The sequence below is a fragment of the Phytobacter sp. V69 genome, from assembly GCF_965644215.1.
GTDB lineage: Bacteria > Pseudomonadota > Gammaproteobacteria > Enterobacterales > Enterobacteriaceae > Phytobacter.
The window spans coordinates 1-43,000 of record NZ_CBFFRL010000014.1; the positions used below are offsets into that span (position 1 = coordinate 1).

35 protein-coding genes and 5 pseudogenes are annotated in these 43,000 nt (G+C 55.4%); 31 read left to right on the forward strand and 9 right to left on the reverse strand.

Annotated elements, in window-relative coordinates:
- Positions 1 to 92: pseudogene (locus tag ACSZPU_RS03425) on the forward strand (IS5/IS1182 family transposase); the annotation flags it as partial.
- Positions 93 to 102: 10 nt separating this feature from the next.
- Here ACSZPU_RS03425 and ACSZPU_RS03430 read toward each other — a convergent pair.
- Positions 103 to 600, reverse strand: a pseudogene (locus ACSZPU_RS03430) (globin domain-containing protein); the annotation flags it as partial.
- Positions 601 to 919: 319 nt separating this feature from the next.
- On the opposite strand from ACSZPU_RS03430, the gene glyA reads away from it, so the two are divergent.
- On the forward strand, positions 920 to 2,173 hold the full coding sequence (glyA, locus tag ACSZPU_RS03435) for a serine hydroxymethyltransferase (protein WP_498995489.1): 1,254 nt from the start codon (positions 920 to 922) through the stop codon (positions 2,171 to 2,173).
- 53 nt (positions 2,174 to 2,226) lie between these two features.
- On the opposite strand, the gene ACSZPU_RS03440 is transcribed toward glyA, so the two are convergent.
- On the reverse strand, positions 2,227 to 3,081 hold the full coding sequence (locus ACSZPU_RS03440) for a nickel/cobalt efflux protein RcnA (protein ID WP_498995492.1): 855 nt from the start codon (positions 3,079 to 3,081) through the stop codon (positions 2,227 to 2,229).
- A 142-nt stretch (positions 3,082 to 3,223) separates the two neighbouring features.
- Between ACSZPU_RS03440 and rcnR the strand changes: the two genes are divergently transcribed.
- Positions 3,224 to 3,496 (forward strand): Ni(II)/Co(II)-binding transcriptional repressor RcnR, encoded by a 273-nt coding sequence (gene rcnR / locus ACSZPU_RS03445; protein ID WP_498995494.1) that lies wholly within the window; start codon positions 3,224 to 3,226, stop codon positions 3,494 to 3,496.
- On the opposite strand, the pseudogene ACSZPU_RS03450 reads toward rcnR, so the two are convergent.
- Positions 3,493 to 4,661 (reverse strand): annotated as a pseudogene (locus ACSZPU_RS03450) (ROK family protein). The gene rcnR and the pseudogene ACSZPU_RS03450 sit on opposite strands and share 4 nt — an antisense overlap.
- A 116-nt stretch (positions 4,662 to 4,777) precedes the next feature.
- Between ACSZPU_RS03450 and ACSZPU_RS03455 the strand changes: the two are divergent.
- The 4 genes and pseudogenes from ACSZPU_RS03455 to ACSZPU_RS03470 all read left to right on the forward strand — a co-directional run.
- Positions 4,778 to 5,392: pseudogene (locus ACSZPU_RS03455) on the forward strand (DUF5107 domain-containing protein); the annotation flags it as partial.
- Positions 5,390 to 5,710: pseudogene (locus ACSZPU_RS03460) on the forward strand (alcohol dehydrogenase); the annotation flags it as partial. The pseudogenes ACSZPU_RS03455 and ACSZPU_RS03460, both read left to right, overlap by 3 nt.
- A gap of 11 nt (positions 5,711 to 5,721) precedes the next feature.
- Positions 5,722 to 6,585 carry an aldose 1-epimerase gene (locus tag ACSZPU_RS03465; RefSeq protein WP_498995562.1) on the forward strand — a complete coding sequence of 288 codons (864 nt, stop codon included), beginning with the start codon at positions 5,722 to 5,724 and terminating at the stop codon, positions 6,583 to 6,585.
- A gap of 100 nt (positions 6,586 to 6,685) precedes the next feature.
- Entirely contained in the window at positions 6,686 to 7,825 is a 1,140-nt protein-coding gene (locus tag ACSZPU_RS03470; protein WP_498995497.1) for a 3-phenylpropionate MFS transporter, read from the forward strand.
- Here ACSZPU_RS03470 and csiE read toward each other — a convergent pair.
- Positions 7,822 to 9,099 (reverse strand): stationary phase inducible protein CsiE, encoded by a 1,278-nt coding sequence (gene csiE / locus ACSZPU_RS03475; RefSeq protein ID WP_498995499.1) that lies wholly within the window; start codon positions 9,097 to 9,099, stop codon positions 7,822 to 7,824. The genes ACSZPU_RS03470 and csiE overlap by 4 nt on opposite strands.
- Positions 9,100 to 9,223: 124 nt before the next feature.
- Here csiE and ACSZPU_RS03480 point away from each other — a divergent pair, with 124 nt between their 5' ends.
- Together ACSZPU_RS03480 and ACSZPU_RS03485 are read left to right on the forward strand one after the other, a co-directional pair.
- Positions 9,224 to 9,862 carry a DUF1007 family protein gene (locus tag ACSZPU_RS03480; RefSeq protein ID WP_498995501.1) on the forward strand — a complete coding sequence of 213 codons (639 nt, stop codon included), beginning with the start codon at positions 9,224 to 9,226 and terminating at the stop codon, positions 9,860 to 9,862.
- The gene (locus ACSZPU_RS03485; protein ID WP_498995503.1) at positions 9,853 to 10,833 is read left to right on the forward strand and encodes a nickel/cobalt transporter; all 981 of its coding nucleotides are present in this window, start codon (positions 9,853 to 9,855) and stop codon (positions 10,831 to 10,833) included. Before ACSZPU_RS03480 ends, ACSZPU_RS03485 begins: the two co-directional genes overlap by 10 nt.
- Before the next feature lie 53 nt (positions 10,834 to 10,886).
- Here the strand turns inward: ACSZPU_RS03485 and suhB are convergent, their stop codons facing one another.
- Entirely contained in the window at positions 10,887 to 11,690 is an 804-nt protein-coding gene (gene suhB / locus ACSZPU_RS03490; protein WP_498995505.1) for an inositol-1-monophosphatase, read from the reverse strand.
- Positions 11,691 to 11,808: 118 nt separating this feature from the next.
- Between suhB and trmJ the strand changes: the two genes are divergently transcribed.
- From trmJ to sseB, 11 genes are all read left to right on the forward strand, one after another.
- Entirely contained in the window at positions 11,809 to 12,543 is a 735-nt protein-coding gene (trmJ, locus tag ACSZPU_RS03495) for a tRNA (cytosine(32)/uridine(32)-2'-O)-methyltransferase TrmJ (RefSeq protein WP_498995507.1), read from the forward strand.
- Positions 12,544 to 12,760: 217 nt separating this feature from the next.
- Entirely contained in the window at positions 12,761 to 13,252 is a 492-nt protein-coding gene (gene iscR, locus ACSZPU_RS03500; protein ID WP_498995509.1) for a Fe-S cluster assembly transcriptional regulator IscR, read from the forward strand.
- A 239-nt stretch (positions 13,253 to 13,491) separates the two neighbouring features.
- Positions 13,492 to 14,706, forward strand: a complete 1,215-nt coding sequence (iscS, locus tag ACSZPU_RS03505; RefSeq protein ID WP_498995511.1) for a cysteine desulfurase — start codon at positions 13,492 to 13,494, stop codon at positions 14,704 to 14,706.
- 27 nt (positions 14,707 to 14,733) lie between these two features.
- Positions 14,734 to 15,120: a Fe-S cluster assembly scaffold IscU gene (gene iscU, locus ACSZPU_RS03510; protein WP_498995513.1), complete on the forward strand. Its 387-nt coding sequence runs from the start codon at positions 14,734 to 14,736 to the stop codon at positions 15,118 to 15,120.
- 13 nt (positions 15,121 to 15,133) lie between these two features.
- Positions 15,134 to 15,457, forward strand: a complete 324-nt coding sequence (gene iscA / locus ACSZPU_RS03515; protein WP_498995514.1) for an iron-sulfur cluster assembly protein IscA — start codon at positions 15,134 to 15,136, stop codon at positions 15,455 to 15,457.
- Between the two features lie 191 nt (positions 15,458 to 15,648).
- Positions 15,649 to 16,164, forward strand: coding sequence for a co-chaperone HscB (hscB, locus tag ACSZPU_RS03520; RefSeq protein ID WP_498995517.1), 516 nt, complete (start codon positions 15,649 to 15,651; stop codon positions 16,162 to 16,164).
- A 17-nt stretch (positions 16,165 to 16,181) separates the two neighbouring features.
- The gene (gene hscA, locus ACSZPU_RS03525) at positions 16,182 to 18,032 is read left to right on the forward strand and encodes a Fe-S protein assembly chaperone HscA (protein ID WP_498995519.1); all 1,851 of its coding nucleotides are present in this window, start codon (positions 16,182 to 16,184) and stop codon (positions 18,030 to 18,032) included.
- Between the two features lies 1 nt (position 18,033).
- A complete protein-coding gene (fdx, locus tag ACSZPU_RS03530; protein ID WP_498995521.1) occupies positions 18,034 to 18,369 on the forward strand; it encodes an ISC system 2Fe-2S type ferredoxin in 336 nt (111 codons plus the stop codon).
- A gap of 1 nt (position 18,370) precedes the next feature.
- Positions 18,371 to 18,571, forward strand: coding sequence for a Fe-S cluster assembly protein IscX (gene iscX, locus ACSZPU_RS03535; protein WP_498995523.1), 201 nt, complete (start codon positions 18,371 to 18,373; stop codon positions 18,569 to 18,571).
- Positions 18,572 to 18,631: 60 nt separating this feature from the next.
- Complete coding sequence (gene pepB, locus ACSZPU_RS03540) at positions 18,632 to 19,921, forward strand: aminopeptidase PepB (RefSeq protein ID WP_498995526.1); 1,290 nt, start codon at positions 18,632 to 18,634, stop codon at positions 19,919 to 19,921.
- A 168-nt stretch (positions 19,922 to 20,089) separates the two neighbouring features.
- Positions 20,090 to 20,899, forward strand: a complete 810-nt coding sequence (gene sseB, locus ACSZPU_RS03545; RefSeq protein WP_498995528.1) for an enhanced serine sensitivity protein SseB — start codon at positions 20,090 to 20,092, stop codon at positions 20,897 to 20,899.
- A gap of 13 nt (positions 20,900 to 20,912) precedes the next feature.
- On the opposite strand, the gene ACSZPU_RS03550 is transcribed toward sseB, so the two are convergent.
- From ACSZPU_RS03550 to ACSZPU_RS03565, 4 genes are all read right to left on the reverse strand, one after another.
- Positions 20,913 to 21,686: a MurR/RpiR family transcriptional regulator gene (locus ACSZPU_RS03550; RefSeq protein WP_498995530.1), complete on the reverse strand. Its 774-nt coding sequence runs from the start codon at positions 21,684 to 21,686 to the stop codon at positions 20,913 to 20,915.
- Complete coding sequence (gene sseA, locus ACSZPU_RS03555; RefSeq protein ID WP_498995533.1) at positions 21,687 to 22,532, reverse strand: 3-mercaptopyruvate sulfurtransferase; 846 nt, start codon at positions 22,530 to 22,532, stop codon at positions 21,687 to 21,689. It abuts the gene before it with no gap.
- Between the two features lie 216 nt (positions 22,533 to 22,748).
- Positions 22,749 to 24,116 (reverse strand): 6-phospho-alpha-glucosidase, encoded by a 1,368-nt coding sequence (locus ACSZPU_RS03560; protein ID WP_498995535.1) that lies wholly within the window; start codon positions 24,114 to 24,116, stop codon positions 22,749 to 22,751.
- A gap of 12 nt (positions 24,117 to 24,128) precedes the next feature.
- On the reverse strand, positions 24,129 to 25,673 hold the full coding sequence (locus ACSZPU_RS03565) for a PTS transporter subunit EIIC (protein WP_498995565.1): 1,545 nt from the start codon (positions 25,671 to 25,673) through the stop codon (positions 24,129 to 24,131).
- Between the two features lie 279 nt (positions 25,674 to 25,952).
- On the opposite strand from ACSZPU_RS03565, the gene ACSZPU_RS03570 reads away from it, so the two are divergent.
- The 11 genes from ACSZPU_RS03570 to ACSZPU_RS03620 all read left to right on the forward strand — a co-directional run bounded on the left by ACSZPU_RS03570 (position 25,953) and on the right by ACSZPU_RS03620 (position 42,730).
- Entirely contained in the window at positions 25,953 to 30,911 is a 4,959-nt protein-coding gene (locus ACSZPU_RS03570; protein ID WP_498995538.1) for an alpha-2-macroglobulin family protein, read from the forward strand.
- A gap of 1 nt (position 30,912) precedes the next feature.
- A complete protein-coding gene (gene pbpC, locus ACSZPU_RS03575) occupies positions 30,913 to 33,237 on the forward strand; it encodes a peptidoglycan glycosyltransferase PbpC (protein WP_498995540.1) in 2,325 nt (774 codons plus the stop codon).
- A gap of 159 nt (positions 33,238 to 33,396) precedes the next feature.
- The gene (gene ndk / locus ACSZPU_RS03580) at positions 33,397 to 33,828 is read left to right on the forward strand and encodes a nucleoside-diphosphate kinase (RefSeq protein ID WP_498995543.1); all 432 of its coding nucleotides are present in this window, start codon (positions 33,397 to 33,399) and stop codon (positions 33,826 to 33,828) included.
- Between the two features lie 217 nt (positions 33,829 to 34,045).
- Entirely contained in the window at positions 34,046 to 35,212 is a 1,167-nt protein-coding gene (gene rlmN / locus ACSZPU_RS03585) for a dual-specificity RNA methyltransferase RlmN (RefSeq protein WP_498995545.1), read from the forward strand.
- A gap of 292 nt (positions 35,213 to 35,504) precedes the next feature.
- Entirely contained in the window at positions 35,505 to 36,497 is a 993-nt protein-coding gene (gene rodZ / locus ACSZPU_RS03590; RefSeq protein WP_498995547.1) for a cytoskeleton protein RodZ, read from the forward strand.
- Between the two features lie 26 nt (positions 36,498 to 36,523).
- Complete coding sequence (ispG, locus tag ACSZPU_RS03595) at positions 36,524 to 37,642, forward strand: flavodoxin-dependent (E)-4-hydroxy-3-methylbut-2-enyl-diphosphate synthase (protein ID WP_498995549.1); 1,119 nt, start codon at positions 36,524 to 36,526, stop codon at positions 37,640 to 37,642.
- A 92-nt stretch (positions 37,643 to 37,734) separates the two neighbouring features.
- Positions 37,735 to 39,009 carry a histidine--tRNA ligase gene (gene hisS / locus ACSZPU_RS03600; protein ID WP_498995551.1) on the forward strand — a complete coding sequence of 425 codons (1,275 nt, stop codon included), beginning with the start codon at positions 37,735 to 37,737 and terminating at the stop codon, positions 39,007 to 39,009.
- A gap of 36 nt (positions 39,010 to 39,045) precedes the next feature.
- Positions 39,046 to 39,666, forward strand: coding sequence for a YfgM family protein (locus ACSZPU_RS03605; protein WP_498995554.1), 621 nt, complete (start codon positions 39,046 to 39,048; stop codon positions 39,664 to 39,666).
- Between the two features lie 10 nt (positions 39,667 to 39,676).
- Entirely contained in the window at positions 39,677 to 40,855 is a 1,179-nt protein-coding gene (gene bamB, locus ACSZPU_RS03610; protein ID WP_498995555.1) for an outer membrane protein assembly factor BamB, read from the forward strand.
- 122 nt (positions 40,856 to 40,977) lie between these two features.
- A complete protein-coding gene (gene der, locus ACSZPU_RS03615; protein ID WP_498995558.1) occupies positions 40,978 to 42,459 on the forward strand; it encodes a ribosome biogenesis GTPase Der in 1,482 nt (493 codons plus the stop codon).
- Positions 42,460 to 42,514: 55 nt separating this feature from the next.
- Positions 42,515 to 42,730, forward strand: a complete 216-nt coding sequence (locus ACSZPU_RS03620) for a zinc ribbon domain-containing protein (RefSeq protein WP_498995560.1) — start codon at positions 42,515 to 42,517, stop codon at positions 42,728 to 42,730.
- The last annotated feature ends 270 nt before the right edge of the window (positions 42,731 to 43,000 follow it).

Sequence of the window (43,000 nt, forward strand, 5' to 3'; positions counted from 1 at the left end):
GGGGTATTGCAACGCGCTACGCAAAAAATACGGCCTCATTTCTCGCTGCCGTCCAGATCAGATGCATCGCTCTCTGGACTAAAATCTTGTGACGACGCTATCTAAGGCGCTTTGCGCGGTTTTGGCGACCAGACGGAACGGGCGAGTGCCTTCCCAGCCGCCGGTTTTGCTCGCATTTTCGCTATACAGCTGCGCTTCTCGCTGGATAAACACGCCCGCCAGCACGCCGTAGGCTTTACCCCATGCGTCCAGTATTTCCTGGCCGGGGCTGAACATCTCGTCAAGGGTCGCCAGCAAGTGATGACCGACAATGTCGTACTGGGCGGGTTGGATCTGAAAGCTGGTGTGCTTCTGGGCAATCTTTTCCACCGCAGGCAGCAGGGTGGCGAGGTTGTCCAGGTTACTGGCGTAGGCGGCGATGGCATTGAACAGCGCTTCCCGTTGGTCGCCGTTACGCTGGTTGCTCATGTTGAAAATTTCTTTGAGCTCGGGATTGTGGGTAAACATCCGATCATAAAAATGCGCGGTCAGTTTAGGACCGGTTTCCAGCAGCAGGGGAATGGTGGCTTTCACCGTTGCGATGGTTTGTACGTCAAGCATGATTGCTTCCTGTTTGGTGATTTATAAGATGTATTTTAAATGCATCTTATAGGTGAAACGAAGGTGTTGTAAAGGGGGGGAGGGAGGGGAAAGTGGATTTCAAACGTGAACAAGTTGCATCACAAACGTGAAAAGAATTCCGTTGCTACGGCAAAGAACATTATCTCTCAAACCCTTGTCCAGCGTGGAGCCAATCGTTTGCGTAAAAACCTTTGTCAAGACCTGTTATCGCGATATGAATCAGTTATACTGTGAGCCGTCACCCAAAACGGGCCCTCAAATTTGAGTTGCTTTATTGTTAGCTGAGCAGGAGATGCGGATGTTAAAACGTGAAATGAACATTGCCGATTATGATGCCGAACTGTGGCAGGCGATGGAGCAGGAAAAAGTACGTCAGGAAGAACACATTGAACTGATCGCCTCCGAGAACTACACCAGTCCGCGTGTAATGCAGGCGCAGGGCTCTCAGCTGACTAACAAATATGCCGAAGGCTACCCGGGCAAACGCTACTACGGTGGTTGCGAGTATGTTGATATCGTAGAGCAGCTGGCGATCGACCGCGCGAAAGAATTGTTTGGCGCTGACTACGCTAACGTGCAGCCGCACTCAGGCTCTCAGGCTAACTTCGCGGTCTATACCGCACTGCTGCAGCCGGGCGATACCGTTCTGGGTATGAACCTGGCGCAAGGCGGCCACCTGACGCACGGTTCCCCGGTAAACTTCTCCGGTAAACTGTACAACATCGTGCCTTACGGCATTGATGAGTCCGGTAAAATTGACTACGACGAGATGGCGAAGCTGGCGCAGACCCACAAACCGAAGATGATTATCGGCGGTTTCTCTGCTTACTCCGGCATCGTTGATTGGGCAAAAATGCGTGAAATCGCCGACAGCATCGGCGCATATCTGTTCGTTGATATGGCGCACGTCGCAGGTCTGATCGCTGCAGACGTTTATCCGAACCCGGTTCCACACGCTCACGTTGTGACCACCACCACGCACAAAACCCTGGCGGGTCCGCGTGGCGGTCTGATCCTGGCGAAAGGCGGTGACGAAGAGCTGTACAAAAAACTGAACTCCGCTGTATTCCCAAGCGCACAGGGCGGCCCGCTGATGCATGTGATCGCCGGTAAAGCGGTGGCACTGAAAGAAGCGATGGAGCCGGAGTTCAAAGTTTACCAGCAGCAGGTTGCGAAAAACGCCAAAGCGATGGTGGAAGTGTTCCTGAACCGTAGCTATAAAGTGGTTTCTGGCGGTACTGAAAACCACCTGTTCCTGCTGGATCTGGTTGATAAAAACCTGACCGGTAAAGAAGCAGATGCTGCGTTGGGTCGTGCGAACATCACCGTCAACAAAAACAGCGTACCGAACGATCCTAAGAGCCCGTTCGTAACGTCCGGTATCCGTATCGGTTCCCCGGCTGTGACTCGCCGCGGCTTCAAAGAAGCCGAAGTGAAAGAGCTGGCTGGCTGGATGTGTGACGTGCTGGACAGCATCAACGATGAAGCGGTTATCGAAAGCGTTAAAGCGAAAGTGCTGGCTATCTGTGCTCGCTTCCCGGTTTACGCGTAAGCGCGAGCCGTGATGAAATTGAAAAAGGCCGCTCAGCGGCCTTTTTTATGGCGTCAGCGTAGCCCCGCGTACCCGTGAATGCCCATATAAACCCCCACCAGTGCAATCAATACGCTGGAGAAATACGGCGCACGTCGCGCAAGCGTATTAAATCCGGACCAGCGTTTTGCCGCCTGCTGCACGCTTACTGCTGCTCCCACACCAACCGCGACCAGGGTTAGCGCCAGCCCAATACTGAAGCAGACCACCATGGTGGCCCCCAGCGTCAATGCTTTAAGCTGAATGCAGATAAGCAGCACGGTAATTGCCGCCGGGCAGGGAATTAATCCGCCTGTCAGACCGAACAGCAGAATCTGCCCGTTAGTGACCTCAGTCCCGGTAAAACGGCGCTCAATGTCCCGCGCATGCGCCCGCTCATGGGCATCCTGATACTCTTCTTCTTTGGTAAGCTTACGCAGTGTGAGGATTTGTGGCTGCTGGCTGACCACGGTCTTCACCGGCTGCATCAGCAGGCTTTGGGGCGCGGCATGCGTGTGGTTTTCATGATGATGACCCGCGTGCCACTGGTGCTCCCCCTGCCAGGTTCGCCAGAACATCCACGCAGCGGTACCGAGGATGACCACCGCAGAGAAAACTTGTAGCCAGGGTTCTACGGATTCGGCGGTGAACTGGCGGCTGATGTACATCCCGCCCAGAGCGATGAGCCAGACAATGGCGGTATGCGAGAGGGTCGCCGCCAGGCCTAACATCACGGCCTGTTTGACCGTGCCCTTAATGGCAATAATAAAGGCCGCCATCATGGTCTTCGAGTGACCCGGCTCCAGCCCGTGGAGGGCTCCGAGAAGAATGGCGCTCGGAATAAAAAACCAGGCATTTCCTTGCTGAAAGAGTGACGCAAAATCGGTCATGAGAATAATTCTCGCTAATAGTTATCTTTTTTCAATCTACTCCCCCCCCAGTAGATAATACTACCCCCCAGTAGAAATAAACTCCCCCCCAGTTGTTCTGTGATATGATTTTTTCACTCAGCAGAAGCGAAATGAGGTCAGTATGTCGCATACCATTCGGGATAAGAAAAAGCTCAAAGCACGGGCGAGTAAGATTGAGGGGCAGGTTGCGGCACTGAAAAAGATGCTCGATGAACCCCATGAATGTGCGCAGGTTTTGCAGCAAATCGCCGCCATTCGTGGTGCGGTGAACGGTCTGATGCGCGAAGTGATCAAAGGCCATCTGACCGACCACATCGTGCATGAGAATGATGAAGTGAAGCGTGAAGAAGATTTGGCGGTGGTGCTCAACGTGCTGGATTCGTATATTCGCTAGTGCATTTCATTGAGCAGCGCCTCAACGTACAAATAGCCAATACCCATAATTTGCTGCGCGCGATTTAGACGCCCCATCTCAATCTGCGTGGCCTTAATGCGCGGATTCCCACCCTGATCGAACGGGTTCAGACCGGTCTGCTGGACGATAGTGCTCAGCCAGTGTTCCCCAAACGCACAGCTTCGGCCATAAAGCCATATCTGGTTGATATTAAGTATATTGAGGAAGTTATACAAACTCAGGCCAATGGCGCTGGCGGCGTTCTCTACCCAGGCCGCGATGCGCATATCACCTGCCTGCCAGGCGGCGATAAGTTGTGATGTAGTGAGAGTCTCAGGATCCAGCATCGGCGCAGGCTGCGACTTCAGCCATATCCGTGCCTGCTTTTTCAGCGCACTCAGTGAGGCGACGGTTTCAAGGCAGCCATAGCGCCCACAATCGCAGGCCGCGCCGTCCGGGTTGATAATGGTGTGACCGATCTGCCCGCTGCCGTAGAGCGTTCCGCGGTAAATCCGCTCGTTAATCACAAACGACGAACCAATGCCGTAATCGACGTTGATGACGCAGAAATCGCGCTCCTGGCCGGGGTTTTGCCACTTCTCCGCCAGCGCCAGCATCACGCAGTCGTTATCCACCAGCACGCGAATACCAAGCTTTTCTTCCAGCAAATATTTCAGTTCAACTGGCTCACTCCAGGGTGCCTCACCGGGTCGACCTGCCCGTGTACGCCGAGCGCAAGGTTGATTTTGTGCCCCGGCCAGGCTTTCCGGTACCGATGCCAGCACTGTTCAATCGCCGTCAGCAGTGCCTGAGGATGAGGGGCATTCAGGGTATGGCGTTCATACTCCCCCTTCGGACTCATGCAGGCGTTGGCAAGCTGGCATTCAATGCTGGTGGGCGTGATGTTCATGCACAGCGTCCAGTCTCCTTCCGGCGCGATAAGCCAGGTCCCGCTGCTGTGCCCGCGCGAGGGCTTTTCTTCCATCACATTTAACACGCGGTTTTCTGCTGCCAGCTCTTCAAGAATATTACTGATAGCCGGAATAGAGACCTGCGCCAGCCGCGCCAGGGTTGATTTGCTGGCCCGTTTTTCACGGTAGAGGAGCTCAAGCACCACACATTTATTAATCCGGCGAATCTGTTGGTTGTTAATGCAGATGCTCATGTTTACTAAATCTCGTTTAGTTTATTGCGTGATTATTGTGCGAAACGTCGTTTCTTTGTCTGTCAGACTGCCCACAAATCCACATTTTAGTATGTCTGGTCAATTAAGAGGGCAATATGGAACCCTTAAAAGTCTGGCGTGAAACAGTCGTCATTCCCACGTACGAAACCGGTTCGCAGGATGTTCACCCCATGTTTCTGGAAAACCGTGTTTACCAGGGGGCTACGGGGGCTGTTTACCCTTATGGCGTGACTGATACGCTAAGCGACAGCAAAACAGAAAAAGCGTGGCAGGCGGTCTGGCTGGAAAACGACTACCTGAAAATTATGATCCTGCCGGAGCTGGGCGGGCGCGTGCAAAAAGCCTTCGACAAGGTCAAACAGCGCGACTTCGTTTATCACAATGAGGTGATCAAACCGGCGCTGGTGGGGTTACTCGGCCCGTGGATCTCCGGGGACATCGAATTCAATTGGCCGCAGCATCATCGCCCGACCACCTATATGCCGGTGGACTGCACGTTTGAAGAACATGAAGACGGCAGCAAGACGGTGTGGGTGGGCGAAACCGAGCCGATGCACGGTTTGCAGGTGATGACCGGTTTCACCCTGCGCCCGGACAGAGCTGCGCTGGAAATTGGCAGCCGGGTTTATAACGGCAACGCCACGCCGCGCCATTTCCTGTGGTGGGCCAACCCGGCGGTTAAAGGCGGCGACGATCATCAGAGCGTCTTCGACTGCTCCGGCAACGCCGCCGGGCGACTGCTGGCATTGCAATCCACCGCCGACTGGGGCCGTGTGGTCTACATTGGTGAAACCGGCAAAGTGGAATTCGAACTCAGCGCCGACCTGATGCACCATCAGCGGCGCATTATTGGCTCCTGGGTTACCAGCCTGTTCCATATGGAAAAATGCGCGCATGATCTGACCGACTGGAAACTGTGGCCGCGCAACGCCATCACCCACCGTTTCTCCCTTGAGCAGGCGGGCGACGCCTACGCTCTGATGGCGAGCGGCAAGTGCGGCAAAGTGGTTATCAATTTCCCTGAATGACGAGGCGCATGATGACCATTCATAGCTTACAGCACGGGGCGTTGCGGCTCGCGGTGTCAGAGCAGGGCGGTACAATTGAAGGTTTCTGGCACCATGACACACCGTTGCTGCGCCCCGGCAAACAGAGCGGCGAAGCGGTGGAGTCCTCCTGCTTCCCACTGGTGCCTTTTGGTAATCGGGTCAGCGGTAACGCCTTTGCCTGGGAGGGAAAGGCGTACGCCCTGGCACCAAACGTGGCGTGGGACAGCCACTATCTCCACGGGGATGGCTGGCTGAATCACTGGACGTGCGAGCAGAAATCAGCGGACGCGTTAACGCTGGTATATCGGCATACGCAGGGCGTCTATCGCTATCTTGCGCAGCAGCACTTTCAGCTTACGGTGTCTGCGCTCACCGTGACGCTTACTGTGACCAACGAGGGTGAGGAGACGCTGCCGTTTGGCCTCGGCTGGCATCCTTATTTTCCGCTGACGGGTGACACGCGCTTGCAGGCGAAAGCGTCAGGCTACTGGCTGGAGCGCGAACAGTGGCTGGCGGGGGAATATCAGGAGGCGTTGCCGGAATGGCTGGATTTCAATCGGGCAAATGCGCTGCCGCGCCAGTGGGTGAATAACGGTTTTGCGGGCTGGGACGGTGAAGCACTTATCAGGCAGGAACAATATGGACTGCGGATGATAACCGAACCGCCTGCGCCTTGTTATTTTGTGTTTGTCTCTGACCCTGAGTTTGCTAAAGGCTACGCGTTCGATTTCTTCTGTATTGAGCCGATGAGCCACGCGCCGGACGATCATCGTCGGCCACAGGGCGGAAGCCTGACCGCGTTAAAACCGGGTGAAAGCCTGAGTCAGACGATGGTACTTGAGCGGCTTTCCTGAAAAAACATGCCTGCTCGTCGCCGGGCAGGCATGTTATCGCACTGTTACTTGCAAGGTTGCCGGTTTCCCTCCAGACTATCGCCTCATTCAGGAGGGAATCATGGTTTTGCAGTCAACGCGCTGGCTGGCGCTCGCTTATTTCACCTATTTTTTTAGCTACGGCATCTTTCTGCCCTTCTGGAGCGTCTGGCTCAAAGGGACGGGGCTTACGCCGGAAACCATCGGTATTTTGCTTGGCGCAGGTCTGGTCGCCCGTTTTCTTGGTAGCCTGCTGATTGCTCCACGCGTCAGTAATCCTTCTCTGCTTATTAAAGCCTTACGTATCCTGGCGCTGATCACGCTGGTGTTTGCACTTGCGTTCTGGGCCGGGACTAACGTGGCCTGGCTGATGGTGGTGATCGTCGGGTTTAACCTCTTTTTCTCCCCGCTGGTGCCGCTGACTGATGCGCTGGCTAACACCTGGCAAAAACAGTTCCCGATGGACTATGGCCGGGTGCGCGTCTGGGGTTCTATTGCCTTTGTGATTGGTTCGGCCGCCACCGGCAAGCTGGTCAGCGAGTTTGATTACCGCGCCGTGCTAGCGATGCTGACCCTCGGCGTTGTCTCTATGCTGCTGGGTATGCTGATTCGCCCGTCGATTCTGCCGCAAGGGGAGATGCGCCATCAGGATGCCACGGGCTGGCAGGCCTGGCGCGAGCTGATCGTGAAAAACTGGCGTTTTCTCGCCTGCGTATCGCTGCTACAGGGCGCGCATGCGGCCTATTACGGCTTTAGTGCGCTCTACTGGCAGGAGGCCGGGTACTCCGCGTCAACTGTGGGCTATTTGTGGTCGCTGGGCGTGGTCGCCGAAGTCGTCGTGTTTACCCTCAGTAACCGCCTGTTCCGCCGCTTTGGTGCCCGCGATCTGCTGCTGCTTTCCGCGTTCAGTGGCCTGGTTCGTTGGGGATTGATGGGATGGACGACCGAGCTGCCGTGGCTGATCGTGGTACAAATTCTCCATTGCGGCACCTTTACCGTCTGTCATCTGGCGGGGATGCGCTACATTGCGGCACGTAAAGAGAGCGAAATTATCCGGTTGCAGGCAGTCTATTCCGCGGTGGCGATGGGCGGGAGTATTGCCCTGATGACCATGATATCCGGCTTCCTGTACCAGCATCTTCATCAGGGGCTGTTCTGGGTGATGGCGCTGCTGGTTGTTCCGGCGCTGTTCTTACGCCCGAAGGTTACCGCTCAGCCTTAAGCTTCGAGCATATCGCGGATATGTGCCTGCTGATGTCCGGTCAGCGGGCGATCTGCATGAATCAGCGGCGGTGAAAACAGCGGAAGCGGGGTGGCATATGGGGTCACAATTAGCGTCACATCTCGCGGTGCGCCCTGCTTCTGAAAATCCTGCAGCGGCAGGTACTTTATATTGAGCGGCAGCAGCGTCAGCTCGCGCAACTGCAATTCAATCTCCTGTTCGCGCTCCGGCTCATTGCCGGTGAGTAGCACGACCTGTTTTTCATGCAGGTCGCTTTCCTGCATCAGCCAGGCACCGAAAATCACCGCCACCAGCCCCGTCTCTTCATCGCTAAAATGCAGCCCGTACTCTTTTTCCACTACTATCAAGGCTTCACGGGCAGTACGAACCAGCCGTGGATAGAGGCGGAAAATTTCTTCCTGCAGGCTGTCATCAATCCCGATACCAAAGAGATTGCGATCCAGCGCCTGGGCCAGATGGACATAGAGCTGTGCCGCCAGCCCCTGCTCATCGCTGAAACGCAAACCAGCCAGCGCGCGAAAGCGGACAATCATATGAGAAACGGCGCGCTGCAGGCGTTTGTCCTGCTGCTGGCTGTCGTTGAGCGGATCCGGCGTGCGCAGCATCATAAACAGCAGTGAGAGAAACGCATGTTCGTTGCCAGGCGGCAGGGCCGTAACACGACGGCGCCAGTGACGCACGATTTCATGTGCCGCCGCGTATTCTGCGCGCATCTGTGTCCATGCCTGCTGAACCGGGTTAAACTCCGGCGTAAATCCGTAGTGGCTTTGCAGCAGGCAGTACTGGAGATAAAGGCGCAGAAACTGAACGTCGCGGCATTCAAACGAACGCTCTAAGCGTCGGGCGCAGAGGTTAATCAGCGCGCGCAAATTGGTGTCATCATACAGCGTGCGGGCAACCCCCTGTTGTTTGAGGGCAGCTTTGAGCGCAGGGGCATAGTGCTGAGTGATAAAATGCGGACATAAGCGCAGCCCACGCCGTAGCAATTGCAGCAGGCATAAACGTTGGTCGAGTGCTGTGCCTTCAATCCGGTAGCTGCCGTCCTGTCGGGACGTAATGTTCAGCCGATGAAAACGCTGGATTTCGTGGTCGGTATCGGCAATATCCTGTCGGGCGACCTCTTCGTCCACGCCATTCATGGCGCGTATGATTTCCGTGGTGACAGTGTGCCCAGGGAGTGCGAGCATCAAAAGCACCTGGCAGCGGCGCTGCGGACTGGAGAGCACAGATGGCGGTGTCATTTCGATTGTCATCTGTCAGGCTCCAGAAAGGTTGTCTGATAAGAATAGCTAAAGGTATGTTCGGTGAAAGCGCAGCCGCAGCCCTTTCCTTCAGGATTGCCGGAGAGCATCACAGAATTTTTCTCGTGAGGAATACATGCAAGCAGTTAAACAATGCGCTTTTGGGCTCTTTCTCGCATTTTTATCATCCGCTGCGCTGGCGCATCCGCACAGCTTTATCCGTATGAAAACACAGCTGGTGGTGGATAACGGGCTGTGGAGCGGGCTGAGTATGCGCTGGACGATGGATGAGATCACCTCCGCAGACCTGCTCTACGACGCGGGTGACGCCAAACCGGGCGATGAGATTTGGAAAAAACTGGCGGCGGAAGTGATGGCCAACGTGCTGGGGCAGCATTACTTCACTGAGGTCTGGCATAACGGGCAAAAAGTAAAATTTCAAAATCGACCGTTGAGCTATGGCCTGGCGAGGGAAGGGCACAAGGCGGTGCTGACTTTTGTGATGCCGCTGGCGGAACCGCAGCCGCTGACCGGGCAGACCTATACTATTTCCACCTACGATCCGACCTATTTTGTCGACATGAGCTACGCCAAAGAGAGCGATGCCACGCTGCCGGATGCCGTGCAAAAGACATGTAAGCTTACAGTTAAAACGCCGAATCCGGGGGAAGATGTGCTGAACTATGCGCAATCACTGGATAAAGCGGACGCTCCGGAGGAAGACATGCAGCTGGGTAAACAATTCGCACAGACGGTGACCGTACAATGTCCGTAATTGCAACAACGCGCCGTCCGCAGCGTCGCTGGCGCCAGTGGTGGCCGCTTGCCCTCTTTATACTGTTCGCATTGGGAGGCGTACTGTGGCTGTGGTATGCCTGGCCGCAGGTTCTTCGCGAAAGCGTAAGCTGGCAGCGCGGGTTTAACCGGCAGATGAGCGCCCTGATTCAGGCCGTGGCGGAAAACCCAACCGCAGCGGGTGGTTCGCTGCTGATGGTCAGTTTTATGTACGGCGTACTGCATGCGCTGGGGCCGGGACATGGCAAAGTGGTGATCACCACCTGGCTTGCGACCCATCCTTCGCGACTGAAATCCAGTATTGGACTGACGCTGGCCTCTTCCTTATTGCAAGGGCTGGTGGCGGTTACGCTGGTCTTTGTTGTGTTAAGCGTGCTGGCGCTTCCGGCTCGCCAGCTGCACTTAAGCAGCTTCTGGCTGGAAAAATGTAGCTATGCGCTGGTGGGGGTGCTGGGCGTCTTGCTCTGCTGGCGTGCGGTTAAAAAGCTGCGTGGCCTTTTACGCAAACCCACGTTTACTGCATTTACTCCTCACCATGAGCATCATGAACACTGTGGCTGCGGGCACCAGCATCTGCCCACCGCCGAACAACTGCAACAGGGGGATGACTGGCGCGCGCGTTTGATGATCATTCTCTCAATGGGGATGCGACCCTGCTCTGGGGCGATCATGGAGCTGCTGTTCAGTAAAGTGATTGGCGTCTTTGGCTGGGGTGTTGCTTCGGCAATGGCGATGGCCGCCGGGACATCATTAACCATCTCAACGCTGGCCCTGCTGGTGCACAGTTTTCGCCAACTGGCGGTGAAATTGAGTGCGAATAAAGCGCCTGCATTATGGAAACAGGTTGGCTGGACGACGCTTGCGCTGGCGGGTGGGGCGATTCTTGTCACCGCATCAATTGTGATGTGGCTCAGTGCGGAACTGATGGGAAGAGGGCTGCGGCCGTTTTGACTGGCCTGAGTAAATAGACCGCTTGCAGCCTGGCTGCAAGCGGTTATCTGACATTAACGCTTCAGTGCTTCGCTCAGCTCTTCGCGCATGCTTGCCAGCATGGCTTTCACTACGCGCGGGTTACCTGCAACGATGTTACCGGTTGTCATGTAGTTATGACCGCCGGTGAAATCGCAGACCAGACCGCCCGCTTCACGTACCAGCAGTTCGCCAGCAGCAAAGTCCCACGGTTTCAGGCCGATTTCGAAGAAACCGTCAACGCGGCCCGCAGCCACATAGGCCAGGTCCAGTGCAGCAGAACCGGTGCGACGGAAGTCTGCACATTCGGTAAACAGTTTACCGACGATGTTGATATAGGCTGGTGCGTGCTGTTTCACTTTGAACGGGAAGCCGGTCGCCAGAATGGTGCCATCCAGGTCGCGAGCAATGCTGCCACGCAGACGGTAGCCGTTCAACTGTGCGCCCTGACCACGGGTTGCAGTGAAGAGTTCATTACGCATCAGATCGTAAACGACCGCGACTTCGGTGCGGCCTTTAATGCGCACGGCGATAGAAACAGAGAAATGTGGGAGGCGTTTAATGAAGTTGGTGGTGCCATCCAGTGGATCGATAACCCATTGAACATCCTGATCTGTGCCTTCATGCTCACCGCTTTCTTCGGTGATAATGGTGTGTTGCGGGTAAGATTTGCGGATAGTGTCGATAATCACTGCTTCTGCGGCTTTATCAACGTTAGTCACGAAATCATTGCTGCCTTTCTGGCTGGATTCTACGGAGTCTGGTGTTTCGTAGTGTTTGGCAATTAAATTACCCGCCTTGCGCGCTGCGCGCACGGCGATGGTCAGCATCGGATGCATCGGTCTCTCTCACTGGATGTTAAAGAACGGGAAAACGGCGCGTATGATAGCAGCGTATTCGGAATATGTCTTCGGTTTATGATAATATGCACAAATATTCTTTAGCCGTAGAAAAACTATGCTGCAAAATATTCGAATCGTGCTGGTTGAAACCTCTCACACCGGCAATATGGGCTCCGTCGCCCGCGCAATGAAAACGATGGGCTTAACCAACCTGTGGCTGGTGAACCCGCTGGTCAAACCAGACTCTCAGGCGATCGCTCTGGCCGCAGGTGCCAGCGATGTGATTGGCAACGCGCAAATCGTCGATACCCTCGACGAAGCGCTGGCTGGCTGTAGCCTCGTCGTCGGCACCAGTGCCCGCTCGCGTACGCTGCCGTGGCCGATGCTCGACCCGCGTGAGTGTGGCTTAAAAAGCGTATCCGAAGCGCAACACGCGCCGGTTGCGCTGGTATTTGGCCGCGAACGCGTTGGCCTGACCAACGACGAACTGCAAAAATGCCATTATCACGTCGCTATTGCTGCCAACCCGGAGTACAGCTCGCTGAATCTGGCGATGGCAGTACAGGTTATCGCTTACGAAGTACGTATGGCGTGGCTGGCGACTCAGGAAAGTGGTGAAACAGCAGAAAATGAAGAGACGCCGTATCCGCTGGTGGATGATCTGGAACGCTTCTATGGCCACCTGGAAAAGACGCTGCTCTCCACCGGATTTATCCGTGAAAGCCACCCAGGCCAGGTAATGAACAAGCTGCGCCGCCTCTTCACACGTGCGCGTCCGGAAAGCCAGGAGCTTAATATTCTGCGCGGGATGCTGGCGTCAATCGAGCAGAAAACTCAGGAAAAACAGTAACCTTACTGAACTTTCCTTGCGTGCCCCTTTCCTGCCGGAGAGGGGATAAAACTGCCTCAAAGCAAAACGGCACGTATCGACAAATACCTGACTAAAACAGTCAAGTAAATAGTTGACCAATTTAGTCAGGAATGTCAGACTTGCCCCTGCTATGCGACATTATTTTAAATTTTAATAAAAACCCCGGGCAGGGGCGAGTTTGAGGCTAAGTTAAGACATGAGACTGACATCTAAAGGGCGTTATGCCGTGACCGCAATGCTGGACGTTGCGCTCAACTCAGAAACGGGCCCGGTACCGTTGGCTGATATTTCCGAACGTCAGGGAATTTCCCTCTCTTATCTGGAACAACTGTTCTCTCGCTTGCGCAAAAATGGCCTTGTGGCCAGCGTGCGTGGCCCGGGCGGCGGTTATCTACTGGGTAAAGAAGCGGGCAGTATCGCTGTCGGTGAAGTCATCAGTGCCGTTGATGAATCTGTTGATGCAACCCGTTGCCAGGGTAAAAGCGGCTGCCAGGGCGGCGACAAATGCCTGACCCATGCGCTGTGGCGGGACCTGAGCGATCGTCTGACCGATTTCCTGAACAACATCACCCTGGGTGAGCTGGTTAATAACCAGGAAATCCTTGATGTGTCCGATCGTCAACATACGCACGAATCCCATCGCACGACCCGCGGTCAGGACGCTATCGACGTCAAACTGCGCGCATAACATAAAAATACGCAAGATCATTCGGGTTGCGTCAAGGCGGCAACTGAGTGAACCCCCGGAACTTACTCAAGTAAGTGACTGGGGTGAGGGAAGGCAGCCAACGACGAGGCAGCCCGAAGGATGAAGCGTAAAAGAATTCAGAATCAGGCCGGGGTGAAAAATCACCCCGTATAACGGCTGAACATCCGACCGAAAGCCTGGTTCATTGCATTTGAGTGATGTACGGAGTTTATAGAGCAATGAAATTACCGATCTATCTCGATTACTCCGCAACCACGCCGGTGGACCCGCGTGTTGCTGAGAAAATGATGCAGTGTCTGACTCTGGACGGAAACTTTGGTAACCCAGCTTCCCGTTCACACCGTTTTGGCTGGCATGCTGAAGAGGCGGTTGATATCGCCCGTAATCAGATTGCTGAGCTGGTCGGCGCTGACCCGCGTGAAATTGTTTTCACCTCCGGTGCTACCGAATCTGACAACCTGGCAATTAAAGGTGCGGCCAACTTTTATCAGAAAAAAGGCAAGCACGTTATTACCAGCAAAACCGAACACAAAGCCGTGCTGGACACCTGTCGCCAGCTCGAGCGTGAAGGTTTCGAGGTTACCTACCTTTCTCCGCAAAGCAACGGCATTATCGACCTGAAAGAGCTCGAAGCCGCGATGCGTGATGACACCATTCTGGTTTCCATCATGCACGTGAACAACGAGATCGGCGTGGTGCAGGACATCGCGACCATCGGTGAAATGTGCCGTGCGCGTGGCATCATCTATCACGTTGATGCGACTCAGAGCGTGGGCAAACTGCCTATCGACATGAGCCAGCTGAAAGTGGATCTGATGTCCTTCTCCGGCCACAAAATCTACGGTCCGAAAGGGATTGGCGCACTGTACGTGCGTCGTAAACCGCGTATCCGCATCGAAGCGCAAATGCATGGCGGCGGTCACGAGCGCGGCATGCGTTCTGGTACCCTGCCTGTCCACCAGATCGTCGGTATGGGCGAAGCTTACCGTATCGCGAAAGAAGAGATGGAAACCGAGATGGCGCGTCTGCGCGGTCTGCGTAACCGTCTGTGGGAAGGCGTGAAAGATATGGAAGAGGTCTACCTGAACGGGGATCTCGAGCAGGGCGCACCGAACATCCTCAACGTGAGCTTTAACTACGTTGAAGGCGAGTCGCTGATTATGGCGCTCAAAGACCTGGCGGTTTCCTCCGGTTCTGCGTGTACATCCGCAAGCCTGGAACCATCCTACGTACTGCGTGCGCTGGGTATGACTGACGAGCTGGCACACAGCTCCATTCGTTTCTCTTTAGGTCGTTTCACTACCGAAGAAGAGATTGACTACACCATCAAGCTGGTTCGCAACTCTATCGGCCGTCTGCGCGACCTTTCTCCGCTGTGGGAAATGTTCAAACAGGGCGTGGATTTGAACAGCATTGAATGGTCACATCACTAATCGGTAGCGGAATCAGGAGAATAGAAAATGGCTTACAGCGAAAAAGTAATCGATCATTATGAGAATCCGCGTAACGTGGGTTCTTTCGACAACAGCGACGAGAGCGTTGGAAGCGGCATGGTGGGTGCACCGGCCTGTGGCGACGTGATGAAGTTGCAGATTAAAGTCAACAATGACGGTATCATTGAAGACGCACGCTTCAAGACCTACGGCTGCGGTTCTGCAATCGCATCCAGCTCACTCGTCACCGAGTGGGTAAAAGGCAAATCCCTGGATGAAGCGCAGGCAATTAAAAACACTGACATCGCCGAAGAGCTGGAATTGCCACCGGTAAAAATCCACTGCTCTATCCTGGCAGAAGATGCGATTAAGGCCGCCATTGCGGACTACAAAAGCAAACGTGAAGCAAAATAATTGAGGGCATTGTATGTCGATTACCCTGAGCGACAGTGCTGCAGCGCGAGTGAATAACTTTCTGGCCAACCGCGGTAAAGGGTTTGGCCTGCGTCTGGGGGTCAGAACCTCTGGTTGTTCTGGCATGGCCTACGTACTGGAATTCGTCGACCAACCGGAATCAGAAGATACCGTGTTCGAAGATAAAGGTGTGAAGGTCGTTATCGACGGCAAGAGCCTGCAATTCCTCGATGGCACCGAACTGGACTTCGTCAAAGAAGGCCTGAACGAAGGGTTTAAGTTTACTAACCCGAACGTGAAAGATGAGTGCGGTTGCGGCGAAAGCTTCAACGTTTAATCGCGTGTTACCGATAAGCCCCACCATAGAGAAGACTCAAAATCATTCGTGCTGAGTCAAGGTGGCAAGTGAAAAATCCCCAGGAGCATAGATAGCTATGTGACTGGGGATTCTGACCGCAGCCAACGCCGAGGCAGTACGAAGGATGAAGAGTCATGCTGTGTGTGGGGCTTGTTACAGCAGGACTCGTTATGGATTACTTCACTCTCTTTGGGTTATCCCCCCAATATCAAGTCGACATTCAGGCGCTGACCTCCCGCTACCAGGATCTCCAACGCCAGTTCCACCCTGATAAATTCGCCAGCGGAACCCAGACTGAACAGCTCGCTGCCCTGCAGCAGTCTGCGACCATCAATCAGGCGTGGCAAACATTGCGTACCCCATTGAACCGCGCGGAATATCTTCTTTCTCTGCACGGGTTTGATCTCGCCAGTGAACAGCACACGGTGCGTGATACCGCGTTTCTGATGGAACAACTGGAACTTCGCGAAGAGCTCGATGAGATTGAACACGCACAGGATCAGGCGCATCTGGAAAGCTTTATTAAACGCGTGAAAGGCATGTTTGATTCCCGCCATCAGCAACTGATTGAACAATTGAATAATGAAACGTGGGATGTGGCGGCGGATACCGTGCGTAAACTGCGTTTTCTCGATAAACTGCGAAGCTCAACAGAACAACTCGAAGAAAAACTGCTCGGTTTTTAATTTTTTGGAAGCACAAGATGGCCTTATTACAAATTAGTGAGCCAGGTTTGAGCGCCGCACCGCATCAGCGTCGTCTGGCGGCAGGCATCGATTTAGGCACCACCAATTCTCTGGTTGCTACCGTACGCAGCGGCCAGGCTGAGACTCTGGCCGACAGCGCCGGGCGTCATCTGTTACCTTCAGTGGTGCACTATGCTGCCGCCGAACACACCGTGGGGTATGACGCACGTGTCAACGCCGCGCAGGATCCGGTGAACACCATCAGTTCCGTAAAACGTATGATGGGCCGCGCGCTGAGCGACATTCAGGCACGCTACCCGCATCTGCCTTATCAGCTGCAGGCAAGCGAAAACGGCCTGCCGATGATCGCCACGAATGCCGGTCTTATCAACCCGATCCGCGTCTCTGCCGATATCCTGAAATCCCTTGCGCTGCGTGCGCAGGAATCCCTGTCCGGCGAGCTGGACGGCGTGGTGATCACCGTTCCGGCCTATTTCGATGATGCACAGCGTCAGGGCACCAAAGACGCCGCGCGTCTGGCCGGGCTGCACGTGCTGCGTTTACTGAACGAACCGACTGCAGCGGCGATTGCCTATGGTCTGGATTCTGGCAAAGAGGGCGTGATCGCCGTTTACGACCTGGGCGGCGGTACTTTTGATATCTCCATCCTGCGCTTAAGCCGCGGGGTGTTTGAAGTGCTGGCTACCGGCGGTGATTCTGCGCTGGGTGGCGATGATTTTGACCATCTGCTGGCGGATTTCATTCGCGAGCAGGCGAACCTGCCAGAGCATGGCGACAACCGTCTGCAGCGTGAACTTCTGGATGCTGCCATTGCCGCGAAAATTGCACTGAGCGATGCCGCATCCGTCACCGTTGAGGTGGCAGGCTGGCAGGGCACCGTGACCCGTGAGCAGTTCGAAGAGCTGATCTCGACGCTGGTTAAACGCACCTTACTCTCTTGCCGTCGCGCGCTGAAAGATGCGGGCGTTGAAGCCGATGAAGTGCTGGAAGTGGTGATGGTCGGTGGTTCCACCCGTGTACCGCTGGTGCGCGAGCGCGTGGGCGAATTTTTCGGCCGCACGCCGCTGACCTCTATCGACCCGGATAAAGTCGTTGCCATTGGCGCGGCCATCCAGGCCGATATTCTGGTGGGTAACAAGCCGGACAGCGACATGCTGCTGCTGGACGTGATTCCACTGTCGCTTGGCCTGGAAACCATGGGCGGGCTGGTGGAAAAAGTCATCCCACGCAATACCACCATTCCGGTGGCGCGTGCGCAGGAGTTTACCACCTTCAAAGACGGTCAAACGGCCATGTCTATCCACGTGATGCAGGGTGAGCGCGAGCTGGTGCAGGATTGCCGTTCGCTGGCGCGCTTTGCACTGCGCGGTATCCCGGCGATGCCGGCCGGCGGCGCACATATCCGTGTCACCTTCCAGGTGGATGCTGATGGTCTGCTGAGCGTCACTGCGATGGAAAAATCCACCGGAGTGGAAGCCGCGATTCAGGTTAAACCGTCCTACGGTCTGACCGATAACGAAATCGCCACCATGATTAAAGATTCCATGAGCTTCGCTGAGCAGGACGTGAAAGCACGTATGCTGGCCGAACAGAAAGTGGAAGCCGCCCGCGTACTGGAGAGTTTAACCGGTGCTCTGGCAACAGATGCCGCGCTGTTAAGCGCCGCAGAGCGGACGATTATCGACGAGGGGATCGCGCAGTTGAGCGCGGTTGTCGAAGGCGATGATACCGACGCCATAGAACAAGCCATTAAAAATCTAGACAAACAAACCCAGGAATTCGCCGCGCGCCGCATGGACAAGTCCGTGCGCACCGCGTTAAAAGGCCATTCCGTCGACGAGGTTTAACATGCCAAAGATCGTTTTTCTGCCTCATCAGGACTTCTGTCCCGATGGCGTAGTTTTGGAAGCTGAGAGCGGCGAGACCATTCTTGATGTAGCCCTGCGCGGCGGCATTGAGCTTGAGCACGCCTGTGAGAAATCCTGCGCCTGCACCACCTGCCACTGTGTCGTGCGTGAAGGGTTTGATTCGTTGCCGGAAAGCAGCGAAGACGAAGACGACATGCTGGATAAAGCATGGGGTCTGGAGCCGGAAAGCCGTCTGAGCTGTCAGGCGCGCGTCACCGACGAAGACCTGGTCGTGGAGATCCCGCGTTACACCATTAACCACGCTCGGGAGCATTGATATGGCATTGAAATGGACCGACAGCCGCGAGATCGGCGAGGCGCTGTATGACGCCAACCCGGATCTCGATCCGAAGACTGTTCGTTTCACCGATCTGCACCAGTGGATTTGCGATTTGGAAGATTTCGATGACGATCCGAACGCATCGAACGAAAAAATTCTCGAAGCAATTCTGCTAGTCTGGTTAGATGAAGCATCTTGATATCGACGGGCTGCCTTCTGGCGGCCCGTTTTCATATCCCATGCGCTAAAGGACAAAACAATGACAACAGAAGCGATGAAAATTACGCTGACGACCCAGGGCGCGGACGCTCGCTGGGGCGAGAAAGCAGCCTGGAGTATTAATAACGACGGCATTACCCTGCACCTGACCGGTAAAGATGACACCGGTTTAATTCAGCGCGCCGCGCGCAAAATTGACGGCATGGGGATTAAACATGTTGCACTGAGCGGCGAAGGCTGGGATGCGGACCGTAGCTGGGCGTTCTGGGCCGGTTATAAAGGGCCAAAAGGCACCCGCAAAATTGACTGGGCAGAACTGGATGACGCCGGGCAGAAAGAGCTGGATGCGCGCCTGAAAACGATCGACTGGGTTCGCGATACCATCAACGCTCCGGCCGAAGATCTGGGGCCGGAACAGCTGGCGAAGCGTGCAATCGATCTGCTGCATGATGTGGGAGGCGAGGCCGTATCGTATCGCATCACCAAAGGTGAAGATCTGCGCGAAAAAGGCTACATGGGCATCCATACGGTCGGCCGTGGTTCTGAGCGCCCGCCGGTCCTGCTGTCACTGGATTACAACCCGACGGGTGATGCGGAAGCGCCGATCTTCGCCTGCCTGGTGGGTAAAGGCATTACCTTCGATTCTGGTGGTTACAGTATCAAGCAGACCGCCTTTATGGATTCGATGAAATCCGATATGGGCGGCGCAGCGCTGGTCACCGGCGCGCTGGCGTTTGCCATTACGCGCGGCCTGAACAAGCGCGTGAAGCTTTACCTGTGCTGTGCTGACAACATGATCAGCGGCAACGCCTTCAAGCTGGGTGATATCATTCGCTACCGCAACGGTAAAACCGTGGAAGTGATGAACACCGATGCGGAAGGGCGTCTGGTGCTGGCGGATGGTCTGATCAACGCCTCGGCGCAGAAACCGCAGTTTATCATTGATGCGGCGACCCTGACCGGGGCGGCGAAAACGGCGTTGGGTAATGACTACCATGCGCTGTTCAGCTTTGATGACAAACTGGCTAACCGTCTGATGGCCAGTGCCACGGCGGAAAACGAGCCGTTCTGGCGTCTGCCGCTGGCGGAATTCCACCGCAATCAGTTGCCGTCGAACTTTGCCGAACTGAACAACACCGCAAGCGCGGCGTTCCCGGCAGGGGCAAGTACGGCGGCGGGCTTCCTGTCGCACTTTGTGGAAAATTATCACAAAGGCTGGCTGCATATCGACTGCTCTGCGACCTATCGTAAAGCGGCGGTGGAGCAGTGGGCTGCGGGTGCGACGGGCCTTGGCGTGCGTGCACTGGCTAATCTGCTGACCAGTAAGTAATTTTTCCCCTCACCCTAACCCTCTCCCCAAAGGGGCGAGCGAACCGCACGGTGTGATTTTCTCCCTCTCCCGGTGGGAGAGCGAAACGCACGGTGTGATTTTTCTCCGCACCCTGTGGGAGAGGGCCGGATGATGGCATCAAACAGCACAACACGAACAGTAAAATCTATGTCCCATTCAGACCACGATCACGACCATCATCACGAGCCTAAAACCCTTGACAGCCTGCTGGAAAAAGCGGCTACCGAGCCGGCTTATCGCCCGGCGTTTTTCCGCAAACTGCTGGAATCCACCGTTTGGGTGCCGGGCACTGCCGCAGAAGCAGAAGATAAAGCCATTGTTGAAGACAGCGCGCTGGATATTCAACACTGGGAAAAGGACGACGGCCAGTCGGTGATCCCGTTTTTCACCTCTCTTGAAGCTCTGCAACAGGCGGTGGACACCGAACAAGCATTTGTGGTGATGCCTGCCCGTACGTTGTTTGAAATGACGCTCGGTGAGACGCTGTTCCTCAATGCGAAATTACCGACCGGTAAAGAGCTCACACCGCGTGAAATCAGCCATCTGGTTGGCAAAGATGACAGCCCGTTAAGCCAGCAGGAAGTGCTGGAAGGCGGCATGTCGCTGCTGCTTTCCGAAGTGGCAGAACCACCCGCACAGATGATCGATTCACTGACCAAACTGTTTTCGACCATCAACCATGTGAAATGCGCGTACCTGTGCTCTATCAAAGAGAAAAATGACGCCCAGGCGAATTTTCTGATTGGTATCGAAGCCGAAGGCGACATTGAGAGCGTGATTGAGGCGGCAGGCAGCGTGGCGATGGATACTTTACCCGGCGATGAGCCGGTGGATATTTGCCAGGTGGTGAAAGGGGAACACGGGGTCAGCCATTTTATGATTGCCCACATCACTCCTTTCTACGAGCGCCGCTGGGGCAGTTTCCTGCGCGATCTGAAAAACAACCGCATTATCTGATGAGTCGACGGGCTTAGCCCGTCGCTTCCAGTAGCAGTAAATCCATCAGTAAAACCAGATTCGACTCAAACGACGTCACTCCGGCCGCTTCGGCGGCAAAGTGCACGGCCTCGTCATAGAGCGCAAAATGCACATCCGCGAGATTTGCCAGCGTGTTCGCCGACGCGCGGGTAAACGCGATGACCGTCATGCCGACATTTTGCGCAATCCGTGCTTTATCCAGCACCTGCTCCGTTTCACCGCTTCGCGATACGGCGATAAATACCTGATAACGCGCCGCGTTGCTGAGGAAGATATTGCGGCTGTCGCCGGGACCGGAGATAAACGCCGTCTTACCCATCACCTGCAATTTTTTCGTCAGATACTCCGCAAACAGATATGAGAACCCGGCGCCATAGAGAAAAAAGCTCTCTTTCTCGCGCAGTAGGGTGACGAACTGTTGGCGCTTTTCTTCCGTCACCCACTGAAATGTCTGCTGGTAGTTCGCCATAAACTGATGAAACAGCGTGGGCAGGGCGTTATTGCTTTCCACGGCCTGCTCTGGAATATGGGGCGTATCGGCCAGAAGCAGTTTGCAGTGCCAGATAAACTCGCTATAGCCACTAAACCCCAGTTTCTGGCACAGGCGCATGATGGTGGCAGTCGAGACAAATGTCGCTGTCGCCAAATCGCGAACGGTGATATTGCCCACCAGCAACGGGTGGTCCGTCAGGTGGGCGAGTACCCGGTATTCGGCGCGGGTGAGGGATTCCCCGCGTGTCAGAAGGGGAGCTAAACGGTTATCCATTTATGCGGGTTCAATCGGCAAGTCGTCGCGCGCGCCCCATTCACTCCAGGAACCATCGTACAGTTTTACGTTTTCCGCCCCGAGGGTGGTCAGCGCCAGGATGACGACGGCGGCGGTCACACCCGAACCACAGCTGGCAATAATCGGTTCCTGCAGATTAACGTCCTGACGTCTGAAGATGGCGTCCAGTTCATCCGTTGTTTTCAGCTCGCCGTTCACCACCAAATCGCCCCACGGCACATTTAGTGCGCCGGGAATATGGCCACGTTTCAGGCCCGCACGGGGCTCATCCGCCTCGGCGTTGAAACGGGCTGCCGGGCGGGCATCCACAATCTGTGCGGTACGTTCGTGGCTGACCAGCAGCACGTCGGTCAGGCGTTTAACCACGGAAGGGTCGAATTTCGCGTCAAAATCGGACTGCGGCAGGTCGGCGTCACCTTGCTCAAGCGGCAACTCATCGCGCTGCCAACCCGCCAGCCCACCCGCCAGAATCGAGACCTGCTCGACGCCGAAATTGCGCAGCATCCACCAGGCACGCGGGGCAGAGAAGAGGTTGCCTTCATCGTAGATCACCAGGTGTTTGTCGTGGCTTACGCCCAGCTCGCGCATGGCAACGGCAAAGGCTTCCGGGCGCGGTAACATGTGCGGCAGCGGGGTGGCGTGGTCAGAAAGGGCTTCGATATCAAAAAAGACCGCGCCGGGAATGTGCCCGGCACGGTATTCGGCGGTCATATCACGGGTATGTTCCTGGCCTGCAGGTGCCATACGGGCATCAATGACCTGAACCTCAGGGTCATTGGCGTGTTCAATCAGCCAGTCGGCCGACACAAAAAAAGAGGTGGACATGGTTGCCTCCGGGTCATCAACAAGAAACGCGTCATACTTCAGGTTACAGGTGTGTTGGCTACACGCGTTCACTCCAGTCATTTACTCCAGTAAGCTCCCGGGAATTCTCTCACTTGCCGCCTGCCTGCAACTTGAATTATTTAGGGTATATTCTGAATTGTTAACGTTTTTTCCTGACCCGACAAGCAACCATCGCAAAAGGCGCGAGTAATCTCGTTATTTTTGTACCACTTTGCCGTTTTCCCAGGCTTTTTGCAGCGCAGGCCAGTACTCACGGTTTGCCTCGATCATCTCATCCAGAATCGTTTTGGCGTGCTGCATGGTTGGCACGGTACGATTAAGGGTAAAGGCCTGCAGGGCTTTTTCATAGCTGCCCTCGATAGTCGCTTCAACCAGCAACTGTTCCGACGCCAGTTGTTGCATCAATAACGTTTGATGGAACAACGGCACGGCGCCCATGCGCACTGGCTCTGCCCCTTCGGCGGTGATGTAGGCAGGCACTTCCACCATGGCATCGTAGGGCAGATTGGCAATCGCCCCTTTGTTTTCGACGATAACCAGATGGCGCTGACGCAAATCAAAGGCCAGCGAGCGGGCCACATCGACAATGAATTCACCGTGTACCCCAACGTGGAAGGCATCCGACAAAATCCCGGTACGCTTATACTCTTCCGCCGCTGCAAACAACTTTTTCTCGCGCCCGTTCATCACTTCATTAGCGCGGGTATAGTTCGGATCCTGATGTTCAACAATGTCGTCAGGCATCAGGTAATACTGCAGATACGGATTCGGCAGATAATCCGGGAAATGGTCCATGATTGGCTTGATATTGCGCCAGGTTTTTACCCATGAGGGATCCGAGTGCTGCGGGTCGGTTTGCGCGGCATCTTCGGTCAGCAGGCCAAAGCGGGCGACATGCTCACGCAGTTGCGGCAGCTTGTCTTCGCCATCGACCAGCACGCGGGTAAACCAGCCAAAGTGGTTCAGGCCGAAGTAATCTACCACCAGTTTATGGCGATCGACACCCAGCACGGCACCCATATTGCGCATCGCCGCTACCGGCATATCGCAGATATTCAGCACGCGAGCGTCAGGGCGCAGGCGGCGAACCCCTTCGGCCACAATCGCCGCCGGGTTGGAGTAATTCACAATCCACGCTTTTTTGTCGGCGTAGCGCTCGACATAGTCGATCAGCTCCACCATTGGCAGAATGGTGCGCAGGCCGTAAGCCAGCCCACCAGGCCCGCAGGTTTCCTGGCCGACGACGCCGTGGCGCATGGGGATTTTTTCATCCTGCTCACGCATTTTGTACTGGCCGACGCGCATCTGGGCGAAGACAAAATGCGCACCGCTGAATGCCACTTCCGGATCGGTGGTGACGGTAAATTTGATGCTCTGGCTGTGGTCGCGCAGCACTTTTTCCACCACCGGCGCAATGGTGCTCTGCCGGGCTTCGTCGATGTCGTAGAGACGAATTTCTGCCAGCGGAAACTTCTCCAGCTGTACCATCAGGCTCTTCACAATCCCTGGAGTATAGGTGCTGCCGCCACCGGCGATAGAGAGAATAAACGGGGGTTTCAACATCTTTAGTCTCCTTTAGAGAAACGCCTCAACGGCTTCTCGCATTTTTTTGACATGCAGCCCGTAGACCACCTGAATGTTATTGCCTTGTTTGACGACCGCTTTCGCCCCTGTCGCTTTCAGGCGCGGTTCATCAATGGTGGCGACATCTTTCACCGTGACGCGCAGACGGGTGTAACAGTTGTCCACCACCTCAATATTGCCGCGGCCACCCAGTCCTTCGATGATCGCCTCGCCCAGCCCGTCGTTGTTACCTTTGGCCTGGTAATCCTGCTTGCTGTACAGACGCGTCTCTTCCTCGGCCTCTTCACGGCCTGGCGTCTTCATGTCGAAACGCAGGATCAGGAAGCGGAAGATCACGAAATAGAGGGCAAACATAATCAGCCCGACCACGATGTACATCGGCCAGTTAGATTTCCCGGTGCCCAGCGGCAGGTTGTAGAGAATGAAATCAATGATGCCGTTTGCGCCAATCGCGTGGACGCCAAACAGGTAGAACAGCATCATGCCGATGCCGGTCAGTACCGCATGCACGACGAACAGCAGCGGGGCAACGAACAGGAATGAAAACTCGAGAGGTTCGGTGACCCCCACCAGAATCGAAGTGAGCGCGGCGGGGATGAGAATCGCTTTTGCTGCCGCTTTACGTTCGGGCTTCGCGGTCAGGTACATGGCGAGTGCCGCGGCAGGCAGGCCGAACATTTTACTGATGCCACGTGCGTCCCACACCACCGTGCCGCTGAGTTGTTTCACGTCCGGACAGGCCATTTCGGCAAAGTAGATATTGCGCGCCCCCTGGTACATGGAGCCGCATACCTCCTGGGTGCCGCCCAGTTCGGTGTATAAAAACGGTGTGTAAACCAGGTGATGCAGGCCTGTGGGCACGAGGATGCGCTCAAGGAAGCCATAAATCGCCACGCCAAACGGCCCGGCACCTTTAATGGCCGTTGCCAGTGTGCTGATGCCGTGCTGGGCGAAAGGCCACAGCTCGCTCATCAGAACGCCCAGTACTATGGAGACGGGCAGCATGATGATGGCGACAAAGCAGTGCCCGGAATAGATAGCCATCGCCCCGGAAAACTGTACGCCTGAATATTTGTTGTACACATATCCCGACAGCGCGCCGGTGAGGATCCCGGCGAAGACACCCATTTCCAGCACCTGTACGCCCAGCACCATGCTCTGGCCCGCCGCTTTCATCTGGTCTGCCGCCGCCAGTCCGCCCTGCATCTGCAAAGTGACATTCATAGCATTGATAAAGACGATAAACGTCACCAGACCAATGAGTGCGGCATAGCCTTTATCGCGTGCCGCAAGGCCCACAGGGATACCCACTGCGAATACCAGCGCCAGGTTAACCAGCACGGAGACGGCAGATTTAGCAATCAACTGTCCGGTATGCTGAATCATCGGGTGGCCGAGGAACGGCAGATATTCTGCCAGGTTGCCGTTGCCGAAAATATTACCGAAGGCGATAAACAGGCCGACAATCGGCAAAATCAGCACCGGACCAAAGAGGGACTTACCGAAATTTTGTAGGGCGTTAACGGCTCTGCTCATCATGTTCTCTCTTATATGAACCGCGAAAAATAGGGTGAAGATGCACTAACGTTAGCAGCTACACGGGAAAATAAGCTATCTATCCTATTGTTTTAAAAACAAATGACTTAAAAGGTAACATGTAACGTTACGACCTGTGATCGCGGTAACATGCCCGGTCAAGCATGATGAGCACAGCGAAACGCTTTCCAGAATCTGGGAGGGTGTTTGTAATCGGCAAAGTCGCGCATAATACTTACGCTTAACGAATTAACAGGCTTTGTGGGCCAGGGATAAAGGATGAAACTGATACGTTCGGCGGCGATCGCGATCGCCTTCTTAAGTGCGTTCATATTGGCAGGCTGTGATAACAACGATAAACCGCAGCAAGTGCAGGCCGCCCCGGCTGCTGCAGCGCCGGCTACGAGTCAAACACCACCCGCGAAACCGGATGTCGAAAAACTCAAACAGCTGGCGGCGAGCAGTGAAGGCAAGCCGTTAACGCTGGTGGATGCCTCTGAGGTCCAGCTTGAAGGCGCTGCTGCCCTGGTGCTGACCTTCTCTATCCCGCTCGACCCGAATCAGAACTTTGCCCAGACTGTCCACGTGGTGGACAAAAAGAACGGCAAAGTGGATGGGGCATGGGAGCTCTCCACAAACCTGAAAGAACTCCGTCTGCGACACCTTGAACCGAACCGCGAACTGCTGGTATCGGTTGACCGGGGCCTGGTGGCGCTCAACAAAGCTACCTTTGGCATCGATTACGAAAAGGCCATTACCACCCGCGATATTCAGCCGACCGTTGGCTTTGCCAGCCGGGGGTCATTATTGCCCGGTAAAGTTGTCGAAGGGCTGCCGGTGATGGCGCTCAACGTCAACAATGTGGACGTGAACTTCTACCGCGTGAAGCCCGAATCTCTGGCCGCATTTGTCAGCCAGTGGGAATACCGCAATGCGCTGACGAACTGGGAGTCGGACAACCTGCTGAAAATGGTCGATCTGGTCTACACCGGTCGGTTCGACCTGAATCCGGCGCGCAACACTCGTGAAAAGCTCCTGCTTCCGCTGGGGGAAATCAAGCCGCTGCAGCAGGCAGGGGTTTATATCGCGGTCATGAATCAGGCGGGGCATTACAGCTACAGCAATGCCGCCACCCTCTTTACACTGAGCAACATTGGTCTGTCCGCTCACCGTTATCATAACCGGCTGGATATTTTCACCCAGAGCCTCGAAAACGGCGCGGCGCAATCGGGTATCGATGTCGTACTGCTCAATGATAAAGGGCAGACGCTGGCGCAGGCGACCAGCGATGCGCAGGGCCACGCCACGCTGACAACAGACAAAGAAGCGGCGCTGATTCTGGCGCGCAAAGATGGCGAGACGACGCTGCTCGACTTGCAACTTCCGGCCCTCGATCTGGCGGAATTTGCTATTGCCGGGGATCCCGGTTATAGCAAGCAATTCTTTATGTTTGGCCCGCGCGATCTCTATCGCCCTGGCGAAACGGTGATTTTAAATGGTTTGCTGCGCGACACTGACGGTAAACCACTGGCCGATCAGCCCGTGAAGCTGGAAGTGGTGAAACCGGATGGCCAGGTGATGCGTACCGTAGTGAGCCAACCGACAAACGGTCTGTACCATTTCACCTATGCGATTGATGCCAGCGCGCAAACCGGGACGTGGTCGATTCGTGCCAATACCGGGGATAACCAGCTGCGGAGCTGGGCTTTCCATGTGGAAGATTTTATGCCTGAGCGTATGGCGTTGAATCTGAATCCACAGCCGACGCCGCTTAAGGCAGAGGATGATGTGGACTTCAACGTTGTAGGCTATTACCTGTACGGTGTGCCTGCGAATGGCAATACCCTGCAAGGCCAGCTCTATCTGCGTCCATTACGTGAGGCGGTAAAAGCGCTGCCGGGCTTCCAGTTTGGCGATATCGCCGATGAAAATCAGACCCGCACGCTTGATGAAGTCCATTTGACGCTGGATGAAAAAGGCCATGGTCAGGTATCAGCGCCGAGCCAGTGGAAGGATACCCACTCGCCGTTACAGGTGATTTTGCAGGCCAGCCTGCTGGAATCGGGTGGTCGCCCGGTCACCCGTCGTGCGGAACAGGCTATCTGGCCTGCGCCAGTGTTGCCGGGGATTCGCCCGCAGTTTGCCTCGAAGGCGGTTTACGATTACCGCACCGATACCACCGTCAACCAGACTATCGTTGATGAAAACGGCAATGCCGGTTTTGACATTGTCTATACCGATGCGCAGGGCGTAAAAAAAGCGGTCTCTGGTCTGCAGGTCCGGCTGATCCGCGAGCGCCGCGACTACTGCTGGAACTGGTCGGAAAGCGAAGGCTGGCAGTCACGGTTTGACCAAAAAGATCTGGTGGAGAACGAGCAAACTCTGGATCTTGCCGCCGATGAAACCGGGAAAATTACCGTACCGGTAGAGTGGGGCTCGTATCGCCTGGAAGTGAAAGCGCCTGATGAAAGCGTCAGCAGCGTCCGTTTCTGGGCGGGCTACAGCTGGCAGGACAACAGTGACGGAACCGGGGCCGCTCGTCCTGACCGTGTCACTATGAAACTGGATAAACCTGCCTATCAGCCGGGCGACACCATCAAGTTGCACATCACTGCGCCTGCGGCAGGTAAAGGCTACGCCATGATTGAGTCCAGCGAAGGGCCGTTGTGGTGGCAGGAAATCGATGTCCCCGCAACCGGCCTCGATCTCTCCATTCCGGTGGATCAGAAATGGCGTCGCCACGATCTCTACCTGAGCACGCTGGTGGTGCGTCCGGGGGATAAATCAAAATCGGCAATGCCAAAACGCGCCGTGGGCTTGCTCCATTTACCTATGGGTGATGAAAACCGCCGTCTTTCCGTCGCACTGGAAGGACCGCAGAAAATGCGCCCGAACCAGCCGCTGACGGTCAAAGTGAAGGCCAGCCTCAAAAACGGCACCGTGCCAAAACAGGTTAACGTGCTGGTTTCTGCTGTGGATAGCGGGGTGCTGAATATCACGGATTACGTCACGCCGGATCCGTGGGAAGCCTTCTTTGGGCAAAAACGCTATGGCGCGGATATCTATGACATCTATGGTCAGGTGATTGAGGGACAGGGCCGTCTGGCGGCGCTACGTTTTGGCGGTGATGGCGACGATCTCAACCGTGGCGGTAAACCACCGGTTAACCATGTCACGATCATCGCCCAACAGGCCCAGCCGGTCACGCTGGATGACAACGGCGAAGGGACCGTCACGCTGCCTATTGGCGATTTCAACGGTGAACTGCGCGTCATGGCGCAGGCCTGGACGGCGGAGGATTTCGGTAACAGCGAAAGCAAAGTGATTGTGGCCGCACCCGTTATCGCGGAGCTGAACACGCCGCGCTTCCTGGCCGGTGGTGATACCAGCCGCCTGACGCTCGATATCACGAACCTCACCGATCGGCCACAGGCGCTGAATATTGCGCTGGCGGCAAAAGGCTTACTGGCGCTGGAAAGCGAACAACCGAAGCCGGTAAACCTTCCGGCAGGGGCGCGGACGACTCTCTTTATTCCGGTACGTGCGCTGGATGGTTATGGTGACGGTGAAGTGACGGCTGCGATTTCAGGCCTGACGCTGCCGGGAGAAACCTTCGCGACGCAGAATAAATCGTGGAAAATCGGTGTGCGTCCGGCTTATCCGGCGCAAACCATCAGTAGCGATGTCATGCTTTATCCGCATGAGAGCTGGAATGCACCAACTGAACATACGAAACGTATTTCGCCAGTGGCTTTGCAGGGGCAGTTGCTGCTCAGCGGGCGTCCTTCACTCAATATCGCCCGTTACATTCAGGAGTTGAAAGCCTACCCGTACGGTTGCCTTGAGCAGACGGCGAGCGGTTTGTTCCCGTCCTTGTATACCAACGCCGCTCAGCTAAAGGCGATGGGCATCAAGGGTGAAAGTGATGAACAGCGCCGTGCGGCCGTGGAAATTGGTATCTCCCGTCTACTGCAAATGCAGCGAGATGACGGCGGCTTCTCGTTATGGGACAAAAACGGGCCGGAAGAGTACTGGCTGTCCGCTTACGTGACCGGCTTCCTTGTGCGCGCCTCTGAACAGGGTTACAGCGTGTCGGTGGAGGCGCTGAACAATGCCAACAGCCGCCTGCTGCGTTACTTGCAGGATCCGGCGGTGATGGCGGTGCGTTACAGCGACGATGTACAGGCGACCAAATTTGCAGCGCAAAGCTATGCAGCGCTGGTACTTGCTCGCCAGCAGAAAGCCCCGCTCGGTGCGCTGCGCGAACTGTGGCAGCGCCATGCTCAGGCGAAAGCCGGTCTGCCGCTGCTGCAGTTGGGTGTTGCCCTCAAACTGATGGGCGACGTACCGCGTAGCGAACAGGCACTGGCGCTGGCGTTAACCACGCCGCGTGCGAAGGCGCAGCGCTGGATGGCGGATTACGGCAGCGAACTGCGTGATAACGCGCTGATGCTGTCGCTGCTGGAAGAAAACTCGCTGCTGCCGGATGCGCAGAATAAGCTACTGACTACTCTGTCTGAACAGGCATACGGTCAGCGCTGGCTCTCCACGCAGGAAAGCAACGCGCTCTACCTGGCGGGTCGCCATCTGCAGAACTTGCCGGGCACCTGGCAGGCACAGACCTCCCTGACCAGCGAAGAGCTGAAGGGCGACAAACCGCAAACGCGTGAACTCAATGCGGATCAGATGACCGCATTGACGGTAACGAACACCGGTGAAAGCCCGATGTGGTTGCGTCTCGATAGCACCGGGTATCCGGAGTACACCCCGGCACCGGCCAGCAACGTCCTGAACATCGAACGCCAGATCCTCGGTACCGATGGACAGACAAAATCGCTGGCTTCGCTGAAAAGCGGTGAACTGGTGCTGGTCTGGCTTGAAGTGCGTGCCAGCCACAACGTGCCGGATGCGCTGGTGGTCGACCTTCTGCCTGCCGGGCTGGAACTGGAAAACCAGAACCTGGCGAGCAGCAGCGCGAGTCTGCAGGATAGCGGCAGCGAAGTGCAGGAATTACTCAACCGTATGCAGCAGGCTGATATTGCCCATATGGAATTCCGCGATGACCGCTTTGTCGCCGCTGTCTCTGTGAGCGAAGGACAGCCTGTGACGCTGGTTTACCTTGCGCGAGCGGTGACGCCTGGGACTTATCAACTGCCGATGCCGCAGGTGGAATCAATGTATGTGCCGCAGTGGCGGGCGACGGGAGCCGCGAGCGGTCCGTTGATCGTTCGCCCGTAACATGAGCAAAAGGCGCACCTGGCGCTCCCGCGGGCTTTGGCTTGCGGGAGCGTTTCTTCTTATCCCACTGGGACTCTTCATTGCCGATAAGTTCTGGCCGTTGCCTTTAAAAGAGGTCAACCCGGCGCGGGTGGTGGTGACGGAGGATGGTACGCCGCTCTGGCGCTTCGCCGACGCCGAAGGGATCTGGCGTTATCCGGTGGCGATTGAGGATGTCTCTCCGCGCTATTTGCAGGCGCTCATCGAATATGAAGATCGCTGGTTCTGGAAGCATCCTGGCGTAAACCCGTTTTCTGTCGCCCGTGCGGCCTGGCAGGATCTGCGGGCGGGCAGGGTTATCTCTGGCGGCAGCACGCTCACCATGCAGGTTGCGCGTCTGCTCGATCCACATCCTCGTACCTTTGGTGGCAAAGCCCGGCAGCTATGGCGCGCACTACAGCTGGAGTGGCATCTCTCTAAACGCGACATTCTGACGCTCTATCTTAACCGCGCCCCGTTTGGCGGCACGTTGCAGGGTGTCGGGGCGGCAAGCTGGGTTTATCTGGGAAAATCTCCCGCGCAGCTAAGCTATGCGGAGGCCGCGCTGCTGGCCGTGTTACCGCAGGCACCGAGCCGTTTGCGCCCTGACCGCTGGTCGGAACGCGCACAGGCGGCGCGAGATAAAGTGCTGGATCGCATGGTCTCACAGGGCGTGTGGAGTCAAAAACAGGTTGAGGAGTCGCGTGAAGAGCCGGTCTGGCTGGCGCCTCGCCAGATGCCGCAACTCGCGCCGCTCTTCTCCCGCTATATGTTGAGCAAAGACCCGAGCCTCAAAATTACCACTACGCTCGATGCCAGCCTCCAGCGTCAGCTTGAAGATCTGGTCGCAGGCGTGAAGTCCCGTCTGCCGCAGCGTAGCTCATTAGCCATCATCGTTATCGACCACACGGACATGAAAGTGCGTGGCTGGGTGGGATCGGTGGACATTAATGACGACAGTCGTTTTGGCCATGTTGATATGGTCAGCGCCACCCGTTCGCCGGGTTCGGTCTTAAAGCCCTTTATTTATGGCCTGGCGATGGATGACGGTCTGATTCATCCCGCCTCGTTGCTCCAGGATGTGCCGCGACGCACGGGTGACTATCGTCCCGGTAATTTTGACAGCGGTTTTCACGGCCCGGTCAGCATGAATGAGGCGCTGGTCCGCTCTCTCAACCTTCCCGCTGTCCAGGTTCTGGAAGCGTACGGACCGAAGAAATTTGCCGCCACGCTGCGCAATGCCGGACTGCCGCTTAAACTGCCGGAAGGTGCGGAGCCCAATCTGTCACTGATTCTCGGAGGGGCAGGGGCACGGCTGGCGGATATCGCTGCGGCCTATAGCGCCTTTGCACGTCACGGCAAAGCCGGGCAGCTACGCTTTCAGCCGGACGATCCGCTAATGGAAAGGACGCTGATGTCGCCGGGCGCAGCGTGGATTATCCGTCGTATTTTGGCCGGGGAAGCGCAGCCGCTACCGGATAGCACCCTGCCGCAGGTGGTGCCACTGGCGTGGAAAACCGGCACCAGCTACGGCTATCGTGATGCCTGGGCCATTGGGTTGAATAGTCGCTATGTGATTGGCGTCTGGACGGGCAGGCCGGACGGTACGCCAGTTGCCGGGCAATTTGGTTTTGCCAGCGCGGTGCCGTTGCTCAATCAGGTGAACAATATGCTGCAGCCGCGTTCGGCGCTGGAGCTGGCGCGTTTACCGCAGGATCCGCGCCCGGAATCGGTCAGCCGGGATGTGATTTGCTGGCCTGGTGGGCAGAGCTTACCGGAAGGCGACAGTAACTGCCGTCGTCGTCTGGCGACCTGGCTTCTGGATAACAGCCAGCCGCCCACGATGTTAATGCCGGAACAAGAAGGGGCGCGCGGTATCCGTTTCCCGGTGTGGGTAAACGCGCAGGGGGAACGGGTTGCGGCAGATTGCCCCGATGCGCAGCAGCGGACGATCATTGTCTGGCCTTTGCCGCTTGAACCCTGGTTACCCGATGGTGAGCGTCGGGCGGCAAGATTGCCTGCACGCTCGAAAACGTGTCCGCCGCGTGATGAAAATGCACCGCCGCCGCTCCTGCTCTCGGGGATCCGCGATGGCGCGGTCATCAGGCGGTTGCCGGGGCGTGCGCAGGTGACATTGCCGTTGCAGACCACTGGTGGGGAAGGGCAGCGCTGGTGGTTTTTAAACGGTGAGCCGCTGGACAACCATCAACAAATATTAAGTCTTAACCTTGATAAAACCGGCCAGTATCAGTTATTGGTTATGGATGACACCGGACAGGTTGCGGCGGTAGAGTTCACGGTGCAATAAAGCAATGTAGAGACGTTTTGGTGAATGGTGTTGCTAAAACTCGTCTTATTTTAAAAAAATGTTACCTTCATCCATAGGCAACACCCGCGTTGCTCTTTATAATTCGCGCCAGGTCATACGTATGTATGTACGACAACAGAACAACTTACAGGGGTTAACATGGCTATTGAACGTACTTTTTCCATCATCAAGCCGAACGCGGTGGCAAAAAACGTTATTGGTAGTATTTTCGCGCGTTTCGAATCTGCTGGTTTCAAGATTGTTGGCACGAAAATGCTGCATCTGTCCGTTGAGCAGGCTCGCGGCTTCTACGCTGAGCACGATGGCAAGCCGTTCTTCGACGGTCTGGTAGAGTTCATGACCTCCGGCCCGATCGTGGTTTCCGTACTGGAAAGCGAAAATGCAGTGCAGCGTCATCGTGATCTGCTGGGCGCAACCAACCCAGCTAACGCACTGGCGGGTACCCTGCGCGCTGACTACGCGGACAGCTTCACCGAGAACGGCACCCACGGTTCCGATTCTGTAGAATCTGCCGCGCGCGAAATCGCCTATTTCTTCGGCGAAGGCGAAGTTTGCCCGCGCACTCGCTAATTTCCGCCGCTCTTCGCGCCAGGTTGTGCGAAGCCCATCGGAAAATGTAAGCAGATTTACACTTTATTTTGTCAATGCCGCGCGCAGTCGTGGCATCTGTACAGCAGAATTTGTACAATGCAGCGCCCCTGGAATTGCAAAACGCATTCCCGGGGCGCTTCTTTTTTCAACCCTCCAGGGGCCATAACGTGTAATAACGAGGCCGGAATACAAAACTATGTCTGAACATATTGTCACGCCTGAGAACGTCGCACTGACGACTCCCAATAAAGATGCAAAACTCAACCTGCTGGATTTGAATCGTCAGCAGATGCGCGAGTTTTTTAAAAACTTAGGCGAGAAACCCTTCCGCGCCGATCAGGTGATGAAGTGGATGTACCATTATTGCAGCGACGATTTTGATGATATGACCGATATCAACAAGGTCCTGCGTAACAAACTCAAAGAAGTCGCGGAAATCCGCGCCCCGGAAGTCGTTGAAGAACAACGTTCTTCTGACGGTACCATTAAATGGGCGATCGCCGTTGGCGATCAGCGCGTTGAAACGGTGTATATCCCGGAAGACGATCGCGCCACGCTGTGCGTTTCTTCGCAGGTTGGCTGTGCGCTGGAGTGTAAATTCTGCTCCACGGCGCAACAGGGCTTTAACCGTAACCTGAAAGTGTCAGAAATTATTGGCCAGGTATGGCGTGCGGCGAAAATCGTCGGTGCGGTAAAAGCGACCGGCGTACGTCCTATCACCAATGTGGTGATGATGGGCATGGGTGAACCGCTACTGAACCTGACCAACGTCGTGCCGGCAATGGAAATCATGCTCGATGATTTCGGTTTTGGCCTGTCCAAACGTCGCGTGACTCTGTCAACCTCCGGTGTGGTTCCTGCGCTGGACAAACTGGGTGACATGATTGACGTTGCGCTGGCGATTTCCCTGCATGCGCCGAACGACACTATCCGTGACGAAATTGTCCCGATCAACAAAAAGTACAATATCGCCACTTTTCTGGAATCAGTTCGCGGCTACATTTCGAAGTCCAATGCCAACCAGGGCCGCGTGACCATCGAATACGTTATGCTGGATCACATCAATGATGGTACCGAGCATGCGCATGAATTGGCGGAATTGCTGAAAGATACACCGTGCAAGATCAACCTGATTCCGTGGAACCCGTTCCCGGGCGCGCCGTATGGCCGCAGCTCGAACAGCCGTATCGATCGTTTCAGTAAGGTGCTGATGAACTATGGTTTCACCACCATCGTGCGTAAAACACGCGGTGATGACATCGACGCGGCATGTGGTCAGCTGGCAGGTGAAGTGATTGACCGTACGAAACGTACCCTGCGTAAACGTATGCAGGGCGAGTCGATTTCGATTAAAGCGGTTTAAAGTTGTGGCGTCGCGGCGGGCTTCTGTGTCGCGACGCATAAATATGCTGATTTAATCGCCTGAGTATCCTTGCGTAATCAATAATTACGGTGCGTTTCTCTCGACTTTAAGGCAGTATGTAGCGATGGAACAACAGCTTAGCAAAAGTACCAAAAGCTGTTCTGTTATGACCGGCCTGACAGTCTTATACTGTCGGTCTAAATTTAACTGACCCTGACATTTCGCGGCGCGCCCAGGCAATGCTTACTACGCGCCTGAATCCTAAATTTTCACGTACCAGCAGTTGTAGCGAATGAATACTGAAGCCACTCACGACCAAAACGAAGCACAAACCACCGGCGTTCGTCTGCGCAACGCCCGTGAACAACTCGGACTCAGCCAGCAGGCGGTAGCTGAGCGCCTCTGCCTCAAAGTTTCCACGGTCCGCGATATTGAAGACGATAAGGCTCCTGCCGAATTAGCTTCAACATTCCTGCGTGGTTACATCCGCTCGTATGCGCGTCTGGTGCATATCCCGGAAGAAGAGCTGCTGCCGATGATTGAGAAACAGGCACCGATTCGGGCGGCAAAAGTCGCGCCGATGCAGACCTTTTCCCTGGGAAAACGCCGTAAAAAGCGTGACGGCTGGTTAATGAGCTTTACCTGGCTGGTGCTGTTTGTGGTTGTTGGCCTGACGGGCGCATGGTGGTGGCAAAACCACAAAGCGCAGCAGCAGGAAATCACCACGATGGCCGATCAGTCATCCGCAGAGCTGAATGCCAGCGGTAACGGCGAAGGGCAGAGCGTTCCGCTGAATAACGATGCGGCCAGCACGCCGACAGAAGCGCCGAATACGGCAGCGACGACGCCGGTTGAACCTGCAGCCCCTGCTGCAACGGCACAGGCGCCAGCGGCAACCGCACACTCAAACGTCGTCGTACCGCCTTCTCAGGCACCGATTACCTCTCCTGCCACGCAGCCAACGGCCACCGTGAATAACTCGCCGCTGCCGACTGATCAGGCGGGTATTACCTCCCCGAGCGCCACGCATGCGCTGGTTATGAACTTCAACGGCGATTGCTGGTTAGAAGTGAGCGATGCGAGCGGTAAAAAATTATTTAGCGGTGTCCAGCGTAAAGACGCAACGCTGAATTTATCCGGCCAGGCGCCTTATAAGCTCAAAATCGGTGCACCTGCTGCGGTACAGATTCAATATCAGGGTAAACCTGTCGATCTGAGCCGTTTTATCAGAACTAACCAGGTTGCACGCCTGACCCTCAATGCCGAACAATCAGCAGTACAGTAACAGACGGGCAACGCGGGAGATTTTTCATGCATAACCAGGCTCCGATTCAACGTCGGAAATCGAAACAGATCTACGTTGGTAATGTGCCGATTGGCGATGGTGCCCCCATCGCCGTGCAGTCAATGACAAACACCCGCACCACTGACGTGGACGCGACGGTCGCGCAGATCAAGGCGCTTGAGCGCGTTGGCGCTGACATCGTTCGTGTCTCCGTTCCTACCATGGACGCGGCGGAAGCATTCAAACTGATTAAGCAACAGGTGAATGTACCGCTTGTCGCGGACATCCATTTTGACTACCGCATTGCGCTGAAAGTCGCGGAATATGGCGTGGATTGTCTGCGTATTAACCCGGGCAACATCGGTAGCGAAGAGCGTATTCGCACCGTCGTGGATTGCGCGCGCGACAAAAACATTCCCATCCGCATCGGCGTTAACGCCGGTTCTCTGGAAAAAGATCTGCAGGAAAAATACGGTGAGCCAACGCCACAGGCGCTGCTCGAATCCGCTATGCGCCATGTCGATCATCTGGATCGTCTTAACTTCGATCAGTTCAAAGTCAGCGTAAAAGCCTCCGATGTATTCCTGGCCGTTGAGTCCTACCGTCTGTTGGCAAAACAGATCGATCAGCCTTTGCACCTTGGGATCACCGAAGCGGGCGGCCTGCGTAGCGGTTCCGTGAAATCGGCGATTGGTCTGGGTCTTCTGCTTTCAGAAGGGATCGGCGATACACTGCGTGTCTCGCTGGCGGCGGATCCGGTTGAAGAGATCAAAGTTGGCTTCGATATCCTGAAATCACTGCGTATCCGTGCACGTGGCATCAACTTTATCGCCTGTCCTACCTGTTCGCGTCAGGAATTTGACGTGATCGGCACCGTCAATGCCCTTGAGCAGCGCCTGGAAGATATCATCACTCCGATGGATGTTTCGATCATCGGTTGCGTGGTGAACGGTCCTGGCGAAGCGCTGGTTTCCACGCTGGGCGTGACCGGCGGCAACAAGAAAAGCGGCCTTTACGAAGATGGCGTACGCAGAGACAGGCTGGATAACAACGATATGATCACCCAGCTTGAAGCCCGCATTCGTGCGAAGGCATCAATCCTGGATGAAGCGAATCGTATTGATGTACAACAGGTAGAAAAATAACGTGATGGGAAGCGGCTGGCTTCCCGTGTATGATGAACCCGCAAGGCGCAAGCCCTGAGGGTTCATTTTTTGTATTCAAAAAGAGAATAAACGTGGCAAAGAATATTCAAGCCATTCGCGGCATGAACGATTATCTGCCTGGCGAGACCGCCATCTGGCAGCGCATTGAAGGCACACTCAAAAACGTGCTCGGCAGCTACGGTTACAATGAAATCCGTTTGCCGATTGTAGAGCAGACCCCGTTATTCAAACGCGCGATCGGTGAAGTGACCGACGTGGTTGAAAAAGAGATGTACACCTTTGAAGATCGCAACGGTGAAAGCCTGACGCTGCGTCCAGAAGGGACAGCGGGCTGCGTACGCGCCGGCATCGAGCATGGTCTTCTGTACAATCAGGAACAGCGCCTGTGGTATGTCGGCCCTATGTTCCGCTACGAGCGCCCGCAGAAAGGTCGCTACCGCCAGTTCCATCAGCTGGGTGTCGAAGTGTTTGGCCTGCAGGGCCCGGACATTGACGCCGAACTGATTATGCTCACCGCGCGCTGGTGGCGTGCGCTGGGTATCTTCGATCATGTTAGCCTCGAACTGAACTCCATTGGCTCCCTGGAAGCGCGTGCAAACTATCGCGATGCCCTGGTGGCGTTCCTTGAGCAGCATAAAGAGCAACTGGACGAAGATTGCAAACGCCGTATGTACAGCAACCCGCTGCGCGTACTGGATTCCAAAAATCCGGAAATTCAGGCGCTTTTGAACGCGGCGCCAGCGCTGGGCGATTATCTGGATGAAGAGTCTCGCGAACACTTCGCGGGCCTGTGCAAACTGCTCGAAGCGGCAGGCATTGCCTACACCGTCAACCAGCGTCTGGTGCGCGGTCTTGATTATTACAACCGCACCGTTTTCGAGTGGGTAACCACCAGCCTGGGTTCCCAGGGAACGGTCTGTGCAGGTGGCCGTTACGACGGCCTGGTCGAGCAGCTTGGCGGTCGCGCGACTCCGGCGGTTGGCTTCGCGATGGGTCTTGAACGACTTGTTTTGTTGGTTCAGGCAGTTAATCCGGAATTTAAAGTAGAATCCGTTGTCGATATATACCTGGTAGCGTCGGGCGAAAACGTACAGTCCGCAGCAATGCAACTGGCTGAACAGGTACGCGATGCGTTACCTGACGTTAAGCTCATGACGAACCACGGCGGCGGTAATTTCAAAAAGCAATTTGCCCGTGCCGATAAGTGGGGCGCTAAGCTCGCACTGGTGTTGGGTGAGTCTGAAATCGCTGACGGTAACGTTGTAGTGAAGGATTTACGCTCTGGTGAGCAAAATACGGTAACGCAGGACAGCGTTGCGGCGCATTTGCGCACACTACTGGGCTAATCTCCCCGGTGAATTATCGTTAAGGAGAAGGACTGCGTGGAAATTTACGAGAACGACAACGAACAGGTCGACGCGCTAAAACGCTTCTTTGCTGAAAACGGCAAAGCGCTGGCTGTTGGTGTCATTTTAGGTATTGGTGCGTTAGTTGGCTGGCGCTACTGGACAAGTCACCAAACCGAAACAGCAAGATCGGCGTCACAAGGCTATGAAAACGCGATTACCGCGATTCGTGCTGATAAACCCGAAACGCTGACTGCGGCGGAGAAATTCGCGGCAGAGAACAAAAATACCTATGGCGCACTGGCTTCACTGGAACTGGCGCAGCAGTATGTTGACCGCAATGAGCTTGAAAAAGCGTCTGCGCAACTGCAGCAGGGGCTTGCCGCCACCAGCGATGAAAACCTTAAGGGTATGATCAACATCCGTTTGGCCCGTATCCAGGTACAGCTTCAGCAGCAAGATGCCGCGCTGAAAACGCTTGATAGCGTGAAAGGCGATGGTTGGGCAGCAATTGTTGCCGACCTGCGTGGTGAAGCGTTGCTGAGCAAAGGCGACAAACAAGGTGCACGCACCGCCTGGGAGAATGGCGTTAAAAACAACGCATCTCCGGCGCTGAGTGAAATGATGCAGATGAAAATCAACAATTTGTCCATCTAAGAGGGACCCGATGCAATTGCGTAAATTACTTCTGCCTGGGCTGCTGTCCGTCACCTTACTGAGCGGTTGTTCCCTGTTTAACGGCGAAGAAGATGTTGTAAAAATGTCCCCTTTGCCGACGGTTACGAACCAATTTAATCCGTCTACCGCGTGGAGCACTTCTGTGGGTAGCGGTATTGGCGAATTCCATTCGAATTTACATCCTGCGCTTGACAGTGGCGTCGTCTACGCTGCTGACCGTCGCGGTAGGGTAAAAGCAGTTAGCGCGAGCGATGGCAAAGAAGTCTGGTCCGTTAACCTGGCTGAAAAATCCGGCTGGTTCTCCAGCAGTCCGGCGCTGTTGTCCGGTGGCGTGACCGTCGCAGGCGGCCATGTCTATGTGGGCAGCGAAAAAGCGAAGGTCTATGCGCTGAACGCCAACGACGGTTCCGAAGCATGGAAAACCAACGTTGCGGGTGAAGCGTTATCCCGTCCTGTCGTCAGCGACGGCCTGGTGCTGATTCATACCAGCAACGGCCAACTGCAGGCGCTCAATGAGAGCGATGGCGCGGTAAAATGGACGGTTAACCTGGATATGCCATCTCTGTCTCTGCGTGGCGAATCTGCACCGTCTGTTGCCTATGGCGCTGCCATTGTGGGCGGCGATAACGGTCGCGTAAGCGCCGTGCTGATGCAGCAGGGCCAGATGATTTGGCAGCAGCGTATTTCTCAGGCAACCGGGCCGACAGAAATCGACCGTCTGAGCGATGTCGACACAACGCCGGTGATTGTGAACGGCGTGGTTTATGCGCTGGCTTACAACGGCAACCTGACGGCGCTGGACCTGCGTAGCGGCCAGATTATGTGGAAACGCGAGCTGGGTTCAGTGAGCAATTTCATTGTCGACGGCAACCGCATCTATATGATCGACCAGAATGACCGCGTTCTGGCGCTGACCACCGACGGTGGCGTGACGCTGTGGACACAAAACGATCTTCTGCACCGTAACCTTACCGCTCCGGCGTTGTATAATGGTTACATCGTGACCGGTGATAGCGAAGGTTACATGCACTGGATTAACGTCGAAGACGGGCGTTTTGTCGCGCAGCAGAAAGTAGACAGCTCCGGTTTCCTGACCGATCCTGTTGCTGCGGATGGCAAACTGCTGATCCAGGCTAAAGACGGTACGCTGTACGCCATCACGCGTTAATCGCGCGAAGGTGGTCGTTGGTGAGAAGACGGCTCCTGTTGCAGGGGCCGTTTTACTGTTTTTAAAACGCCGCCAGCGCTGTGACGTTTTGATTTTGAATTCTAAGTAATGAGGCTTTAAACATGATACCTGTGGTCGCGCTGGTCGGGCGCCCTAACGTTGGAAAATCCACGCTTTTTAACCGTTTAACACGCACCCGTGATGCGCTGGTAGCGGATTTTCCGGGGCTGACCCGTGACCGTAAGTACGGTCGTGCAGAAGTCGAAGGTCGCGAATTTATCTGTATCGACACGGGCGGTATCGATGGTACGGAAGATGGCGTCGAAACCCGCATGGCGGAACAGTCGCTGCTGGCGATTGAAGAAGCCGATGTGGTGCTGTTTATGGTGGATGCGCGCGCCGGGCTGATGCCAGCGGATGAAGCCATTGCCAAACACCTGCGTTCGCGTGAAAAACCGACATTCCTCGTCGCCAACAAAACGGACGGTATGGATCCGGATCAGGCCGTTGTCGATTTCTACTCCCTTGGCTTGGGTGAAATTCACCCGATTGCTGCCTCCCATGGCCGCGGTGTTGTCAGCCTGCTGGAACATGTTCTGCTGCCGTGGATGGACGAAGTCGACCCACCGGAAGAGCTGGATGAGAACGCCGCCTACTGGGCGCAGTTCGATGACGGCAAAGATGAAGAAGGCGAAGAAGAAGAGCCAGAAGACGACTTCAACCCGCAAGACCTGCCTATCAAGCTGGCGATTGTCGGGCGTCCTAACGTCGGTAAGTCCACCCTGACTAACCGCATCCTCGGCGAAGATCGTGTCGTGGTTTATGACATGCCAGGCACCACGCGTGACAGTATCTATATCCCGATGGTGCGTGATGAGCGTGAATACGTTCTGATCGACACTGCGGGCGTGCGTAAACGCGGGAAAATCACCGAAGCGGTGGAAAAATTCTCGGTAATCAAAACGCTGCAGGCGATTGAAGACGCCAACGTGGTGATGCTGGTTATCGATGCCCGTGAAGGCATTTCCGATCAGGACCTCTCGCTGCTCGGCTTTATCCTCAATAGTGGGCGCTCACTGGTCATCGTAGTGAACAAGTGGGATGGCCTGAGCCAGGAAGTCAGAGAGCAGGTGAAAGAGACCCTGGACTTCCGTCTGGGCTTTATCGACTTTGCTCGCGTGCACTTCATCTCTGCCCTGCACGGCAGCGGCGTAGGTAACCTTTTTGAATCCGTGCGTGAAGCCTACGACAGCTCGACCCGTCGTCAGAGCACCGCAATGCTGACCCGCATCATGAATATGGCGTCCGAAGATCACCAGCCGCCGCTGGTCCGCGGTCGTCGCGTGAAGCTGAAATATGCTCACGCCGGTGGTTATAACCCGCCAATTGTGGTGATTCACGGTAACCAGGTTAAAGACCTGCCGGATTCCTACAAGCGCTATCTGATGAACTACTTCCGTAAATCACTGGATGTGATGGGGACACCTATCCGCATTCAGTTCAAGGAAGGGGAAAACCCGTATGCGGATAAACGCAATACACTGACGCCAAACCAGATGCGTAAACGTAAGCGCTTGATTAAACATATTAAGAAAGGTAAGTAAGGTCAGAAACACCGGTGGCGTTATCGCCATCGGGTGACATCATGGGAGGATATTTATGGATCTTAAATGCCCAACCTGCCACAACCCGCTGGAATTGACTGGCACGCATGGACACTGCTTTGGCTGTGATAAAGATTACGCACTCAACGCGCTGTGCCCCGATTGCCATCAGCCGCTGGATGTTCTGAAAGCGTGCGGGGCGGTGGATTACTTCTGCCAGCACGGTCATGGACTGATATCGAAAAAGAGAGTGGAGTTTGTCCCACTCTGAGTGCATCAACGCCGCCGTTAAACGCGGCGTTTTTTGTGCACAGAAAACCCCCAGCTAGGCTGGGGGTTCCGGAAAGCTTTCAGCTTTAAGCCAGTTATCAAAACCCCTTTTGATTTGTTAAAACATCTTGCGGTCTGGCAACTGCAAAAGTTCAACAAGAAATCAAAAGGGGGTCCCAATGGGGGACGAGAAGAGCTTAGATAGTGTCGTCACAAGATTTTAGCCCAGAGAGCGATGCATCTGATCTGGACGGCAGCGAGAAATGAGGCC

Excerpts from the sequence above, each read along its gene's own strand:
- glyA (WP_498995489.1), top strand. The coding sequence starts at position 920 with ATGTTAAAACGTGAAATGAACATTGCCGATTATGATGCCGAACTGTGG.
- ACSZPU_RS03440 (WP_498995492.1), bottom strand. The coding sequence starts at position 3,081 with ATGACCGATTTTGCGTCACTCTTTCAGCAAGGAAATGCCTGGTTTTTT.
- rcnR (WP_498995494.1), top strand. The coding sequence starts at position 3,224 with ATGTCGCATACCATTCGGGATAAGAAAAAGCTCAAAGCACGGGCGAGT.
- ACSZPU_RS03465 (WP_498995562.1), top strand. The coding sequence starts at position 5,722 with ATGACCATTCATAGCTTACAGCACGGGGCGTTGCGGCTCGCGGTGTCA.
- ACSZPU_RS03470 (WP_498995497.1), top strand. The coding sequence starts at position 6,686 with ATGGTTTTGCAGTCAACGCGCTGGCTGGCGCTCGCTTATTTCACCTAT.
- csiE (WP_498995499.1), bottom strand. The coding sequence starts at position 9,099 with ATGACAATCGAAATGACACCGCCATCTGTGCTCTCCAGTCCGCAGCGC.
- ACSZPU_RS03480 (WP_498995501.1), top strand. The coding sequence starts at position 9,224 with ATGCAAGCAGTTAAACAATGCGCTTTTGGGCTCTTTCTCGCATTTTTA.
- ACSZPU_RS03485 (WP_498995503.1), top strand. The coding sequence starts at position 9,853 with ATGTCCGTAATTGCAACAACGCGCCGTCCGCAGCGTCGCTGGCGCCAG.
- suhB (WP_498995505.1), bottom strand. The coding sequence starts at position 11,690 with ATGCATCCGATGCTGACCATCGCCGTGCGCGCAGCGCGCAAGGCGGGT.
- trmJ (WP_498995507.1), top strand. The coding sequence starts at position 11,809 with ATGCTGCAAAATATTCGAATCGTGCTGGTTGAAACCTCTCACACCGGC.
- iscR (WP_498995509.1), top strand. The coding sequence starts at position 12,761 with ATGAGACTGACATCTAAAGGGCGTTATGCCGTGACCGCAATGCTGGAC.
- iscS (WP_498995511.1), top strand. The coding sequence starts at position 13,492 with ATGAAATTACCGATCTATCTCGATTACTCCGCAACCACGCCGGTGGAC.
- iscU (WP_498995513.1), top strand. The coding sequence starts at position 14,734 with ATGGCTTACAGCGAAAAAGTAATCGATCATTATGAGAATCCGCGTAAC.
- iscA (WP_498995514.1), top strand. The coding sequence starts at position 15,134 with ATGTCGATTACCCTGAGCGACAGTGCTGCAGCGCGAGTGAATAACTTT.
- hscB (WP_498995517.1), top strand. The coding sequence starts at position 15,649 with ATGGATTACTTCACTCTCTTTGGGTTATCCCCCCAATATCAAGTCGAC.
- hscA (WP_498995519.1), top strand. The coding sequence starts at position 16,182 with ATGGCCTTATTACAAATTAGTGAGCCAGGTTTGAGCGCCGCACCGCAT.
- fdx (WP_498995521.1), top strand. The coding sequence starts at position 18,034 with ATGCCAAAGATCGTTTTTCTGCCTCATCAGGACTTCTGTCCCGATGGC.
- iscX (WP_498995523.1), top strand. The coding sequence starts at position 18,371 with ATGGCATTGAAATGGACCGACAGCCGCGAGATCGGCGAGGCGCTGTAT.
- pepB (WP_498995526.1), top strand. The coding sequence starts at position 18,632 with ATGACAACAGAAGCGATGAAAATTACGCTGACGACCCAGGGCGCGGAC.
- sseB (WP_498995528.1), top strand. The coding sequence starts at position 20,090 with ATGTCCCATTCAGACCACGATCACGACCATCATCACGAGCCTAAAACC.
- ACSZPU_RS03550 (WP_498995530.1), bottom strand. The coding sequence starts at position 21,686 with ATGGATAACCGTTTAGCTCCCCTTCTGACACGCGGGGAATCCCTCACC.
- sseA (WP_498995533.1), bottom strand. The coding sequence starts at position 22,532 with ATGTCCACCTCTTTTTTTGTGTCGGCCGACTGGCTGATTGAACACGCC.
- ACSZPU_RS03560 (WP_498995535.1), bottom strand. The coding sequence starts at position 24,116 with ATGTTGAAACCCCCGTTTATTCTCTCTATCGCCGGTGGCGGCAGCACC.
- ACSZPU_RS03565 (WP_498995565.1), bottom strand. The coding sequence starts at position 25,673 with ATGAGCAGAGCCGTTAACGCCCTACAAAATTTCGGTAAGTCCCTCTTT.
- ACSZPU_RS03570 (WP_498995538.1), top strand. The coding sequence starts at position 25,953 with ATGAAACTGATACGTTCGGCGGCGATCGCGATCGCCTTCTTAAGTGCG.
- pbpC (WP_498995540.1), top strand. The coding sequence starts at position 30,913 with ATGAGCAAAAGGCGCACCTGGCGCTCCCGCGGGCTTTGGCTTGCGGGA.
- ndk (WP_498995543.1), top strand. The coding sequence starts at position 33,397 with ATGGCTATTGAACGTACTTTTTCCATCATCAAGCCGAACGCGGTGGCA.
- rlmN (WP_498995545.1), top strand. The coding sequence starts at position 34,046 with ATGTCTGAACATATTGTCACGCCTGAGAACGTCGCACTGACGACTCCC.
- rodZ (WP_498995547.1), top strand. The coding sequence starts at position 35,505 with ATGAATACTGAAGCCACTCACGACCAAAACGAAGCACAAACCACCGGC.
- ispG (WP_498995549.1), top strand. The coding sequence starts at position 36,524 with ATGCATAACCAGGCTCCGATTCAACGTCGGAAATCGAAACAGATCTAC.
- bamB (WP_498995555.1), top strand. The coding sequence starts at position 39,677 with ATGCAATTGCGTAAATTACTTCTGCCTGGGCTGCTGTCCGTCACCTTA.
- der (WP_498995558.1), top strand. The coding sequence starts at position 40,978 with ATGATACCTGTGGTCGCGCTGGTCGGGCGCCCTAACGTTGGAAAATCC.
- ACSZPU_RS03620 (WP_498995560.1), top strand. The coding sequence starts at position 42,515 with ATGGATCTTAAATGCCCAACCTGCCACAACCCGCTGGAATTGACTGGC.